The organism is Cobetia sp. 5-25-4-2 (genome assembly GCF_013374075.1).
In the GTDB taxonomy this organism is placed as follows: Bacteria; Pseudomonadota; Gammaproteobacteria; order Pseudomonadales; family Halomonadaceae; genus Cobetia; species Cobetia marina.
Map to the genome: position 1 here is coordinate 344222 of NZ_BLWK01000001.1, position 57671 is coordinate 401892.

Consider the following 57671-nt stretch of genomic DNA (forward strand, 5'->3'; position numbering starts at 1 on the left):
TTGCTGTCGTTGGTCACGATGTCCTGAGCGTTGTCCTGACGCGACTCGCTGGACTTGCGACGATTGCCACGGTCATTGCGCTGACGACGCTTGTTGTTGCTGCGACCCTCGGAGCGGTTGTCGCTCTGGCTGTCGTTGCGACCATCGTTGCGACTGTCGTTGCGACCATCGTTGTCGTTGCCGCGCGTGTCCTGCTGACGAGAGTCCTGCTGGCGTGAGTCCTGCTTGCGTGAATCGCCCTCGGCGTTGCGGCGACGATTGTCGTTGCGTGCGTTGCCGCGGTTGGCATTGCGGCCATCCTTGCGTGCATTGCCGTCGGTTGAGGCTTCGCTGACGCTTTCGCGACGCTCGCGTGCCTTTTCCAGTGCCTTGCGGGCTTCGCTGGACTTGGCCGGCGTCGCGCTGGCGCTGTCGTCGCTGCCCAGCAGGCGGCTGAAGCCCTTGGCCAGACGTGCCAGCAGGCCGCCGCCGGAAGGGGCTGCTGCCGGTGCCTGGGTGGCCGGGGTCGCTGTGGCCTCGGATTTGCTCACCGCATTGCGCCCGTCATTGCGAGAGGTCTGACGATTGTCGTTGCGATTGGCATTGCGGCCGTCGTTACGAGTGTCGCTGCGCGATCCCTGACGACTGTCGTTGCGAGTCTCGCTCTGGCTGTCGTTACGATTGTCGTTGCGGCTGCGGTTATTGCTGCCATTGCCATTGCGACGACGGTTGCCGCTCTTGGCATTGTCGTTGCCGTTGCCGTTGCCGTTGCCGTTGCCGTTGCTGGAAGCGGAGGTGTTCTCGTCAGTCTCGGCGGGCTCGGCAGGCTTGCTGACTTCCGGTGCGGAGGCGGGGGCTGGTGTCGTGTGGGACACGCTCTTGACCGCCGCTTCGGTGCGTGCCGGTGGCTTGTCGAAATTCGGATCCGGCTCCTTGCCGACTTCGGTCTCGACGGACAGCTCGAAGCTGGATTTGTCGGCACCGTCTTCATCGACATGGTCATCACGCAGACGCACGACTTCGTAGTGCGGCGTGTCGAGTTCCGGGTTCGGCAGCAGCACGACATTGACGCCCTGACGACGCTCGATGTCGAACAGTGTGGCGCGCTTCTCGTTGAGCAGGTAGGTCGCGACCGGCACCGGCAGGATGGCGCGGATCTGCGAGCTGCGCTCCTTCATGGCCTCTTCCTCGATCAGGCGCATGATCGAGAGCGCCATGGAGCGCACGTCGCGGATGGTGCCCTGGCCGTCACAGCGCGGGCAGACCACGCCGCTGGTCTCGCCCAGTGACGGACGCAGGCGCTGACGCGACATTTCCATCAGGCCGAAGCGTGAGATGCGACCGATCTGCACGCGAGCGCGGTCGATCTTGAGCGCGTCTCGCACGCGATTCTCGACTTCACGCTGATTGCGCGCCGGGGTCATGTCGATGAAATCGATCACCACCAGGCCGCCGATGTCACGCAGACGCAGCTGGCGCGCGATCTCGTCCGCCGCTTCCAGGTTGGTCTGCAGCGCGGTTTCCTCGATATCGCTGCCACGCGTGGCACGCGCGGAGTTGATGTCGATGGAGACGAGAGCTTCGGTGTGGTCGATGACGATGGCGCCACCGGAAGGCAGCTTCACTTCGCGCTGATAGGCGGTCTCGATCTGGGATTCGATCTGGAAGCGCGAGAACAGCGGGACGTCGTCTTCGTAGAGCTTGATCTTCTGCTGATAGCTCGGCATGACCTGACGGACGAAGGACAGCGCTTCTTCCTGGACGTCGCCGGAATCGATCAGCACCTCACCGATGTCATTGCGCAGATAGTCGCGCATGGCACGGATGATGACGTTGGATTCACGATAGATCAGGAAGGGAGCAGGGCGGCTGGCGGCAGCCTTGGTGACGGCATCCCAGACCTGAGCCAGATAGTCGAGGTCCCATTGGAGCTCTTCTGCGCTCTTGCCGATACCGGCGGTGCGTACGATGACGCCCATCTTGTCCGGCAGGGTGAGGCTGTTCATCGCCTCTTTCAGCTGGGCACGCTCTTCCCCCTCGATGCGGCGGGAGATGCCACCGGCACGCGGGTTGTTGGGCATCAGCACGAGGAAGCGGCCGGCCAGGCTGATGAAGGTGGTCAGGGCGGCGCCCTTGTTGCCACGCTCTTCCTTGTCGACCTGGACGATGACTTCCTGGCCTTCCTTGAGCACTTCCTTGATGTTGGGGCGGCCTTGGCCCGGGTCCTTGCTGAAGTACTCGCGGGAGATTTCCTTGAGCGGCAGGAAGCCGTGGCGATCGGCGCCGAAATCGACGAAGCAGGCTTCCAGACTGGGCTCGATGCGGGTGATCTTGCCGCGGTAGATGTTGGCTTTCTTCTGCTCGCGGGCACCAGACTCGATGTCGAGATCGTAAAGGCGTTGTCCGTCGACCAGTGCGACGCGCAGCTCTTCCGGCTGGGTCGCGTTGATGAGCATCCGTTTCATGTCGTCTCGCTAGACTGGGCGTGCCGAAGGGCAGCCGCATTTGCGTCGGCGACGAGGAACCGTTTTCAGCTTCGTGTTGTGCTCAGCGCATGTCGTGGGATGCGTCTTTCGCATGCAGGCACGTCTCGTGACGTGCCACATGCGGCATGATCATGTTGAGTACTGGAAAGAGGCAGGACGTGTTGCGGGGAACGTTGACTCCTCCGGCCCTGCGGTCTCTTCCCTAACACCTGGCATTCGCCGATTCATCGACGCCGGCCTTCGGCACGGATATCGAATGATTGCCCGGGCATCATGCCCGGGCGGTAGTGTGTCATTGGCCCACCAGAAGGCTGGGCATTGCATCGTGTTGCTGCGCTCGAGGGCAGTGACGTGTCTCGCGGGGAGGTGGCGTCACGGCCGGTCGCGCTGCGGCGCGCGGGGTAACACGTCCCGCGCCCGCTGATAGCGTTACCTCGCCATCTTTGGCGCGGACGTTATCGATGTCTTTCGTCATGATGCTGGCCAGCCAGCGGCATTGGACGACTGTCCGTGAGGCGGCATTCGTGATCTGCAATCGGCAGACCCGTTGCGCAGGACAGCACGCGGCCGACAGTCCAGGTGACAACAGGGTGCGTGAAGACTCTGCACGGTGCTGACGTCGGTGCGCATTGTTTCGTCGTGGGCCGGCTGGCCCTGTTCACGTGGTCTGCATGGGGTTTCACGCCGCATGCAGAACCGTCTACCTCGCCGTCTCGGCGGGGTCGTGACGCGGGTGATCGGGCATATAGAGAAGGCCCATCTCACTGGGCCCGAATATACCAGTAAAGGTATGGGCCAGCAATTCGGCAGGCATATCAAATGCTTCGCCCGAATGCCCGCCATTCGTCCCGGGTTTCGCGGCCTTGAGCGGCGCAGCCAGAGCCCTCCGATGGCGGGATGATTCCCCATTGGTCGCATGACACCGTAGAATGGCCAGTCTGAGTGCGCCCCGGCGTACGGCAACATGATGAACAGGCCGCGCGAAGGCGAGGCCGGAAAGGAGCGAGACATGGCCGAGGGCCAATCAGTCCAGTGGATCGAGGTTGCCCCGGAACTGGCCGGGCAGCGCATCGACAATTTCCTGCGTACACGTCTCAAGGGGGCACCCAAGGCCTTGATCTATCGCATCGTGCGCAAGGGTGAGGTTCGGGTGAACAAGAAGCGCATCAAGGTCGACTATCGCCTGCAGGCGGGAGACCTGGTGCGTGTACCGCCACTGCGCCTGTCGCCGGAAGCCGCGGTGCAGGAAGTCAGTGGCAATCTGCGTGAGGTGCTGGCGGGCTGCATCGTGCGCGAGACCGATGATTTCATGGTCATCAACAAGCCGTCCGGTCTCGCCGTGCACGGCGGGAGCGGCGTCAAGATCGGGCTGATCGAGGCCATGCGTCAGATTCGTGATGAACTGCCGTTTCTGGAGCTGGTCCATCGTCTGGATCGTGATACCTCCGGCTGCATCCTGCTGGCCAAGACGCGTGCGGCGTTGCTGCAGCTCAATGCGGACCTCAAGGCCCACAAGATGACCAAGCTGTATCTGGCGCTGGTGGAAGGGCGCTGGGACTCGCGGCGTGATTATGTCAATGCACCGCTTGAGCGTTACGACGGCGGCAACGGGGAGCGTCGCGTGCGCGTCGACGAGGCCGGCAAGACGGCCAGTACCCGTTATGCGGTGCGCGAAGCCTATCCCAGCATGACGCTGGTCGAGGCCGAGCCGATCACCGGGCGTACCCACCAGATTCGTGTGCACTCCGTGCATGCCGGTCACCCGCTGCTCGGCGATACCAAGTACGGGACCGAGCGCGGCAATGCGCTGGCGAAGAAGGTCGGGCTGGAGCGCCTGTTCCTGCATGCCGCTCAGCTCAGCTTCCCGGACCCCACCGACGGGCGGACCGTGACGGTCCGTGCGCCGCTGGACAAGCGCATGAAGCGCGTCCTTGCCAATGCTCGAGAATTGGGAGCCCGTCATGACTGACGCCTCTGCGGTACTGCCTTCACCTCGCTATCGTCTGGTCATCTTCGATTGGGACGGTACCTTGATGGACTCCGAGGCACGCATCGTCGATTGCCTGCAGGCGGCCTCGCTGGCGGTCGGCATGGGAGAGCTTCCGGCGCATGCCGCGCGCGACATCATCGGTCTCGGATTGCCGGAGGCCATGGCGCGGCTGTTCCCCGGAGCTTCGGCTGCCCAGTGCGAGGCACTGGTCGAGGCCTACAAGCAGCATTTCGTGGCAGTCGATACCACGCCGCTGGATTTCTTTCCGGGCGTGGAAAATGGCATCGAGCGTCTGCGAGCTCACCCGGAGCAGCTGCTGGCCGTCGCGACGGGCAAGAGTCGTCGCGGGCTTGATCGGATGTTCCAGGCCCATGACTGCGGTGACTGGTTCCACGCCTCGCGTACCGCGGACATGACGCTGTCCAAGCCGCATCCACTGATGCTCGAAGAGCTGCTGGCCGAGCTGAACGTTGAGGCGCATGAGGCGCTGATGGTCGGCGATACCGAATATGATCTCGAGATGGCGCGTGCGCTGGGCATGCACAGTGTCGGTGTCACCTATGGCGTGCACAGCGTGCCGCGACTCGAGGCCTGTGCCCCACAGCGCATCGTCTCGCACTTCGATGAATTGATGGAGTGGCTTGGCGCGGTCAGATGATGACGGTGTCCTGCCCATGACAGGAGCAGCAAGCGATGAGTGACAGGCCGCAGGATCCCTGGCGTGAAGGGCCAGGTGGCAAGGACGAGGGGGGAGCGGGCGCGAGCGGACAGGACGCTGACAGCGCTGCCACCTCCAGCAGCGAGGTGGACTGGCAGGCGCGTGAGCGTACCGTGCAGCTCGAGATGATGGACCGCTGGGTGCAGGGCGTGGTCACCGAGCAACGGCGCTCCAGGCGCTGGAAGCTGTTCTTTCGCTTCCTGTTCGCGTTGTTGTTCATTGCCTCGATCGCGACATCCGTGACCCTCTTCACGCTCGGCAGCCAGCCGGCAGCCTTGCCCGGTGAACGGCACCTCGGTGTCGTGCGCGTCAAGGGCGTGATCGAGGCGGATGGCGAAGCCAATGCCGAGCGCATCATCAAGGGTCTGCGAGCGGCCAATGAGTCGCCGGCCTCCGTGGCGGTGGTGCTGGATATCAATTCCCCCGGCGGCAGTCCCGTGCAGTCCCAGCGCGTCTATGACGAGTTGATGCGCATGCGGGAGCAGGGTGGCAAGCCGGTGATCGCCGTGATCGAGGATCTCGGGGCGAGTGGCGCCTATTACATGGCAGCTGGCGCCGGCGAGATTCTCGCGGCACCGTCGAGTCTGGTCGGGTCCATCGGGGTGATCTCCTCGAGCTTCGGGCTGAAGGGGCCGATGGAAGAGCTGGGAATCGAGCGACGTGTGTTCACGGCAGGTGACAACAAGGCGTTTCTCGATCCCTTCTCCGAGATCTCGCCTGAGCAGCGCGACTTCTGGCAGAACGTGCTGGCCACGACTCACCAGCAGTTCATCGCGGCGGTCAAGGCCGGGCGCGGTGAGCGGCTCAAGGACGATCCGGCGCTGTTCTCCGGGCTGATCTGGACCGGCGAGCAGGCTCGCGCGCTCGGGCTTGTGGATCGCACCGCAACGCTTGAGGAGCTGGCCGCCGAGCTGGCGCCGCAGGGTGGCGTGCATGATTACACGCCGCGTCAGGATCCCTTCGAGCGCTTCACGCGGCGCTTTGCCGGTGTGATGGCCAGCGCGTTGGGGCTTGACGCCAATGTCTCGCCGGTCAGCTATCGCCTGCCCTAGTCCTCCAGCAGTGGATCCAGGCCTGCCTCACGCAACAGTTCGCACAGGCGAATCAGCGGCAGGCCGATCAGGGTGTTGGGATCACGCCCCTCGAGACGCTCGAAGAGCGTGATGCCCAACCCCTCCATGCGAAAGCTGCCGGCCGAGTCCAGCGGGCATTCGCGCTCGACGTAACGCGTGATCTCCTGCTCGCTCAGCGTGCGAAACACCACGTCGTAGCTTTCATGGCAGACCCAGTGTCGCGCGCTGTGTGTATCCAACAGCGCCAGGCCGGTGACGAAGCGGACACGGCGTCCCGAGAAGCGTGTCAGCTGAGCGCGGGCGGCGGCCAGGTCCTGTGGCTTGCCGAGGATCTCGCCCTCGAAGACGGCCACCTGGTCGCTGCCGATGATCAAGTGGTGTGAATAGGCCTCCGCCAGGGCGTTGGCCTTGCCCAAGGACAGGCGATGGACCAGTGCCTCGGGAGATTCCGTGGAACGAGGGGTTTCATCGATGTCAGGCGCCCCCCATGTGTAGGGGAGTCCGAGTCGATCAAGCAAGGCTCGGCGCCAGCGGGAGCTGGAAGCCAGTACCAGTCGTGTCATGGCGTTGTTCTCTTTTTGGGCTCTCGATTCGTGCATGCGTTCGGGACGCGAAGGGGGGCGGAGCATGAGAGGGGTAGAAGGTCGAGAGGGGCCGGCGCGCGCGTGATTCTCCGTGTGATGCATCGCCGCCATGCTTTCTCACGACAACTCGTTGATATGCTTGAGATTGGAGGATGCCGCAAATCCTCTCGGCATTGAAGCGACACAGGCGTACAATCGCGCGCTGAAGGATCCGCCTGACCTCATCTGCGCTCATGCTCGGGTCGGGTGGCGCGGAAAGGCCGCCATGCCGTGGGCTGGCAGAATGAACAAGTTGCTCATGCATTTTGACACCGGGAGGGGGAATCCCTATTATGGCGCGCCTATGTTGACCACAAGACTGCCGACCAAGGTCGAGCCCTACCGGCTGGCGTCAGCGGGAAAACGCCTTGAAGGCGTGATTCCTCTGGCGGACATGCCCCGTGTAGTTGAAGCGATCGGTGCACAGGAGGGTGACGTGAGCATCACGTTGGCCTTCGACATCGATACTCAGCGTCGCAGCTTCATCGAGGGCAGCATCGCCTTCGAGGCAAGTCTGCTGTGCCAGCGCTGCCTGGGACCTACCGAGCCGGAACCGCTTTCCAGCGAATTCCTGTTGGGACTGGTCACCAATGACGCACTGGCATCGCAGCTGCCCGGTGAGTACGAGCCGGTAGTGGTGGAAAACGAACAGCTGGATCTCCTGTCAGTGATCGAGGATGAAGTGCTCCTTGTCCTGCCGCAGGTGGTCTACCACGAGGAGGCCGATTGTGCCGTCTCTCGCGACCAGCTGGCCAGCGGTGTGGAACCCGAGGCCTCGGACGCACCCGCTGTGAATCCATTCAGTGTGCTTGGCACCCTGAAGGACAAGCACTGAACTCAATTTGTCGACAAGATTGGAGTAATTCCCATGGCAGTTCAGCAGAACCGCAAAACCCGTTCCAAGCGTGGCATGCGTCGCAGCCACGACGCCCTGACTGCACCGACCCTGTCCCAGGACAAGGAAACCGGTACAGTTCACCTGCGTCACCACGTGTCTGCCGACGGTTTCTACCGTGGCCGTAAAGTCGTCGATGCCTAAAGCATTGATGCAGCGCACGGCGTAACGCCGTGCGTATCGCCATCGATACGATGGGCGGGGACTTCGGTCCCCGCGCTACGTTACGGGGCACTGCCAGTGCACTGTTGCGTGACCCACGACTCAGCGCCACGCTGGTGGGTCCAGGGCATCTTCTGGATGCCGAGCTTGATTCCCTCCCTGCTTCACTCTCCCGTGTTCGTGATCGCCTTCAGACACTCGCTGTCGACGGCATTGTCGCGTCTGATGCTCGCCCCTCGCGTGTCGTGCGCAGTCGCGAGCCCAGCAGCATGTCCAGTGCGCTCGATCTGGTGGCGAGCAGGCAGGCCGACGCCTGCGTCAGTGCGGGCAATACCGGCGCCTTGATGGCGTTGGCCATGCGGGACGTGGGAACGGTCGAGGGAGTGGAGCGGCCAGCCATCTGTGCGGCGGTACCCACGCAGGGCGAGCGGTCCTGCAGTCTGCTGGATCTTGGCGCCAATGTGGCGGTCGCGCCGCAGCATCTGCTGGCATTTGCTCGCATGGGTGCCGTGCGGTGCCAGCTGGTGGAAGGTGTCGCCAACCCGCGCGTGGGGCTGCTCAATGTCGGTGTCGAATCCGGCAAGGGGACGGCGCAGGTGCAGGAAGCGCATGCCTTGCTGGCTGGCAGCGGTGCGAATTTCGATTATCTCGGCTTCGTTGAAGGGGGCGACCTCTTCGCAGGTGAGGTAGACGTCGTGGTCTGCGACGGTTTCGTCGGCAATGTCGTGCTCAAGAGCAGTGAAGGGCTGGCCCAGATGCTGTCGGCACAGCTGGGGGCGACATTGGCGGCGGATTGGCGTACGCGCCTGATGGCTTGGTTGGCACGTCCGGCATTGACGCGCCTGTCTCGTCAGCTGGATCCGGTGCGCTACAACGGTGCCAGTCTGCTGGGCGTGGCCGGCGTGGTCGTCAAGAGTCATGGCGGGGCGGCCGCGGAGGGATTCGCCTATGCTGTCTCGCGCGCGGCGAGTGAGGCGCGTCGAGGCTTGCCGGAGCGTCTTGCGCATGCTCTCAAGGGCAGCCTGCCGGGTTAATTGCGTAAATTGGTCGGATTCTTGGTCGGCGGGGGTCGAGCTTGGTCTCACTCGGTGCGACAATGCCTGCGCCCGACCGATGTGGCATCGGGTCTGACGCGAAGGCGCCGCCTGATGTCCGGGATGTCCGGCAGGTGTGAAGGCCTGTTCTCGCGAGGGATGGCGAGTGAGAGGGTGGCAGCAGGCAGCAAGTGTGTCGCTGGTGAGTACAATGCAGTGAAGGGAGAAGCAGGCTTTCCCCTGGCAGGAGTGTGTGGCGTTGGTGAATGGCTCCGGAGGGGAGCGACACGGCGCAGCGCACTGGCGGGCCAGCGGAAATCGGGTTTCCTTACCCGTGTCAGTCCCACCTGAACAGATGGAAATGGTGACAGCAATGACAGATTCCCTGGCCCTCATCTTCCCGGGACAGGGCTCCCAGCAGGTCGGCATGCTGCGGGAGCTGGCGGAGCGCTACAGCGTCGTCCGCACTACCTTCGAAGAAGCCTCTGACGCGCTGGGGCGCGATCTCTGGCATCTGACGCAGGAAGGCCCGGCAGAGGAGCTCAATCGTACCGAGTTGACCCAGCCTGCGCTTCTGACGGCCAGCGTTGCCATCTGGCGCGTCTGGCAGGAGCTGGAAGGTCCGCGTCCGGCGCGCATGGCCGGTCACTCCCTGGGCGAATACAGCGCGATGGTCTGCGCCGGCGTGATCGGCTTTGCCGAAGGCGTCAAGCTGGTCAATCTGCGCGGCGAAGCCATGCAGACTGCCGTGCCTCAGGGGCAGGGCGCGATGGCGGCCATTCTCGGTCTCGAGAATGCTCAGGTCGAAGCTGCCTGTGCCAGTGCGGCGCAGGGTGAAGTGGTCGCGGCAGTCAACTACAATGCGCCGGGTCAGGTGGTCATCGCGGGCGGCACGGCTGCCGTCGAGCGTGCCATCGCGGCGTGTCAGGAGGCGGGTGCCAAGCGTGCCATGCCGCTGCCGGTCTCCGTGCCTTCGCATTGCGATCTGATGCGTCCGGCGGCTGACAAGCTGGCCGAGGCGATGAACGACATCGACTTCCGTGCGCCGCGCTACACCGTCATCCAGAATGTCGATGCCAAGGCCCATGAGGATGTCGAGACACTGCGTCAGCGTCTGATCGAGCAGCTCTATCAGCCGGTGCGCTGGACGGATTGCGTCAATGCCATGTTCGACAGCGGCGCGCGGACCTTCATCGAATGCGGTCCGGGCAAGGTGTTGACCGGTCTCGGCAAGCGTATCCAGCGTCAGGCCCGTGGCCTGGCCGTGAACGACCCGGACAGCCTGGAAGCGGCGCTGGAACTTGCCCGTGAGACCGCTGCCGAACAGAATCAGTAAGCTCGTGATTGGCCCGCGCGGCCAGTCATGTGACTTGGATCAGCCAACTCAGGACTCAAGATGACGAGCGAACGCAGAATCGCACTGGTAACCGGTGCCAGTCGTGGCATCGGCCAAGCCATCTCCCGTGAACTCGGCCGTCAGGGCCGTATCGTGATCGGCACGGCCACAAGCGAAAAAGGGGCGGCCGCCATCGGCGCTGACCTCGAGGCGCACGGTATCGAAGGCGCGGGCATGCTGCTCAACGTCACCGACCAGGCCAGCGTCGACGCCGTGCTCAAGGAAATCGGCGAGCGCTTCGGCGCACCGACCATCCTGGTCAACAACGCCGGCATCACCCGTGACAACCTGCTGATGCGCCTCAAGGAAGATGATTGGGATGCGGTGCTCGACACCAACCTCAAGTCGGTCTTCCGTGTCAGCAAGAGCTGCCTGCGCGGCATGACCAAGGCGCGCTTCGGTCGCATCGTCAACATCTCGTCCGTGGTCGCGACCATGGGCAACCTCGGTCAGGTCAACTATGCTGCCGCCAAGGCAGGCATGGAAGGCTTTGCCCGCTCGCTGGCGCGTGAAGTCGCGTCGCGCAACATTACCGTCAATTCAGTGGCGCCGGGCTTCATCGCCACTGACATGACCGAAGCATTGCCGGAAGCGCAGCACGAAGCGCTGCTCGGCAACATCCCGCTGGCGCGCCTTGGCCAGCCGGAAGAGATTGCTGCGGCAGTCGGCTTCCTGACCAGTAATGCAGCAGGCTACATTACCGGTGAGACGTTGCAGGTAAACGGCGGCATGAACATGCGCTAAGCCCCGCGCGGGGACGTGGTTGCGTCCTTTTGGGGTGGCCTATAAACTACGCCCAGCTTTTTCGAGCTGCGGATTCCGTACCACTAGGAGTGATTGTTAAATGAGCACCATTGAAGAACGCGTCAAGAAGGTTGTGGCCGAGCGCCTGAACGCCAAAGAAGAAGACATCCAGAACTCTTCCTCTTTCACTGAAGACCTGGGCGCCGACTCCCTGGACACCGTTGAGCTGGTGATGGCTCTGGAAGAGGAATTCGATACTGAAATTCCTGACGAAGAAGCAGAGAAGATCACCACCGTGCAGGAAGCTATCGATTACATCGTCAACCACCAGTAAGGTGGATTGAAGCGACCAGCGGGCCCTTCGTGGCTCAGGGTCGTGATGCAATCGTCTGTACGTTCAAGAGCCGCACTGTCTTCAGTGCGGCTCTTGTCGTTTCTGCCATTCGTCACTCTTGAGCGCTGGTTGGCCGTGCCTTTCTCGGCAGAGCGGCCAGCAAGGACGGCAGACTTCTCTGCCGGCGGGAGATGCGAGAGTTTGGCGGTGCCAGGGGCGGGCGACGTCCGAGGCAGGGGCGAGGTCTGCGAAGGTGCGTGAGCCTGTCCCGGGATGTCTCGCGCGACCTTCCTGTGCCAGAGCCCTGTCTTTGTGGGCGAAAAGAGGCGGGAGCAGGGCGTGTGGTCGGCAGTGTTGATCGCAGGTGACATGGCGGTGTCACCCCCGTTGCCTGTGCGCAGGACAGCGTCTGGAAAACCGCAGGAAAACCGACTGCCCATCACTGGCAAGGTTTCTGTATAATGCGCTCAATTACCGCCCAGGTGCAGCTGGCCCAGGCGTGCCAAGTCGATAGTTTTGGAGGAGACACGATGCCTCGCAGAAGGGTAGTGGTGACAGGTCTAGGCCTGGTGACCCCGGTAGGGAATACCGTCGAGGAAAGCTGGAGCAACATCAAGGCGGGCAAGAGTGGCATCGCACCCATCGAGCACTTCGATGTCAGCGGTTTCAATACCCGTTTTGGCGGTTCCATCAAGAATTTCGATGTGGGTCAGTATCTGAACCCGAAAGAGGCCCGCAAGATGGACCTCTTCATCCAGTACGGTATCGCGGCGGCCCATCAGGCCATCACCGATTCCGGTATCGAGTGCACGGAAGACAATGCCGATCGCATCGGTGTTGCCATCGGTTCCGGTATCGGTGGTCTGCCGATGATCGAGCACAATCACAAGGCGCTGGAGAAAGGCGGTGCGCGTCGCATCTCGCCGTTCTTCGTGCCGGGCTCCATCATCAACATGATCTCCGGCAACCTGGCGATCCAGTTCGGTTATCGCGGCCCCAACATCGCGATCACCACCGCCTGTACCACCGGAACGCACAACATCGGTTACAGCGCTCGTACCATCGCCTACGGCGATGCTGACGTGATGGTGGCCGGTGGTGCCGAGATGGCGACCACACCGCTGGGTCTGGGCGGCTTCTCCGCGGCGCGCGCGCTCTCGACCCGCAACGACGACCCTCAGGCGGCCAGCCGCCCATGGGACCGTGATCGTGATGGCTTCGTGCTGTCCGACGGTGCCGGTGTCGTGGTGCTGGAAGAGTATGAGCACGCCAAGGCACGTGGTGCGACCATCTACGCCGAGGTGCTCGGTTTCGGCATGTCCGATGATGCGCATCACATGACGGCGCCGCCTGAAGACGGCCGTGGCGCGGCCGCCTCGATGCGCAACGCCATTCGGGATGCCAAGCTGGACCCGAGCGAGATCGATTACATCAATGCTCACGGCACGTCCACCAATGCCGGCGACAAGGCCGAGAGCCTGGCCGTCGAATCCGTGCTGGGCGACGCGGCGCGCAACGTGGCCGTCAGTTCCACCAAGTCGATGATCGGTCACCTGCTGGGTGCCGCCGGTGCCGTCGAGGCCGTGTTCTGCGTGCTGGCGATGCGTGATCAGATCGCCCCGCCGACCATCAACCTCGACAATCCGGCCGAGGGCTGCAATCTCGACTACGTTCCCAATGTCGCACGCGACATGAAGATCGAGTACACCCTGTCCAACTCCTTCGGCTTCGGTGGCACCAACGGCTCGTTGGTGTTCGGCAAGCTCAAGGACTGAGGTCGCACGCTGTCGTGATCTCCCCTCTGACGCGCTCCCATCCGGGGGCGCGTCTGTCTGTGGGGCGTTGCCTGGCGGTGATGACCGGATCACGATGTCTTGCTGACACCTTGTGTGCCATGCATGTCGCGAAGGAGTGTTGCATCGATGACGGCTGACCATACCGGTACCACGCAGGAGATGCTTCACGACTCGCTTGCGGCGGACCTGCCCATGGAGGATCGCGGCCTTGCCTATGGTGAGGGCGTGTTCGAGACGATTCTGGTGCGCGATGGCCAGCCGCAGCTATGGTCACGGCACCTGGCGCGACTGATCCGTGGTTGCCGGCGACTTGGCTTGCCCGTGCCCTCGTCGCAGGCGCTCGATGCGTGTTTGGACGTCTGTCGGGGCGAGGGGCTCGAGGTGCTCAAGCTGGTCGTCACCGGCGGGTCCGGTGGTCGTGGCTACAAGGCACCCGAGTCACCCGAACCTCGTCTGCGGGCACGCGCAATGCCCTTTGTGGTCAATCGTGAGGCCCGTCAGGGCATCACGGCGCGCGTGTGCGAATTGCGCGTGGCGGAGCAGCCGGCGCTGGCGGGACTCAAGCATCTCAACCGGCTCGAGAATGTGCTGGCACGCCGTGAGTGGACAGACCCCGCCATCCGGGAGGGGCTGTTGCTGACGGCAAGCGATGAGCTCGTCGAGGCCACCAGCATGAACCTCGCCTGGTATCGCGACGGGCAATGGTTCACGCCATGCCTGGATCGCGCCGGTGTCGAGGGCACCTTGCTGGTGGCGCTAGAGGCCGAGCTCCCCGTCATGCGAGTGCGCGAAGGACTGGCATCACTGAGGGCGGCCGAGGTGGTGGTGGTGATGAATTCCGTGCAGGGCGTCTGGCCGCTGCGCACCTTGCTGGCGGCGTCGGGAGCGCCTCTGGCCCAATGGAGTGATGAGGGGCATCCGGCGCTTGCGTCACTGAACGACATTGTCGCGCGCTTGCTGGGCGAGCCCGCGTATTGATGGAAGGCGTCCAGGCTGCGGGGGCGTTCCCGAGCAGACACCTTCTTCGCCATGAAGACTGGAAATCCGATTATGCGTGTATTCAAGATCCTTCTGATGCTGGTCGTCGTGGCCGTGGCTGCGGGTATGGTGGGCTTTCGTTACTGGCAGGCACAGTTGCTGTCACCGCTGGCGATCGATCAGGAACAGCTGTTCGAGGTCCCGCGCGGTGCCAGTCTCTCCAAGGTGGTGAGCGAGCTGGAATCCCGAGGCATCATCGAGGCCAGCTGGCCGTACAAGATATGGGCACGTCTGGAGCCTGATGCCGTCAATGGTCTGCGCGCCGGTGAATTCCGTCTCACGCCGGGCCTGAACGGGCGTGAGCTGGTGGCACTGCTGTCCAGCGATGACGTCGTCAGCTATACCCTGACCGTGCCGGAAGGCTGGACCTTCGCCCAGATGCGTACCGCCATGGACGCCTCACCCAAGCTTGAGCACACGACTCGCGACATGAGCGATGAGGAACTGATGGCGGCCGTAGGGGCAGAAGGCGAGAAGCCGGAAGGGCGCTTCTTCCCGGACACCTACCGCTATCACAAGGGCGTGAGCGATCTGTCGCTCTACAAGCAGGCCTACGCGCGCATGAGCAAGACGCTTGAGGACGTGTGGGCCGGGCGTGATGACGACCTGCCGATCACCACCGCGTACGAGGCCCTGATTCTGGCCTCGCTGATCGAGCGCGAGACCGGTGCCCCGGAAGAGCGTGACGAGATCGCCGGCGTGTTCAAGCGTCGCATGGAGCGTGGCATGCGCCTGCAGACCGACCCGACCGTGATCTACGGTCTGGGCGAGGATTATGATGGCTCGCTGTCGCGTGCCGATCTGCGCAAGCCGACCCCCTGGAATACCTACGTGATCACCGGCCTGCCGCCGACACCCATCGCGATGCCGGGGCGTGCCGCTCTGGAAGCCGCGGTGCACCCCAAGCCAGGCGACACCTACTACTTCGTCGCCAAGGGCGAGGGCAAGCACCACTTCTCGCGCACTCTGCGAGAGCACAACAACGCCGTGCGCCGCTATATTCTCAACCGGTAATACGCCGTGAATGAGGCGAAATGTCCGCGTGGTCCGGTGATCATCGCCATGCCGCGTGGGCCTTCGTCGCGAGTCATCTGCCGTCTGAATCAGGAAACCTCATGTCTTCACGTCCGAGCGCCGCAAGCACGACGTCTTCTCGCCACACCACCCCCCTCGAGGTGAGCCCATCGACGGGGCGTTTCATCACCCTGGAAGGAGGAGAAGGTGTCGGCAAGAGCACCAATGTCGCCTTCGTGGTCGCCGAACTCGAGGCGCACGGCATCGAGGTGGTGCGCACGCGGGAACCCGGAGGCAGTGAGCGGGCGGAAGCCATACGCCGGTTGTTGCTGGACCCGGCCCCCGCGGAGGCCTTGAGCGATGATGCCGAGCTGCTGCTGATGTTCGCCGCGCGTGCCCAGCACCTGGCCGCGACCATTCGTCCGGCGCTGGAACGTGGTGCCTGGGTGGTGTGTGATCGCTTCACCGATGCCACCTTCGCCTATCAGGGCGGCGGGCGTGGCTTGCCGCTGGCCGACATCACCACACTGGAAGTCCTGGTGCAGAAAGGCCTGCAGCCGGATCTGACGTTGCTGCTGGACATGCCGGTCGAGGCCGCACGAGGGCGTCTGGCCGCACGGCGCGCCGAGACCGGCGAAGGCGCGGATCGCATCGAGCAGGAAGCCGAGCAGTTCTTCGAAGCGGTGCGAATCGGCTATCACCAGCGGCGCGATGCAGACCCCGAGCGCTTTGCCACCATCAATGCCGATCAGTCGCTGGCAGAGGTACAGGCCGAGATCGCCGGCGTGCTGTCGGCCCGCATCGCCGCCTGGCAGGCAGGAGAGACCGCATGAGCGCAACGCGATCCAGCGATGACGGCGTGACACTCTCGAGTTTCTCGCCGCTGCCGTGGCAGCACTCGCTGTGGCAGCACTTCACCGCCGTGCATGACAGCGGTCGCCTGCCGCACGCGGTGATGCTCAGCGGACCTTCGGGGCTTGGCAAGCAGGAACTCGCGGATGCGATGATCGCCCGTGTGCTGTGCCGCACCGCACAGGGCAAACCCGGCGCTGCCGCCTGCGGTGACTGCCATGGTTGCCACATGCTGGCGGCAGGGCACCATCCTGACCTGATGGCGGTGTCACCTCAGGACGTCGGCAAGATGATCCGTATCGACCCGATCCGCGACGTCAACCGGTTCGTCGCCCAGACGGCCCAGCAGGGCGGCTATCGTGTCATTCGCCTGCAGCCGGCGGAATCGATGAACATCGCCTCGGCCAACGCGCTGCTCAAGAGTCTCGAGGAGCCCGGCGCCAACACCCTGTTCATCCTGCTCAGTGACATGCCATCGCGCGTGCTGCCGACCATTCGCTCCCGCTGCCAGCAGTGGCCCCTGGTGATTCCGTCGGCTGAAGACAGTCTGCCGTGGTTGAGCGAGCAGCTGGGCGAAGATGCCCAATCGTTGCTGCGCATGGCAGGAGGCCTGCCGCAGCTGGCGGTGCGTCTGGGCGAGGCGGACCAGCGCCAGCTCAGGCAGGCATTGCGTGAACTGTTCGACGCGCTGGTGCGCGGGGGAGAGCCGGTGGCGGAAGCCTGGCGTCTGGAGCGCCAACCGCTGTCGCAGGTGCTGTGGTACGGTATTGCCTGGCTGGAAGATCTGATTCGCATGGGCTTGTCTGGCAATACCGCGCAGCTGCGTGACCCGAGTCTTGAGCCCTTGCTGCGTCAGGCGGTCAAGAATGGCCGCACCCGTGACTGGTTCAAGCTGCTGGACTTTGCCCGTGAGCAGCGCCGTCTGCTGGCGGCGGGGGGCAACCCCAACCCGCAGCTGGTGCTGGAGTCCTGGCTGGTGCGTTGGGCAGCGCTGCTGCGTTCGTGATGCCCGTGAGCAGGAGGCAGCGCTCAACGTGCCCCGCGGGCTAGACTGACAGCAGGCGCCGCGCGAACCGCAGGACAGGCGCCATGAGATTCACGCTGCTCGGCGTCGCCGTGAGAAGAGCAGACGCCGAGCCACGAGACTGAATTCGCCGGATCACCGGCCGGAGGTGAAGGATGCACACCGCTCCACAGCAAGGCCAGAAGGCACTGTCGCTGACGATTCGCGACCAGAAGACATTGCTGGCCGCCTACATGTCGACTCTCGTGCGAGGCGGTATCTTCGTGCCGACCACCGAGCGCTACACCATGGGGCAGGAGGTCTACCTGCTGCTGACATTGCCGGAAGAATCCGAGCGCATTCCGGTCACCGGTCGCGTGGTCTGGATCTCCCCCTCGGGTGTCGGCGGTCGCCGTACCGCAGGCATCGGCATCCACTTCAGTGAAGAGGACCGCCAGGTGCGTGATCATATCGAGAACCATCTGGCCGGCATGCTGGGCAAGGGCCACGCCACCTATACGCTATGAGCTGACCCCGCTCTGCCTGTCACCCCGACCGGCGCCGCCATGCTGGCGTGTCGGTCGTTCATGTTTTCGCCATGCCTCGCGTGGCCCCCAGTCTGAGAGTTTCCGGATGTTTGTCGATTCGCATTGCCACCTTGATCGCCTCAAGCTTGAAGAACATGGCGGCAGCCTTGACGCCGTGCTGGACGCCGCACGCGCCCGTCACGTGCATCAATTCCTCGCCATCGCGGTCACGCTGGACGATGTGCCCGAGATCTCGGCCATCGCCCGGCAGCATGACGATGTGGTGATTTCCGCCGGTGTGCATCCGCTGCATCAGGTGGATCCGGAGCCCTCGGTCGAGGACATCAAGAAGTGTGCCGAGCGCTTCGGTGCGGTGGCCATCGGCGAGACCGGCCTCGATTATCACTACGAGAGCGTCAGCCGTGAACTGCAATACGAGCGCTTCACGCGTCATCTGATTGCCGCGCGCGAGCTGGAGCTGCCGGTCATCATCCATACCCGTGAAGCCCGCGAGGACACCCTGGCGCTGATCAAGGAGCATACCGACCCCGCCGTGGGTGGCGTGCTGCACTGCTTCACGGAAGATCTGGACATGGCACGTGTCGCGGTGGGCCACGGTTTCATGGTGTCCATCTCCGGGATCGTCACCTTCCGCAATGCCGAGCATGTCCGCGAGCTGGCGCGCGCCATCCCGCTGGATCGCCTGTTGATCGAGACCGACAGCCCCTACCTGGCGCCGGTGCCGTACCGCGGCACCTCCAACGTGCCGGGCAACGTGGTCGAGGTCGCCGAATGTATCGCTGCCGAGCGCGGCATCACCGTCGATGAGCTGGCGATGCAGACCACCGCCAACTTCTATCGTCTGTTCCGCGCCGCCGCGCCGGAAGCCCCGGACAACGTTCGCGAAGCGCTGGCCAGCAGCGGCATGCTCATCGACGGATGAGCGCCCACGGGCAGCGTGACACGCCAGGCAGGGAGGAAATGTCATGAATCCAGCCGCCATTCTCACTCGATTGGGCGACAGGGCCGGCAAGGATGGGCCACTGCCACCGGTGGAGACCTGGCACCCGGAGCACTGCGGCGAGATGGATCTCGTCATCCGCGCCGATGGTCGCTGGGTGCATGAAGGCACGCCGATCGGTCGTGCACGGCTGGTGCACATGCTGTCGCGGGTCATGCGGCGCGAACCCGATGGCAGCTACTGCCTGGTCACGCCGGCGGAGAAGGTCACCATCCAGGTCGAGGATCGTCCCTTCCTGGCGGTGGATTGCTCTCGTGTCGAGTCTAAACCTGGTCAGACACAGCCTGGACAGACAGCACTCGGAGAGGCTGAGCCTCAGCCTCAGCCGGACATCTGGCAGCTGGTCACCGACCAGGGTGATATCGTGCGACTGGGAGGGGATACCCGTCTGACGCTCAGCGAGACACCGGATGGCCTGTGGTTGCCGGAAGCGCCGGTGCGCTTCGGGCTCGGCGCTCGTCTGCATCGCAATCTCTACTATCGTCTGCTGGAAGAGGCCGAGATGCGCGAGCTGGACAATGGCGATCAGGCACTGGGCTTCATGAGCGACGGCCACTGGCAGATGCTCGGCGTACTGAGTGCCCGTGATCTCGACACCTGAGCCACCCGGTATCGCCCGCGGCAGCGCCGCCTGAACCGTATTCATCAACGACGCATGGCATCCTTGCCGTCCCTCGTCAGCCATTGCAGGTCTTCATGTCTTCTACTCTCCCGCCAGTCGCGCCTGATACCCCTGTCGAGGCCATCGGCGTCACGCCAGATGATGTCGCCACCGACAGTGCGGAACCGGTCTCGCCGCTCGCGCACGCCGTCGGCCAGCTGACGCAACGGCTGACGAATCAGCAGCGCGCCGTGGTGGCACATCGCGGACGACACGCACGGGTCGCGGCGGTGGCAGGGTCCGGCAAGACCACCACGCTGGTGGCGCGAGTGCTGAGTCTGCTGGCGGAAGGCATTCCGGCGCAGCGGATTCTGGTGCTGATGTTCAACCGCTCGGCGCGCGAGGACTTCGTCGCCAAGCTGGCGCAGTCGGCGCCACCGGGCACGCGCCTGCCGGATGTCCGCACCTTCCACTCCATCGGTCATCGCCTGACCACTACCCTGGTGCGCTGGGGGAGTCTGGCGCCGCGCGAGCTGATCCAGCAGGACTGGGCGTTGGAGCGGCTGCTCAAGCAGGCCGCCCAGCGTGCCCTGGGCGATGCCGACCGCGCCGATCGTGAGGCGGCACTGGAAGGTGAGCGTCTCGAAGCGCTTGCCCAGTTCTGTGATCTGGTCAAGGCCGAGATGTGCGAACCGACGCTGCTGTACGAGCGCATGAACCTTGGTGAGCACACCGGTCACTTCGTCGAGTCCTTCGCCCAGCTTGAGCAGCTGCTCGAGCAGCATGGCCAGATGACCTATGCCGATCTGCTCTACCGGCCGCTGCGTCAGCTGGAGAAAGAGCCGGAGACCCGTGCGCGCATCCAGGGGCATCTGCAGCACGTCATCATCGATGAGTATCAGGACATCAATGAGGCGCAGCAGCGCATGCTGGCGCTGCTGGCCGGTGCGCCGTCCACTGCGGCTTCCTCGCCGGCAGTCACCGGCGAATCATCCAGCACCGTGGCAGAAGTCATGGCGGTAGGTGACGCCAACCAGTGCATCTATGAGTGGCGTGGCGCCCGCCCTGATTACATGCTGACGCGTTTCGCCGAGAGTTTCCCGTCCCCGCTGGACTTCCCGCTCAGTTACACCTTTCGCCATGGTCATCGTCTGGCATTGGCGGCCAATCACGCGATCGCCGCCAATGCGCGCCGACCGGATCAGCTGTGTCTGGCTGCACCCGGCACACCGCCGACGCGGTTGTTCGAAGGGCAGGGGGCCGCCAGTCTGGTCGCGGCGCTGACCGCCTGGCGTGAGTCGGGGCGCAGCGGTGCCGAGGCCGCCGTGCTGGTGCGCAGCTGGGCGCTGTCGGTGCCGGTGCAGCTGCAGTTGCTCAAGGCCGGGATTCCCTTCCGTCTCGGGCAGGGCGATCGCTTCGTGTTCCGCCTGCCACTGGTGCAGGCGCTGGCAGGCTATCTGGAGCTTGCGCGTGACGCCACGCGGCTGCGTGACCCGGCGCATCTGATGTTGCTGTTCACCCAGCCCACCGCCTTCGTCGCGCGCGAGCGTCTCGAGCGTCTGTGTCAGCAACTGGCCGACAGCCAGCGCTGGCCGCGCAAGGAAGACCCGATTCTCGAAGGGCTCAAGCCGCTGCAGCGCCGCAACCTGCACAAGCGCTGGAAGCTGTTGTGTGATCTCCCTTCGCTGGGCGACTGGGCTCCCGCGCGGCTGCTGCGGCACGTGGTCGATGAGCTGGAAGCCGACAAGGTGCTGAGACGGGCCGCGGCCCGACGGGACAAGGGCGAGGAGGACGTGCGTCTGCTGGACGTGCTGATCGAGCAGGCGGGGGAGCTTGCCAACGACCCCGAGGCCTTCGTCAACCTGCTGCGCAATCCGGTCGAGGATGCCGCCGATGGTGTGCTGATCACCACGGTCCATGGTGCCAAGGGGCTGGAATGGCCGCTGGTAGGCCTCTGGGGCATGAACGAAGAGGACTTTCCGGCCTACTCGCGCGACAACCCGCTGTCACCGGAGCGCCTCGAGGAAGAGCGACGTCTGTGCTATGTCGGCGTGACCCGTGCTCGTGAACAGCTGCATCTGTGGCGGGATGGCGGGACCCATGCGCCGAGTCGCTTCCTGGCGGAACTGTGCGTGGAGGACTGCTCCCGCCTCGGTGACTGGATTCACGGTGCGGGCAAGCGTGCCAAGCTCGCTCGCCAGCAGGCCGGTGAGGGTGACGCATCCAGTCGCGAGGCGCCCTCTGAAAGTACCGAGACCCTGCGCGTGAGCGCGCCAGCCCTTGGCGAGGCCTATCTGGCGCGCCTGCCGTTGGTACGTCATGGCATCACGCCGCCGACGCTTGAGGCCTCGCCCAGGCCCAGGGCCGAGCAACAGAGCAAGCCCGGTGGCGTAGGCAAGACCGCTGACGCCGCATCCAGCCGGCGTCAGCCTCGTTCCGGGGGCCGTCATTCCCGCACGTCATCCTCGCCTCGCAGCGAGGTGTCTGGCGTGCTGCAAAGCGTCGGTGGCTGGAAGGTGGGGCAGCGTGTCGCTCATGACACCTTTGGCGAGGGCGTGATCGAAGAGGTGTCCGGCAATGACACCAATCCGCTGGTCGAAGTGCGCTTTGCCGATGGCAGCAAGCGACGCCTGATCGCCTCGCGTGCGCCACTGTCCGCTCTGTAAGACCAGACGCCCAGGGTGGCAAGGTGCGCGATTGCCAATCATCGACGTGAGGGCCATCATGCCCTCATGGCGTCACCGTCCGCTGGAAAGGAGTTCCCATGGCCCAGTATCCCGATCCTGCCGCACTGGCGGCAGCCTCCGTCTCCACCTCATCGTTGCTGGCCCCGGACCAGCGGCAGGCACCCTTGATCGACGCCAGTCAGCTGGTGACCCAGCTGGCGATGGCAGGGCTCAAGTCCCCCGTGGTACTGGATTGCCGCGCTCGCCTCGAGGATGGCGAGGCGGGTGAGCGGATGTGGCGTGAAGGGCACCTGCCGGGGGCCATCCATGTCGATATGGAACGTGATCTCTCCGCGCCCGTGCGCGAGGATGGCGTGGGCGGTCGTCATCCACTGCCGTCGCACCAGGCGACAGCCGAGCTGTTTCGCCGTCTCGGCATCACGCCCGAGCAACAGGTGGTGGTCTATGACGACATGGGCGGCCAGATGGCGGCGGCGCGCCTGTGGTGGATGTTGACCTGGGCCGGGCATCCGGATGTGCGTGTGCTGGATGGCGGCATCCAGGCCTGGAATCAGGCCATGGGCGAGCTCAAGCGCGCTCCCTCCCAGCCAGTGACCTCCGCGCCCAGTGACTGGCAGCCGAGCTTTGACGACAGCCTGCTGGTCACTGCCGAGGAGGTGGTGGACAGTCAGGCGGTGCTGCTGGATGCCCGTGGTGAAGCGCGCTTTCGCGGTGAGCAGGAGCCGGTCGACCCGGTGGCCGGCCATATCCCCGGCGCCCTGTGTCGCCCGACCCCCGGCAATCTCGAGGCCAATGGTCGCTTCAAGGACCGCATGAGCCTGATGCGCGAGCTGCGCCGGACATTGCCGGATGACAGCGCCGTGATCGCCTATTGCGGTTCGGGCATCAGCGCCTGTCAGAATATCCTGGCCTTCGCGATCGCGGGACTGCCGCTGCCGCGTCTGTACGCCTGCTCCTGGAGCGACTGGATCAGTGATCCCGAGCGCCCGGTCGCCACCGGCGAGGCCAGCGAAGGGTAGCATTCAGGCAAGCCCGACACGAATATTGCCGAAACGACAACGCCCGCCAGACAAACCTCTGGCGGGCGTTGTCGTTTGTGGGGCGCGCTTTCCGTGCGCGCTCAGGCTGGCGTCTTGGGCTCCGTGGCGGGCTTGCGCGACTCGAAGCGCTCCAGCAGGGCAGCGTTGGCGCAGTTGCCCATCACGTTGAGGGCGGTGCGCAGGCCGTCGGTGAAGCGGTCGACGCCGGCGACCACGGCCACGCCCTCCAGCGGCAGACCCGCCGCGCCCAGCACGGTGGTCATCGCGACCAGCCCGGCACCCGGCACGCCCGCCGTGGAAAAGCTGACCAGCAGACCGGTGGTGAAGACGGTGATCACCAGTGACGTCGTGACGTCGATACCGAACAGCTGCGCCACGAACAACGCATTGAAGCCCTGCAGCACGGCGGCGCCATCACGCTTGAGCGCGGTACCGAAGGGCAGCGCGAAACTGGCCAGAGATTCCTGCATGCCGTAGTCGCGCGCATTGCCCAGCGCCAGCGGCAGGGTGGCACCGGAACTGGCGGTACCGAAGGCGAAGCCCAGGCTCTGGCCGAAGTGGCGCATGAAGGCCAGCGGGCGGGCACCGGTCACGGCCAGCAGCACCAGATAGAGCAGTGCCATCAAGGCCAGCGCGATGATCAGACCGATCACGTACATGCCCAGCCGCATCAGCAGATCCAGCCCCTGGGTGGCGATCACCGAGGTGATCAGCGCGAAGACACCAAGCGGGGCCAGCTTGAGCACGAAGGACAGTACCTTGAGGCTGACGGTGTAGCCGCTTTCGATCACGCGATGCAGCGGCGCGCTTTCTTCCGGCAGGGCACGCATCGCCAGCCCGATCAAGGCGGCTGCGAAGATGACCTGCAGCAGGCCGCCGCCACCCAGCGCGGTGAAGGGATTGTTGGGCACCAGGCCCACCAGCCACTGGGCGATGCTGTCGGCATTGCGCCCTTCAGGCGCAGAATCCACCAGGCTCTCGGCACCGCTGCCCGGGCTGAGCCAATGAGCGACCAGCATGCCCAGCGTCAGCGCCACGGCGCTGGTGACCACGTAGCTGCCCAGCAGACGCCCGGCATGGCGGCCCACGTCGGCACCGCCTTCGCGACTGGTCAGGCTGAGGATGAGGGCACCGAAGACCATCGGTACCACCACGAACTGCAGCAGACGCAGGAAGATCTGGCCTACCGGCGTCAGCAGGTTGGCGTCGAGCCAGGCGACACTGCCCTCGGGCAAGGCACCTGCTCCGGCGTTCAGGGCAAGGCCGCTGAGGATACCCAGCCCCAGGGCGAGCAGTATCTGACGAGTGACGGACATGGTGGCTCCGAAGCAAGGGAAGTCAGGAAGAGGCGAGTCGACGCTCGGGTGCTGCGCCGTCTGACCCCGTTGGAGTGAGTGAAATCAAGGATGGCTAATGTGCTATCCATGGAAAGTTATATCAATGAAGTATTTGAGACTATTTTGGAATAACACAAGAAGCGCCCTCGTGAGAGCGCGACATCTCCATGCTGAAGCGGACCGCGCAGCGGTCCACGGAGCAGGTCCGTACGGGAGGCCAGAAGCGACAACGCCGCCGTGGCAGGGCCACGGCGGCGTTGACAGCTGGCGGGCAGCGTTGGGTCACATGTTCGGATAGTTGGGGCCACCGCCACCTTCCGGCGCGACCCAGGTGATGTTCTGCGCCGGGTCCTTGATGTCACAGGTCTTGCAGTGCACGCAGTTCTGGAAGTTGATCTGGAACTGCGGCTCACCGGCTTCCTCGATGATCTCGTAGACCCCGGCGGGGCAGTAGCGCTGGGCCGGCTCAGCGAAGCGCGGCAGGTTGTCACGCACCGGTAGCGCCGGGTCTGCCAGACGCAGGTGACACGGCTGGTCTTCCTCGTGATTGGTGTTGGAGAGAAACACCGAGGACAGCTTGTCGAAGGACAGCTTGCCGTCCGGCTTGGGATACTCGATCTTCGTGCATTCATCCGCCGGGCGCATGCGCGCGTAGTCCGGGGTGGTGTCATGCAGGGTCGGCAGTCGGCCGCCCATCAGCTGGTCGAGGAAGTTGTAGGCGCCACCGAGGAAGGTGCCGTACTTGTGCATCGCCGGGCCGAAGCTGCGCGAGGCATCCAGCTCCTCATGGGCCCAGCTGTCCTGGAAGCGCTTGCCGAAGTCGACGAGGTCCTCGCCACCTTCATCGCCGCTCTTGATGGCGGCGAACACGCTCTCCGCCGCCAGCATGCCGGACTTCATCGCGGTGTGCAGGCCCTTGATCTTGGCGAAGTTGAGCGTACCGGCATCACAGCCGATCAGCAGGCCACCCGGGAAGCTCATCTTCGGCAGGCAGTTGAGGCCACCCTTGGCGATGGCGCGTGCACCGTAGGAGACCCGCTTGCCGCCTTCGAGGTGCCGAGCCAGGGTCGGGTGCTGCTTCATGCGCTGGAATTCATCGAAGGGCGACAGCCACGGATTGTCGTAGGCGAGATCGACGATCAGCCCGACCACCACCTGCTGGTCATCGGTGTGATAGAGGAAGAAGCCACCTTCGGCGTTGCCCTTGAGCGGCCAGCCACTGCCGTGGACTACCAGCCCCGGCTGATGCTGCTCGGCCGGGACATCCCACAGCTCCTTGAGGCCGATGCCGTAATGCTGGGCATCGGCGTCCTTGTCGAGAGAGAAGCGCGAGATCAGCTGCTTGCCCAGATGCCCGCGGCAGCCCTCGGCGAACAGGGTGTACTTGCCGCGCAGTTCCATGCCCGGCATGTGGCCATCCTTTTCACTGCCATCGGCGGCCACGCCCATGTCGCCGACCACGATGCCGCGCACCGTGCCATCTTCTCCGTGCAGCACTTCCTGAGCGGCGAAGCCCGGGAAGATCTCGACGCCCAGTTCCTCTGCCTGCTCGCCCAGCCAGCGGGTCAGGTTGCCGGCGCTGATGATGTAGTTGCCATCGTTGTGCATGGTCTTGGGAACCAGTGCATTGGGGATGACCTGTGCCTTCTGGTCATCCTTGAGCAGCACGACTTCATCACGGGTCACGGCGGTATTGAGCGGCGCGCCGCGCTCGGCCCAGTCGGGGAAGAGTTCGGTGAGTGCGCGTGGCTCCAGCACTGCGCCTGACAGGATATGGGCGCCGACTTCAGAGCCTTTCTCGACCACGCAGACCGTCAGTTCGTGCTCCGCCTCATTGGCCTGCTGCATCAGTCGACAGGCCGCCGACAGGCCGGAAGGCCCGGCACCGACGATGACGACGTCGAAATCCATGAATTCGCGTTCCATGACCCGTCTCCTCAATCTTGATGCCCTGTATCAGGCCCCGCGGATCCGGCGGGGTGGGCGTATCACGATCAGTCGTTGCTGATCGCAGGGCTATTGATCTTCGGCGGCGCGCGTCAGGGCGGTGGCTCGCCAAAGCAAAAAACGATGCTGTGCTCGTCGTGTCGACAGTGAAGGATATGGCTCCCATCCCGTCGTGGCGAGCTGTCATGCGCAAGGCAGCCGCATAGCATGCCGCAACAGTAGCATTTAAAACGACCGTTTGTTTATTATGCTTGGGTCTGACGTAATAGCCACACGGCGTGTTGCAGGATATCGCCTGACGGGTTTCATGTCCGGGCACCCGGATGGTGGCTTTCCGGTTTGACCCCGACCCCCAATTCTGCGCAAGATGCCCCCATGAGAATGATGATCTGTTGCCATCAGGGCCGGTTGTCAACGGCCGGCGAGCAGCGTTCGCCAGCAGCAGGCAGCATGCCTTCGGGTCGTGGGATGGGGTGCCGTGACGCGGTGCTTGTCAGCACGACCTATTTTGGATGATATTCACCTATCAAACGCTTGCATGAATCGAGCGGGGGCGCCTCGAGCAGCCTCTCGCTCCATGAGAGATCAGCGAGGACACCATGAAAGTACTCGTCGCGGTGAAACGCGTCATCGATTACAACGTCAAGATTCGCGTCAAGGCGGATCAGTCTGACGTGGATCTGACCAACGTCAAGATGGCCATGAACCCCTTCTGCGAGATTGCCGTGGAAGAAGCGGTACGCCTGAAGGAAAAAGGCGTGGCGACCGAGGTCGTGGCCGTGACCATCGGGCCGAAGGCCGCCCAGGAACAGCTGCGTACCGCGCTGGCGCTGGGGGCTGATCGCGCCGTGCAGGTGATGACCGATGACGCCGTCGACTCTCTGGCAGTGGCCAAGCTGCTGGCCAAGGTGGTCGAGGAAGAGCAGCCTGGCCTGGTGATTCTCGGCAAGCAGTCCATCGATGCCGACAACAACCAGACCGGCCAGATGCTGGCGGCGCTCACCGGCATGGGGCAGGGCACCTTCGCCTCCGAGGTGGTGGTCGACGGCGAGAGCGTCAACGTCACTCGTGAGATCGACGGGGGGCTGCAGACCGTCAAGCTCAGCCTGCCGGCGGTGGTCACCACGGACCTGCGCCTCAACGAGCCGCGCTACGCCAAGCTTCCGGACATCATGAAGGCCAAGAAGAAGCCGCTGGACGTCAAGACGCCGGAAGAGCTGGGTGTCTCCACGGCCTCGAAGGTCACTCTGGTCAAGGTGACGCCGCCGGCCGAGCGCCAGGGTGGCGTCAAGGTCGGCTCCGTCGATGAGCTGGTGGACAAACTCAAGAATGAAGCAAAGGTGATCTCATGAGCATTCTCGTCATTGCCGATCATCACGATGGCCAGCTGACAGGTACCACTGCCAGTGTGGTAGCGGCTGCCAGCGCCATCGGTGGCGATATCGATGTTCTCGTCGCGGGGGAAGGTGTCGGGAGCGTTGCCGAGCAGGCCGCGAAGCTTGCCGGCGTCAAGCGCGTGCGCGTGGCGGACAACGCGGTCTACGCCCATCAGCTGGCGGAGAATGTCTCGGCGCTGGTCGTGGCGCTGGCGGACGACTACAGCCATGTGCTGTCCGGTGCTTCCACCACGGCCAAGAATTTCATGCCGCGCGTGGCAGCGCTGAAGGACGTCGCACAGATTTCCGAGATCATCGCGGTCGAGAGTGCCGATACCTTCCTGCGTCCGATCTATGCCGGCAACGCCATCGCGACCGTCAAGAGTGACGACGTCCTGAAGGTGATCACCGTGCGTGCCACCGGCTTCGACCCGGTGGCGGCTGACGGCCAGGCGGCCATCGAGGCGGTGGATGTCGTCGAGGATGCCGGTGTCTCCAGCTTCGTCAACGAGACGCTGGCCGAGAGCGAGCGTCCGGAGCTGGGTGCTGCCAAGGTGGTGATCTCCGGTGGCCGCGGCATGGGCAACGGTGAGAACTTCGCTCTGCTCGACGGCATCGCCGACAAGCTGGGCGCCGCCATCGGTGCCTCACGTGCCGCCGTGGATGCCGGTTTCGTGCCCAACGACATGCAGGTCGGTCAGACCGGCAAGATCGTTGCCCCGGACCTGTACATTGCCGTCGGCATCTCCGGTGCGATCCAGCACCTGGCGGGCATGAAGGACTCCAAGGTCATCGTCGCGATCAACAAGGATGATGAGGCGCCGATCTTCCAGGTTGCGGACTACGGTCTGGTCGGTGATCTGTTCGAGGTGCTGCCGGAGCTGGAAGGCAAGCTGTAAGACAGTGCGCTGACCTCTCATCCGGCGCCGGACACCCGGACCGGAGATGAGCAGAAAACGCGACCCGCTTCGGCGGGTCGCGTTTTTTTTGTGCCCGGATCAGACATCGTCACGTCATGGCGTCTGCCTGGATGGCACCCCGTGGGCATGACATCTGACAGGCTCTGCGTGAGCGTCGGCACGCGAGGGGAAAGCCTGCAACGCGGCATTGCAGAGATGGAGGCGAGTGCGGATCGAGATCAATTGATAATTGTTCTTGTTTGTAATACCGTCCCTGCCAGTGATTTGCATTTCCACTCGCGACTTTCTGGCAGCTTGGCCAGTGACCGAGGATGCAACCCAGTCTTGTTCTTCAGGAGATGTCCGTGCGGCGTTCCACTTCTTTCTCTTTCCCGAGGGCGCGCGCGTTTGGCGGCATGCTGCCCGCGCTGGCGCTGATGGTGCCTCTGTGTGCCACGAGTCTGCCGGTTCATGCACAGACGCTGCGTGACAGTGCGGCGAGTCATCAGCAGACTCAGGGGGAGTTGCAGTCGCGCATCGACTCGGCTGACGACGAGACCCGCGAATTGCTGGTGAGGCTGCGCGAGGCGCGTCAGGAAGCGGCGCGTCTGGAAAGCTATACCGCAGAACTGACCCCGCTCAATGCCGACCGTGCCGCGCGAATCGAGCGTCAGCGCACGGCGCTCGAGAATCTCGAGGCCACCCGCGAGTCCTTGCCGGGCCTGCTGCGTAAGCAGGTCAATGAGCTGGAAGCGTTCATCGAGCAGGACCTGCCCTTCCTGAAGGAAGAGCGTCTGGCGCGTGTCGCACGGCTGCGCGAAAACCTGTCCAACGCCAGTCTCACCAATGACGAGCGCCTCGATCAGCTGCTCAATGCCTGGCAGCAGGAGCTGAGCTACGGCCAGGGCCTGGATACCTGGCGTGCGGGGCTGATCGGTGCGGAGGACACCGAGGTGCAATATCTGCGTGTCGGCCGCGTGGGGCTTTATTACCTGACGCTGGATGGCCAGCACGGCGGGGCATGGAAGACGCAGAATGACAGCTGGCAGGTACTGGATGACAGTGCGCTGAGCGAGCTGCGCCAGGGAATCAGCATGGCGCGTGACCAGCAGGCACCGTCACTGCTCACCTTGCCGCTGTCCGTCCCGGTGGAAAACGTGGAGCTCGACGCCTCTCCTCAGGCTGCCTCCAATGCCGCTTCGTCTACCCCGTCCGCGCAGGAGTCCAGCTGATGTCCATGATGCACAAGACATTCCCGCCACTGTCGATGTCTGGCGCGCTCAAGCGCGGGTGGCTCGGCGTGAGCCTGCTGGGCGTGCTCGGCATGAGCGCGCTGCCGGCACATGCCGTGACCGGCTCCGCGACACAGGCACTGAGCGTCGAGCAGTTCGAGCAGGCGGCCAGTCAGGCGGAAGGTCGCGATCAGACACGCCTGGAGACGTTGCTGTCGGACAGTGAAGCGCTCAAGGCGGCCGTGGCCAAGGCCGAGGCGCAACGTGACAGCCTGCGCGAGAAGCGCGAGAGCCTTGAAGCCGAAGCGAAGCAGCAGCAGGCGACCCTCAGTGGCCTGGATGACGAGCGCCAGGCGCAGCAGGGGGATCTCGGCCAGGTCTTCACGGTGGCGCGCAAGCATGCGCGGGAAGTCCGTGAAGGGGTGGCCGGCAACTGGTTGCTGGCCGGTGGGCAGGCCCGCCTGCCGGACCTTGGTCCGCGGGATGAAGTGCCCGGTCGTGAGCGACTCGCGGCCCTGACGGCCGACATCAGTAGCATCGCCCGCGAAAGTGGCCGTGCGCTGCGTTTCAAGGCACCGCTGGCCGGTGCCGATGGCAGCATCAAGCCACGCGAGATCGTGCGTGTCGGCGAGCAGATGGCCTTCAGTGGCGATCTGCTGCTCTCACCGTTGTCCGATGACAAGGCCGTGGATGGTGCAAGCGCACTGGAAAGTCTCGGCCTTGCCGGCAAGACGCCGGCGACCATGCGTGATCAGCTGGCGGCGTTCAATGCCGGCGATACCGATCGACTCGATTTCGATCCCACCGGTGGTGATGTCACCCGCGCCCTGTCACGTGCGCCGGGGCTGACCGAGCGACTCAAGCAGGGCGGGGCGGTCGGTTACGTGATCGTCGGGCTTGGCGTGCTGGGGCTGATCATCGCGCTGATCCAGCTGGTGCGCCTGACGGCCACGCGGCGCGCGGTCAAGCGTCAGGAAGCGGATCTGACCCAGCTCAAGGATGACAACCCGCTGGGCCGCGTGCTGACCCGCTTTGAAGGCATGCGTCATGATCATGAGCCGGAAGCGCTGGAAGCGCGTCTCGATGAGGCGCTGCTCGCCGAGCAACCGAAGCTGGAACGTGGTCAGGCACTGGTCAAGTTGCTGGCGGCCATCGCGCCGCTGCTGGGTCTGCTGGGCACCGTGACCGGCATGATCGGCACCTTCCAGTCGATCACCGTCTTCGGTACCGGCGATCCGAAATTGATGGCCGGCGGCATCTCCCAGGCATTGGTGACCACCGTGCTGGGTCTGATCACCGCCGTGCCGCTGCTGTTCGCGCAGACCGGTCTGTCGAGCCTGTCGAAGGGGCTGATGGGGCGCCTGGAAGGGCGTGCCAGTGCGCGTCTGGCGGATCACCTCGAGCGACGTGCGCCCGCCGCCGCGGCGACGGCCAATGCCCGCACGCGGGAAACCGAGCATGCCTGAGTCGCTGGCCTCTTCTTCCCTGTTGCCCGGTGCGCTGGCACCGGTCATGCGGCTGGTGGATAGCGGCGGGCCTCTGATCGTGGTGATCTGCCTGATCGCCATGCTGCTGTTCGGTCTGGCGCTGGAGCGCGGCCTTTACTGGCGGCTGGTGCATCGGCCGGCGCGCCGCCAGTTGATCCACGACTGGGTGGCGCGCAGCGAGCACCACAGCTGGTCGGCGCTCACTCACCGCGAGGTACTGACCCGCGAGCTGCTGTCACGCCTGCGCGCGCCGTTGCCGTGGCTCAAGCTGCTGGTGATGATCTGCCCGCTGGCGGGCCTTTTGGGCACCGTGACCGGCATGATCCACGTCTTCGATTCCCTGGCGATCGCCGGTACCGGCCAGGCGCGAGCGATGGCCGATGGCGTGGCCCGTGCCACCTTGCCGACCTTGGCTGGCATGGCAGTGGCGGTGGTGGGACTGTTGTTCGTGACCCGTTTCGAGCGTGTCGTGCGTCGTGAAGACCAACGCCTGCACGACCGCCTGGCGCGCGCCGTGGATGATGCCCGCAAGGGCAAGGTACCTGGCGGCATGTCCACCGCGTCTGACTCCGATTCCTCTGATACAAGCGAGACACCGCATGCGTAGACGTCGCATGGAAGCCGCGGAAGACAGCGGCGAGATCAACCTGACGCCAATGCTGGATGTCGTCTTCATCATGCTGATCTTCTTCATCGTCACCACCAGCTTCGTCAAGGAGTCGGGGGTCGAGATCCAGCGCCCCGAGGCCTCGCATGCCACGGCGCGTCCGGATGCGGCCGTGATGGTGGCGATCACCGCCGAGGGCGCGGTGTGGGTCGATGGCAAGCCGGTGGATGCCCACCGTGTCGGGGACGCGGTGGCGGAGCTGGCCGACGGCCAACCGGTGGTGATCCAGGCGGATCGTCAATCGCGGACCGGGCTGCTGGTGGAGACGATGGATGCGCTGCGCAGTGCGGGAGTGCAGGACATCGCGGTCGCGGCATCGAAAGGCGAATGACATGACGCGACGTCTGTATGCCAATCGACTGATCGGATTGCTGGGCGGAGCCCTGCTGGCGCTGGCCCTGTTCTATGCCCTGGCACTGCTGGTGGCGCCGCCGGTGAACGATGCGCCGGCGCCTGAGCCGCTGTCGGTCTCGACCGTTCAGGCGCCTGAGGAGGCTCCCGCCCCTGAAGCGGCGCCGGCAGAGGCCTTGCCGACACCACCGGCCGAGCCACCGCCGCCGCCTAAAGCGGCACCGATGCCGTCACCAGAGGTGACAAGCTCGGTGGCGATCCCTGAGGTCAAGACACCACTGCCGCCAACGCCGGAGCTGACGCTGGATGACAGCCTGCCGCCACTGGAGGTGAAGCGTCCGCCGAGACCGACACCGAAACCGGAGCCGAAACCGGAGCCGAAACCGGATCCGAAACCCAAGCCAACGCCGAAGCCGGCCCCGGCACCCGCCTCCCAGGCGTCAGCCCAGTCCAGTGCCCAGGCCACCGCCAGTGCTTCTCGATCGGAGGCCAGGTCGACGCCGGCACCCGCGGCGCAAGGGGGCTCGCCCCGCCCGACGCTGCGCACGGCGCCTGAGTACCCCAGTCGTGCACGCCGGCGTGGCATCGAGGGCTTCGTCGAGGTGGCCTTCGTGATTCGTCCGGATGGCAATGTCGATGGCAGTTCGCTGAGGGTGGTGCGTGCAGAGCCTTCCGGTGTCTTTGATCGCGCCGCGATGAAGGCCATCGCGCGCTGGGAGTTCCCGGCGGCCCAGACAGCGCGTCAGGCGCGTCAACGGCTTGAGTTCCAGTTGCGTTGAGGCAACCCGGGCGCATGCAAAGCGGTACCTGTCATTCATGTCTTCGCCGCGAATCTGGTGTAGAAGAGAGCTGGTATTGCAAGCAGATGGCAGGCATGACGCCTGAGGCGTATCTGAGACGTACTTGAGTCGTGGAGCAAAGGATATCCGTACGATGTCGAACCAAGACAAGCATTCCGCCAAGCGCTCACCGCGCGGGCAGTCCACGCGACTGGCGCCTGCCGAGTCAGCGACGCCTGAAGGTCTCGGCGCTCGTCTGATGACGGCGATTCGTCGCGGCGGGCGTCGCCTGACGCGCGTGACCTTGGTCTCCACCTGTCTGATGCTGATGATGGAGGTCGGGGGCGTCGCCACCGCGAATGGGGCAATGCGCGTGTCGGCGGAGGTCGCGGGGCAGCTGCGCACGCTCCAGTCACGGTTGGAGGAGGGGGATTACGACGAGGTCGGCGAGCGTGCCGAGCGGGAAGCCCGTCAGCAACGTGGCGAGGTACGTGCGCTGTATCTGTCGTTGGCCGCCAGCGCGCGGGCAAGACAAGGGGATCAGGCCCAGGCGGCACGTCTCTATGGCGAAGCGCGCCGGTTGCCGGGCGTCGATGCCAGTCAGGCGCGCAAGTGGCTGCGGCGCGAAGCCATGCTGAGATTGCGGGCGGGAGAGCAGGAAGCCGGTACCGCACGTCTGGCGGAGTACCTGCATGGCGGCTCGGCGAGTGCCGATGATCTGTGGCTGGCCGTCAGCCTGGAAGCCAACCGTGGCCAGTGGTCGCGGGCCGAGGACTGGCTGGAGCGCGCCAGCAGAGCGAGTGCGCCAGAAGGCGATCGCCTGAAACTTGCCGTCAGCGTCTATCAGCAGACGGGACGCCATGGTGCGGCGGTGGCACTGGTCGAGCAGGGACTTGGCGAATCGCGGGATGCGCAGGACTGGCAGCGCGCCGTGGCGCTCTATCAGCGTCTCAATCAGCAGCGGCGTGCGGCGAGTACCTGGGAAGCCGCCTGGGCGGCGGGAATCGTCAGTGGGCGTGAAGCCTATCAGCAGCGCATCGATCTGCAACTGGCCGCCGGCGCGCCGGCGCGGGCCGCGGAGTTGATCGAGGCGGGACTTTCGACGTCGGCAACTCCCGAGGGGCAGCCGTTGCTGGTAGACACGCCGGTACTGCGTCGTCAGCTGGCAGAGGCCTGGACCTCGGCGCGGGACATCGAGCACTCGCTGACGGCGTGGGCGACGGTTTCCGAGCAGAGTGGCCGTGTCGAGGATGCTCGGCAGCTGGCGGAACTGGCCTATGACTGGGGGCGCTGGGATATCGCGAGCGGTGCCCTGGCCAGTGCCGGTGAGCGCGGGGATGATTCCGCGCGTCACTGGTTGCTCAGCGGTGTGGTCGCCCGTCAGCTTGATCAGCTGGACCCCGCGCGTGAGGCCTTCAAGAAGGCGCAGGCACGCGGCGCCGAAGGGGCCGATGACTGGCTGAAGTCACTCGCGCAGCGCTGAGGCGCCCATCCCCGCGACTCCTGGCAGTCTGACCGTCAGTGCAACGAAAACGCCGCCTTTCCTGATCGTCCTGAGACGGGGGAAGGCGGCGTTTGCGTATCTGGTGATCGTGTTCGCGCTGGCGTTGCTCAGCGTATCAGCCGATATCGGTCCAGACGGGCGCGTGGTCCGATGGCTTTTCCATGCCACGCAGCACGTAATCGACACCGGAATCCTTGATCAGCGGGGTCAGACCCGGGCTGGTCATGATCAGGTCGATGCGCAGGCCGCGTCTGGGCTCGCGCTCGAAGCCACGCGAGCGGTAGTCGAACCAGCTGAACTGGTCATCGACTTCCGGGTGCACATGGCGGAAGCTGTCGGTCAGGCCCCAGGCGTAGAGACGCTCCATCCACTCGCGCTCGATGGGCTGGAAGCTGGTCTTGCCTTCGCGCAGCCAGCGCTTGCGGTTGGGCTCGCCGATGCCGATGTCGCGGTCGGTGGCCGAGATGTTGTAATCGCCCATCACCACCACGTGCTGATCGGGGGTGTGGTCCTCTTCCAGCAGGCGGAACAGCTGCTGATAGAAGCGCGTCTTGTAGGGAAACTTCACCGGGTGCTCGACATTCTCGCCCTGGGGGAAGTAGCCGTTGTAGACGATCAGCGGCTCGCCGTTCGGGCCGTCGATCTCGACACCGATCATGCGTTTCTGGGCGTCCTCGGTGTCATCGGGCATGCCGTAATGCACCTTCTTCGGCACCTGGCGGGTCAGCATGGCGACGCCGTAGTGGCCCTTCTGGCCGTGCCAGACCACGTGATATCCCAGTGCCTCGATGTGCGCGTGGGGAAACTCGCTGTCCTGCACCTTGGTTTCCTGCAGGCCGATGACGTCCGGCTGATGCGCCTCGATCAGCGCTTCCAGCTGATGCGGACGCGCACGGATGCCATTGATGTTGAAGGACACCAGTCGCATCACGCCTTGCCTCCCTCATCATTCCCGCCCTTGTCGTCCTGCTCGGCAGGGGCGTCCGGATGCAGCGGCAGCAGCGGGGCGGCGTTCATGCGTTCCAGCTTGGCGGCTGCCTGGCTCTTGCGCTGATCCTTCTTCTTGGCCACGTAGCGAGGTCCGGAATGTACCTGATCCGGATTCTCGGCGCGCCACTTCTTGAAGTCCTTGCGGCGGCCGGTGCGAATCTGCACCTTGTCGGCGATGGAGCGGCTCTTCTTTCTGCGTGTCATCTTCGGGCTTTCCTGTTCGGTGTCAGCAGTCGCCAGCCTCGGGCACACGCGCAAGTCAGGGCGTGGCGTGCGGGCAATCGCATCAGTTGGTGGGCATTCTACCAGCCTGCACGGGGCAGGTGCCATGCGCCATGTCACACGCCGCTCCCCTGATGTCTGCAGGACGCAGATGGTGATGGGAGGTTTCCCCATGCCCGGGCGGGGTCATCACGATGCCACGCAGGGGCGCGAAGATGGTCACGTGCTGGTACAATGATCCGGCATCATCGTTGTTACCCGCAGGCGCGACTCGCGACTGGCCGCAGGATCCGAAGCCTCACCCTCCACACGCATGTCTCAAGTACCCTGCCTTCGCGGCACGTTGCTTGAATGCCGTGCCGGGGGAACGGCTCTCAGGACCCGCCAGCCTCGTTGACCTGGCCTGCAACGTACCGCCCGGTTGCTCCGGCAGGAAGCGTTCAGCGTGTCCTCGCCGGGCCCAAAGAAGATGACAGAAGACAACCATTCCACCGACACGCAGTACTGGCCGCCCTTGTGGCGACCCATGAGCCTGTCGGTTCCCTGTGCGCGGCGATGACATGACCGATGCCAGGTGAGCTGACCCTCATGGCCGACGTCCGCTCCAGCCCCTGCCGAACATTCGGGCAGGGGAGATCCGGGTGCGTGAATCCGTTCAGAACAGGTGAGAGCATTCGTGCATGTCTGCACCCGGGGCCTGCGTGGCCCTGGAGACGCATACCCCCGAAGGGGAGCAGACAGGTACGGGATGACTCCCAATCCGGCAAAGGCGCATGCAGCCCGAGACGACCGCTTGTCACAAGCGGGTCAGGCGAACCAGGTGAGACCACTGGGCATGACGAACCATCCGGGTGTGGCCTGTCGTGGCGAGATTCCGAGAGCGGCCCGCGCCTGTCGCATATGAACCCTTGAAAAGAACGGATTACATGAGCGAGACGGATCAGACCCAGCCAGCCGCTGAGCAGACTCAGCAAGAGCCGCAGGACCCGAACCAGAAGCCCAGAAAGCCCAAGCGTCGCCGCCGCAAGCCGCGTCGCTCCCAGTCCAAGTGGAACCTTGATCAGTTCCAGGTCGCGCCGGTCGCCGGTCAGTGGCGCTTCCACGATTTCGATCTGCCGCTGCCGTTGATGCGTGCCATCCAGAAGGCCGGTTTCGAATACTGCACCCCGATCCAGACCCAGACCTTCGAGAAGGCGCTGCTGGGCGGTGACGTGGTCGGGCGCGCCCAGACAGGCAGCGGCAAGACGGCTGCCTTCCTGATCGCCACGCTGGCCTACTTCCTGGAAGAGAAGGCGCCGGAAGGTCAAAAGCCGGGAGCCCCGCGTGCCGTGATCATCGCGCCGACCCGCGAGCTGGCGCTGCAGATCGAGAAGGATGCCAAGGCATTCTCCGAATTCGCGCGCATCTCCGTGGCCTGCGTGGTCGGCGGGATGGACTACCAGAAGCAGCGTGAGCGTCTCGAGCGCAAGGTCGACCTGCTGGTCGCCACGCCGGGCCGCCTGCTGGACTTCCATACCAAGCGCGATGTCGATCTCTCCGAGACCGAAGTGCTGGTGGTCGACGAGGCCGACCGCATGCTGTCGATGGGCTTCATCCCGGACGTCAAGCGCATCATCCGCGCCACACCGCGTGCCGAGGAGCGCCAGACACTGCTGTTCTCCGCCGAGCTGTCCTCCGACGTGCTGGGCCTGGCAGAGCAGTGGACGCATGAGGCCGCTCAGGTGGCGGTGGAGCATGAAGCCGCGGCCGCCATTCCGGCGGACAACGCGGGCGTGCAGGCCTACACCGTCAGCGACGACGACAAGCTGCGTCTGCTGGTCAAGCTTGTCGAGCAGGACGCGCTGGAGCGCGTGGTGGTATTCGGCAATACCCGTGCGCTGGTGCGTCGCATCGATGCCGCTCTGCGTGAGGCAGGCATCGAGGTGGCGCTGATGTCGGGTGCCGAGACCCAGACGGCACGTCTCGAGGCGCAGGAAGCCTTCCGCAACGGCAAGCTCAAGGTGCTGGTGGTCAGTGACGTGGCCGGGCGGGGACTGCCGCTGGAAGATGCCACCCATGCCATCAACTTCACGCTGCCGGAGGTGCCGGAAGATTACGTGCATCGTGCCAGCTTCAGTGACGTGAGCCTGATCAGCTTCATCGGCGAGGAGGATGTGTTCTCCCTGCCGGAGATCGAGGAGTACATCCAGGAAACGCTGCCCCGCGAGCAACCGCCACAGGGCATGCTGTGACGCGGGGGTGATACCCCGCTCATGCTGGCTGTCTGGCCTGGATGACCGATGCCACTCATCAGGGCATGGCTCGGCAGCGCAGTCAGAAGAAAGTAAGCGCAAGACGGCGAACAGCTCAGGCTGTTCGCCGTCTTGCGCTAGGGCGCCGCACGGCGGTCAGCTCGGCACAAGGAGAGACACGCAATGCTGGAAGACAGTCTCAAGGGCGAGATCCAGACCGCCTATCGCAAGCTGCTTGAGGGGCTTGAGCTGACGCCGCGCTATGGGCAGCGGCTGATGATCGCCGAGATTGCACGCACCCTGGGCAATATCGAGCAGAATCCGGAGGGGTATCGCCTCGGCAACGAGCACGTCTGCGTGCTGGAGGCCGGTACCGGTACCGGCAAGACGCTCGCCTACCTGCTCTCCGCGCTGCCGGTGGCCAAGGCACGCGGCAAGCGGCTGGTGGTCTCCACCGCGACCATCGCGTTGCAGGAGCAGGTCATGCATCAGGACCTGCCGGCGCTCAAGAAGCATTCGGGGCTGACCTTCGACTATGCGCTGGCCAAGGGGCGGCGGCGCTATCTGTGCGTGCAGAAGCTGGATCAGGCGTTGGAAGGCGTCGAGGACAACCCGACCATGGCGCTGTTCGAGCGCGACATGATCGCCAGCGATGGTGGCAGCTTCGTGGAGCTGGCCGGCAAGATGGCCGAGGACTATGCCAGCGGCGAGTGGGCAGGGGACCGCGACAGCTGGCCGCTGCAGGTCGAGGATCGCGACTGGGCGCGGCTGACCACGGACCACCGCCAGTGCACCAATCGCCGCTGCAGCCACTTCTCGGCGTGCGCCTTCTTCCGTGCCCGCCGTCAGCTGGAGCAGGCCGACATCATCGTCGCCAACCATGATCTGGTGCTGGCGGATCTCTCGCTGGGCGGCGGGCTGGTGCTGCCCTCGCCCAGTGACTGCATCTACGTCTTCGATGAGGCGCATCACCTGCCGGACAAGGCGCTGGACCACTTCCACCACCGCACGCCGATCAATCAGACGCTGCGCTGGCTGGGCAATCTCAAGAAGTCGCTCACCGAGCTGAACGCGGCGCTGGGCAGTCAGCCGACCATCGGGCGCCTGCTGGCGCGCATGCCGGAGTTGCTGGCCGACATCGAGCCGCGGCTGGGCGAGGTGTTCGGGTTGGGCCACCAGCTGGCTGACCTGCCGGAGGGGGCGGGCGATGATGCCACCAATCATCGTTTCGAGCGCGGCCAGGCACCGGAGGCGCTCAAGGAGCTGGGGCACAATCTGCTCAAGGGCTTCGCGGAGCTGTCACGGGCGCTGGAGCAGATCGCCGATATCCTGCGCGAGAGTCTGGACCCGGAGAAGGCAACAGGCCTGCCCAAGGAGAATGCCGAAGACTGGTTGCCGCTGGTGGCCCTGTTGCATGGACGTGCGCTGGAAGCCCATGCGCTGTGGGAGGCCATCGGGCTGAGCGACCCCGCGGATGGCCCGCCGCATGCGCGCTGGCTGACCTTCGAGCGCTTCAATGGCGAACCGGAGATGACCGTCTCGGCCAGCCCCGTCTCGGCGGCGGAGACCCTGGCGCGCCACCTGTGGGGGACCTGTTTCGGTGCGGTACTGACGTCCGCGACCCTGACGGCGCTCAACCGCTTCGAGCGCCTGCAGGAGCGCGCTGGTCTGGCCAATCGCTATCGCTATCAGCGACTGCCCAGCCCGTTCGATTATGGCAAGGCGGTGCTGGCCATCCCGCGCGAGGCGGTGGAGCCGTCGCCGCCCGGCCCGCATGAGCAGGCGATCGTCGATTTCGTCAATGCGCTGGATGTGCGCGAGGCGGTGCTGGTGCTGTTCAGTTCGCGCAAGCAGCTGGCGGCGGTCAACAAGGCGCTGGACAACGAGACCCGAAAGCGGGTGCTGGCCCAGAGTCGCCTGCCCAAGCACGAGCTGCTCAGTCAGCACCGCAAGGCGGTGGATGGTGGTCGCGGCAGCATCATCTTCGGTCTGGCGAGCTTCGCCGAGGGGATCGATCTGCCCGGCAAGTACCTGACCCATGTGGTGATCACGCGGCTGCCGTTCGCGGTGCCGGATGACCCGGTCGGTGCGACGCTTGCAGAGTGGATCGAGTCGCGAGGCGGCAATCCGTTCATGCGCATCGCGGTGCCCGATGTGTCCATCAAGCTGGTGCAGGCCTGCGGGCGCCTGATCCGCAAGGAGGCCGATGAGGGGCGCATCACGATTCTGGACCGGCGCATCCTGACCAAGCGTTACGGTCAGCAGCTGATCGAGGCATTGCCGCCCTTCGTGCGCGAGATTGACGGCGTACGTCAGAACTGAGCCGCAAGCCTGATCTGCAAGTACTGATCTGCAAGTGCTGATTCGCAAGTGCTGATTCGCAAGTACTGATTCGCAAGTACTGATTCGCAAGTACTGATTCGCAAGTACTGAGTGGCCACAAAAAAGCCCCGCCGATCGGCGGGGCTTTTTCTGTCTGCCTGTCCGGTGCGTATCAGGCTTCGGCGGACTGCTCGAGGCGGGCGCGCAGGGCGTCCTTGAGCTTGGTGTCCATGGTCTTGAAGGTCTCTTCGGTGGTCGCCCAGTCAATGCAGGCATCGGTGATGGAAACGCCATATTCCATCTTGCTGCGGTCGGCATTGATCTTCTGGGCGCCCCAGTTGATGTGCGACTCGACCATAAGGCCCATGATGGAGCGGTTGCCCTCGAGAATCTGCTGAGTGACGTTTTCCAGCACCAGCGGCTGCAGGCCCGGGTCCTTGTTGGAGTTGGCGTGGGAGCAGTCGACCATCAGGTTGGCGGTGACGCCGGCCTTGGCCAGTTCCTGCTCGGCCAGGGCGACACTGACGCTGTCATAGTTCGGCTTGCCGTTGCCACCCCGCAGCACGACGTGGCCGTAGGCGTTGCCGCGGGTGCGGATGATCGCGACCTGACCGGCCTGATTGATGCCCAGGAAGTTGTGGCCGTGGGAGACGGACTGCAGGGCGTTGACGGCGACATCCAGCGAGCCGTCGGTGCCGTTCTTGAAGCCGACCGGGCATGAGAGGCCAGACGCCATCTCACGGTGAGTCTGGGATTCGGTGGTGCGCGCGCCGATGGCGGACCAGCTGATGCAGTCCTGCAGGTACTGCGGGGAGATCGGGTCCAGCGCTTCAGTGGCCAGCGGCAGGCCCATCTCGGCCAGTTCGACCAGCAGGCCGCGGGCGATGTGCAGGCCTTCCTCGATCTCGAAGGAATCGTTGAGGTGCGGGTCGTTGATCAATCCCTTCCAGCCGACCGTGGTGCGCGGCTTCTCGAAGTAGACGCGCATCACGATGTAGAGGCTGTCCTTGACCTCTTCCGCGAGCACCTTCAGGCGGCGAGCATAGTCGCGGGCGGCGTCCAGGTCATGGATGGAGCAGGGGCCGACCACCACCAGCAGGCGCGGATCCTCGCCGTCCAGAATGCGCTGGATGGTGCGACGGCCTTCGATGACGGTCTGCTCGGCCTTGTCGGTCAGCGGGATGTCCTGCTTGAGCGCCTGCGGAGTGATCAGTACATCCTGGGACAGGACGTTGAGGTTGTTGACGTGCTGTTCTGACATGACGGTGTCCTGAGCGTTGTTCGGTCCGCAATCGTGAGCGCAGATCCTGGCAGAGGCTGTCCCCCTGCCGTGAGTGGAGTCGTGAATGGCTCCATGGTATCTGCTGCTTTGACGCTTGTCAGCGGCTTTGGCGCAATATAAATCACCTGTCAAGGTAAATGGAGGGATCAGGAGCGAGTGTCATGCCTGGCAATGAGTCAGTCGTAAAGTAATCGTTACACTTGAGCGAGTCAGCGTCGCCAAACACGGTCATCTCAGGCGTAGGCATGGAAAACCTGTGGCTTTGGCCACCACGTGTCTTGCCGTGCAAATGATAAACAGGAACACTGTGCGTTGATTTTGGTCGCCCGAACGGGTGCAAGGTAGCCAGTGTGCTGTTCGAATTGCGCGACTCATCCATGAGCATGAATGTCAAAGGGGCCGGATTCCATATGCGCGAGTCGCAATTTCCATCAGGTACTGATGCCCCGGGGACGTCTTTGCGAGTCGTCTCTAGCGGTGCCTCCACTCCCGCGGAGGGAGCGAGTGAATGAGTGTCAATGAGACAGATCAGCAGCTGGTCGAGCGCGCCCAGAAAGGGGATAACCGCGCCTTCGATCTGCTGGTCAACAAGTATCAACACAAGATTCTCGGCCTGATCAGCCGTTATGTGCATGATCACGCCGAAGTCCAGGATGTCGCCCAGGAAGCTTTCATCAAGGCCTATCGCGCCTTGCCCAATTTCCGGGCGGAGAGCGCCTTCTATACCTGGATGTATCGCATCGCCATCAATACCGCCAAGAATCATCTGGTCTCGCGGGGGCGGCGTCCCCCGGGGACGGATCTGGACATCGGGGATGCCGAGGTGCTGGATCAGTCCGGACGTCTGGCGGATGTCGAGACACCGGAAGCGGCCATGGCGCGTGACGAGCTGGAGAAGGTGGTGTTCGATGCCATCGAGAAATTGCCGGAAGACCTGCGCACCGCCATCACGCTGCGCGAGTTCGACGGTCTGTCCTATGAGGATATCGCCGAGGTGATGCAGTGCCCGGTGGGGACCGTTCGCTCACGCATCTTCCGTGCTCGCGAATCGGTGGACAAGGCCATCCAGGGGCTGCTCAGTCCTGCTGCAGCTGGGGCGGTAGCTGACTGAGAGGGGCACTGTTGAGGACGGCGTCTGGCGGTCGAGCAGGACCCGACAGGCAGGTATCTGTCTCCGATGGTCTACATCCTTGTCTGTCGAGAAAACTCATCAAAAACAATGGCTTGTTCAGATAGTGCATGAAAAGTGAATGTTTTCTGAATGAATCGCGGAACGAACTGGCGCGCGCGTGATCATAGTGTGCAGATTGCCGGTTCGTTCAGTCGGGCCGCCAAGAGTCATGCAGCGAGCCAGTCGTGTCATGACGCCATTCGTTGTCTGAAATGCAGGTTGTGCCCCGTGATGGCCTGTCGAGTGTGAGGGTATTTACGCATGAATCTTAAGACCACCGAATCCGTGAAGGAGTCGCTGTCCGCGCTGATGGATGCGGAGGGTGACGAGCTGGATCTGCGACGTGTCCTCAAGGGGCTCGACGAATCGCCTGAGGCGGCAGACACCTGGCGTCGCTATCATCTTGCGCGCAGCGTCATGCACCGCGAGCGCGAGAGCAGCTTCACCATGGATATCTCGGCGGCCGTGAGTGCCGAGGTCGAGATGATCTCTCGTGAAGCGCCGGTTGCCGAACCCGTGGCCGAGCGCCGCAGCCTCTTCTCCTTCGCAGGCTCTGCCGCGATCGCGGCGGGTGTCGCGGTGATGGTGATCACCGGTGTGCAGGTCTTCAATGGCACTGACACTGGCGTGCCGAGTCTCAACGGCTCAGGCGCGGAGCTGGCCAGCGGGGCTTCAGGCCTGCAGGGTGGCGCGGTGCATCAGGTCAGCCAGCCGTCCGTGAATGCCGAGGCTTCCCAGTGGGCACAACCGAGTGCTGCAGGCGGCCTGATGCAGGTCGGTGTGACGGCTTCTCCGTCGCGTCCCATGTTCATGGCCCCGCAGAATGGCGGTTATGAATCCGGCATGTCGTCCAGCAACGTCGCGGCGGCGGATCTTGCCCAGCGTCGACTGCTTGAAGCGTACCTGAGCAAGTCGTCCGAGCGCGGCCCCGTGCCGGAGCGCAGCGAATGGATCAGTCTGCAGGATGTCGCCCAGTAACCTTCGCTGGATGACTGGCCTGCGATGGCGTCGTTGCCAGGGTAGGTGAAAGCAGCAAGGGTCGACAGGAAAAGAGGGGCAGCCATTGGCTGCCCCTCTTTTTGCGTCTGCATATTCTGGTTGCGCCCGCATATCCTGGTCGCGCCCGCATATTCTGGTTGCGCCCGCATATCCTGGTCGCGTTCGGCCAGCGCCGTCACCTGGCGGTGTGGCCACTCTCCGCCTCAGTCATGTAGATAGCGATCTGCCGTCTGGATGTAGAGCGCCTCGACCTTGGCGCGTGCCCAGGGCGTGCGTCGCAGGAACTTGAGGCTGGAGTTGATGCTGGGGTCACTCAGGAAGCAATTGATGGGGATCAGTTCGCCCAGCGTCTCGAATCCGTAATGGTCGACCAGCCAGGTCAGCAACGCCTTGAGGGTGACCCCGTGCAGGGGGTCGAGACGCGAGGTGGAGGGTGGCGGTGCTTCGCTCATGAGAGTTCCTGTGCGGACATGGGTGTCATCTCGGTCGACCGGGATGAGGGGCAATGGCGGCGGGGTGAGGTGAAGCGTCCCCCTGAAAGGCGTTATTCTACCCATATGTGCTGCCGGCAGGTGGCGAGATTTCAGGAGTCGGCAAGATGATGCAGGAAGAAGGGCAGGTCACCGGTCATGGCAGGGAAGGGGTGTGGGTCGAGACCCAGCGCCGCTCCACCTGTGGAGCCTGCAAGGCTCGCAGCAGTTGCGGGAGCGGGCTGTTGAGCCAGTTCTCGCGCCGCAAGGCACACCGTGTGCTGATTCATGTGCCGCTTGGCGAGGCGTGGCCGATGGTCGGCGAACGGGTCGTGATCGGTATCGACGAATCCGCCTTCCTGCGCAGTGCGGGACTGCTGTATGGCCTGCCGCTGATGAGTGGCATGCTCGGCGGTATCGTGGCCGAGCAGCTGGCAGGCGCAGGGGCTCTGGTGGTGCCGCTGGGCTTTGCGCTCTCGCTGGCGGCGGGGCTGGGCGTGGTGCGCTGGCATGCCGCGCGTCCTGAGCAGCAGGCGCTGTATCGTCCCCGCCTGCTGCGTCGCCTGGGAGTGGACTCGCTGGCCATCAAGGCCGTCTGACGGCTCTTGTGCTCGGCTGACAGCTGCTCGTGCGCGTGAGCGGCAGTGGTCGACCCTCGCCCGTCCCCGAGAATGCCTGCTGCATGTCGTCTGTCGCTTTCATGCGACCTGATGTTGCGTCGAGCGCGGTATCATTCGCTGAACTTCAACGCCGTCTTGGCGTCAATGAATGGGACGTCGCCATGGTCGTGATGTGCGACGTCAGCATGCTGGATGGCAAGTGACAGCGTGCCTCATAACAAGTGACAGGACGTACCAGGAGTCGCATCGATGAAATCGCTTTCTCGCCTGATGGCGCCCGCGTTGGCCATGGCTGCCCTGATGGGTGCCCAGATGGCCCAGGCGCGTGAACTTCCCGATTTTACCCAGCTGGTCAAGGATTCGGCGCCTGCCGTGGTCAACATCGCGACCACCACCGAGATCAAACGTACCTCGGGCCCGGTGTTCCGTGGCCCGGATGGCCAGGAGATGCCGGAGTTCTTCAAGCACTTCTTCGGTGATCAGTTCCCCGGTCAGGGGCGTGGGGGGATCGAGAAGCGCTCCAGCCTCGGTTCCGGCTTCATCATCTCTGACGATGGCTACATCATGACCAACGCCCACGTCGTGGATGGTGCCGACGAGGTGATGGTGCGCCTGAATGACCGTCGAGAGCTGAAGGCTCAGGTGGTCGGCGAGGACAAGAAGACCGATATCGCGCTGCTAAAGGTCAAGGCGGATGATCTGCCCACTCTGCCGATGGGCGACAGTGACGCCCTGGAAGTCGGTCAGTGGGTGGCGGCCATCGGCTCGCCGTTCGGCTTCGATCACTCCGTCACGGCGGGGATCGTCAGTGCCATCGATCGCACGCTGCCCTCGGATGCCTATGTGCCCTTCATCCAGACGGATGTCGCGATCAACCCGGGCAACTCCGGGGGGCCGCTGTTTGATCTCGAGGGAGACGTGGTCGGAATCAACTCCCAGATCTACACCCGCTCCGGTGGCTTCATGGGAGTGAGCTTCGCGATTCCCATCAATGTGGCGATGGATGTGGCCGACAAGCTCAAGACCGATGGTCGCGTCGATCGTGGCTGGCTGGGGGTCGTCATCCAGCCGGTGTCCAAGGATCTGGCCGAATCCTTCGGGCTGGACCGGGCACGTGGCGCGCTGATCGCCGATCTTGACCCGGATGGCCCGGCCGCAGCGTCCGGCCTCAAGGCGGGCGACATCATCATGGCGGTCGATGGCGATGAGGTGGAAACCTCCGCCAACCTGCCGCGCATGGTCGGTGCCAGCTCGCCGGGGGATTCGCTCAAGCTTTCCATCCTGCGAGATGGCAAGCGTCAGACCCTGCAGGCCAAGGTAGGGCACTGGCCGGGCAGCGATCAGGACAAGATTGCCGCTGCCAGCAATGACAAGCAGGGTCTGGGCATTGCCGTGACCGAGCTTGGCAAGGCGGCGCTGGCGGAAATGAATCTCGACAATGGCGTCAAGGTGTTGGAGGTCGACCCACAGGGCGTGGCGGCAGAGGCGGGCATCACTGCCGGCGATGTGCTGGTCGAGCTCAATCAGCAGCCGTTGACCAGCGTGCAGTCGCTGCGTGACGTGGTGGCCAAGCTGCCGGCGGATCGCCCGGTCTCGCTGCGCCTGGTGCGCAACGGTCGCCCGCTGTACATCGCTCTGCGCATGCGCGATGAATGACGCGGACGCCAGCAAGGGAGGCGAGTGACGACGGGGCGCACGGGCGACTGTGCGCCCCGTCTGCATTCAGGGGCGAGCCCCTTCTCGCGGGGCTCGCAAGCATGAGGATTGCCCTGTGACTGCCGTTCGAACGGCTGGGTGAGAGAGGTGCAAAAGGTAACGCCTTCTATCATCGCCTCAAGTCGGACTGTACAATGCGTGCAATTCGATTTCCGTCGTCTCCCGTGTTGGCCGTGTGATTTCACGGAGACGGGCACAAATACAGAGCAGTGATCCATGACCGAACGCGTAACGCCGCCGTCCTTGAAGCATATCCGCAACTTCTCAATCATCGCCCACATCGACCACGGCAAGTCCACGCTGGCTGACCGCATCATTCAGCTGTGCGAAGGCTTGAGTGACCGTGAGCTCAAGGAGCAGGTGCTTGACTCGATGGACATCGAGCGTGAGCGCGGCATCACCATCAAGGCTCAGTCGGTGACCCTCGACTACCACGCCGATGATGGCAATACCTATCAGCTGAACTTCATCGATACCCCGGGCCACGTCGACTTCTCCTATGAAGTCTCGCGCTCGCTGTATGCCTGTGAAGGGGCGCTGCTGGTGGTGGATGCCGGTCAGGGCGTCGAAGCCCAGTCGGTGGCCAACTGCTACACCGCCATCGAGCAGGGCCTCGAGGTGCTGCCGGTCCTCAACAAGATGGATCTGCCGCAGGCGGACCCGGAGAAGGTCTCCCAGGAGATCGAGGAGATCATCGGTCTGGACGCGACGGATGCCTGTCAGGTGTCGGCCAAGTCCGGCATGGGCATGGAAGCGCTGCTCGAGCGTCTGGTGCGTGACATTCCGCCGCCCAAGGGCGATCCGGAAGCGCCGCTGCAGGCGTTGATCATCGACTCCTGGTTCGACAACTACCTCGGCGTCGTCTCGCTGGTACGTATCTTCGACGGCACCCTGAAGAAGGGTGAGAAGATCCGCCTGAAGTCCACCGGCCGCGACTGGGAAACCGGCGCGATCGGTATCTTCACGCCCAAGCGCAAGGAAACCGGTGTGCTGCGTGCCGGCGAGGTGGGCTTCATCGTCGCCGGCATCAAGGACATCATGGGCGCGCCGGTGGGTGACACCATCGTGCACACCAAGACGGCCGACAAGGTCGAGCGTCTGCCGGGCTTCCAGAAGGTCAAGCCGCAGGTTTACGCCGGCATGTTCCCGATCAGCTCCGATGACTACGAGGACTTCCGTGACGCGCTGCAGAAACTGGCGCTCAACGATGCCTCGCTGGATTACGAGCCGGAGAACTCCGACGCACTGGGCTTCGGCTTCCGCGTCGGCTTCCTGGGCACCTTGCACATGGAGATCATCCAGGAGCGTCTGGAGCGCGAGTACAATCTCGACCTGCTGACGACTGCGCCGACGGTGATCTACGAGGTGCTGATGGACAACGGCGAAGTGCTGCCGGTGTCCAACCCCTCGAAGCTTCCGGACATGGCCAACGTCGATGAACTGCGTGAGCCGATCTGCCGCGCCACCATCCTCGTGCCACAGGAATACGTCGGCAACGTCATCACCGAGTGCGTCAATCGTCGCGGCGTCCAGCTCGACATGCAGTTCCTGGGCAGCCAGATCCAGCTGGTCTACGAGCTGCCGATGGCCGAGGTCGTGATGGACTTCTTCGATCGCCTCAAGTCCATCTCCAAGGGCTATGCCTCTCTGGATTACAGCTTCGAGCGTTTCGAGGCGGCCAAGCTGGTACGTCTGGACGTGCTGATCAATGGCGATCGCGTCGATGCGCTGGCGGCCATCATCCACCGCGACCATGCTCACGGCCGTGGCCGACTGCTGGTCGAGAAGATGAAGGAACTGATCCCGCGTCAGATGTTCGACGTGGCGATCCAGGCGGCCGTCGGAGGTCAGGTCGTGGCACGCTCCACCGTGAAGGCGCTGCGCAAGAACGTGACCGCCAAGTGCTACGGCGGCGACGTCAGCCGCAAGAAGAAGCTGCTCGAGAAGCAGAAAGCGGGCAAGAAGCGCATGAAGCAGGTCGGCCGGGTGGAAATTCCCCAGGACGCCTTCCTTGCCGTGCTCAAGATGAACGACTGATGCAGGCCGCCGGCTGGCGGCCTGCCCCAAGACCCAGGGCAGACAGGGATGACGATGGATTTCTCGCTAGTATTGGTGATTGCCGTAGCGGTAGCCGGCGTGGTGTGGCTGATAGATCTGATTGCCCTGCGCGGTGCGCGCAAGGCGCGTCTGGCCAAGGCCGAGGCATCCGTCGAAGGGGAGCTGGACAGTGGTACGCGTGAGAAGCTGACGCGGGACCCGTGGCTGGTGGACTATGCCAAGTCGTTCTTTCCGGTACTGTTGCTGGTGCTGGTGGTGCGCTCATTCGCCTATGAGCCGTTCCAGATTCCCTCCGGCTCGATGCTGCCGACGCTCAAGATCGGCGACTTCATCCTGGTCAACAAGTATGACTATGGCCTGCGCCTGCCGGTGGTCGACACCAAGGTGCTGGAGGTCGGCGAGCCCGAGCGTGGTGACGTGATGGTGTTCCGTTTCCCGGAGGACCCGTCCACCAACTTCATCAAGCGCGTCGTCGGTCTGCCCGGTGACACCATTCGCTATGAGGGCAAGCAGCTCTACGTGAATGGCCAAGCGGTCAGCAAGACGCTCAATGCGCGCAACGTCAGTGAGCAGCCCGGCGAGAGTCTGCTGGATGAGACACTGGGGAAACACGCCCATCAAATCTACAATAACCCTCAGGACCCCGGCCCGCAGATGCGCGAGATCCGAGTGCCTGAAGGCCAGTACTTCGTGATGGGTGACAACCGCGACCATTCCAACGACAGCCGCTACTGGGGCTTCGTGCCGGAAGAGAACATCGTCGGCAAGGCGGTCGCGGTGTGGATGCACTGGAAGGACGGATTCCCGGACTTTTCCTCGGTACGCCTGATTCATTGATCAGTGCATTGACCGGGCCGCCGAGAGGCGGCCCGGTCGTGTCTGGCAGCGCCGCCCGCGGCGTGCCAGTACCGCAAGGACGGATCTTTCGACATGGGACGATGCGTCGTGCCTGCCATGTCAACCTGCTGTTCATCATGTCGGACCCGAGGCCACGAGCCTGCGGGCAGCGCGGCTGACGAATATCGGATTGGGATGGTGGCGATCGGCAACTCCTCAAGCCGTGTAGGCTTCGGGCATCGCGAAGCATGTCGATGACGACAGGCATCAGCCGTCAAGACTGATGCACCATTCGACAGGACGCCTGCGGGCGTCAGCGACAAAAAGAGAGTAGGGAGACCTGTGAGTAGCCCGCTGAATGCCTTTGTAAAGCGTATCGGCCACACCTTCGAGGATGCCAGTCTGTTGGAACTGGCATTGACCCATCGAAGCTATGGTGGCCAGAACAATGAGCGGCTCGAGTTTCTTGGCGATTCCATCGTCAACTTCGTGATCGCCGAAGCGCTGTTCCTGCGCTTCCCCCAGGCCCGTGAGGGCCAGCTGTCACGCCTGCGTGCGCGTCTGGTCAAGGGCCAGACCCTGGCGGAGCTTGCCCGTGAGTTCAAGCTGGGCGAGAACCTGCGCCTGGGCTCCGGCGAGATGAAGAGCGGCGGTCATCGTCGCGAATCCATCCTGGCCGATGCCGTGGAAGCCGTGATCGGTGCCATCTATCTGGATGCTGGCATGCAGGTCGTGCGTGAACACGTGCTGCGCTGGTACGACAGCCGTCTTGAGGCGTTGAACCTTCAGGACACCCAGAAAGATCCCAAGACACGTCTGCAGGAATTCCTGCAATCGCGTCAGGCGGCCCTGCCGCGCTATGAGGTGACCAGCGTCGAAGGCGAAGCGCATTCGCAGACCTTCAGCGTCGATTGCCACGTCGAGATGATCGACACCAAGACCACAGGCGTCGGCTCCAGCCGTCGCCATGCTGAACAGCAGGCGGCCGAGTTCGCGCTGCAACTGCTCGAACCTGCCCGCGGAGGCCGCTCATGAGCCATACCCCAGAAGACAACGTCACCCCGAGCGGCGACGCCCCTGATGCCTCTATCGAGACGCACACCGGCAACGCCGATGCCCTCGAGGGCATGCTGGCGGCCGCCGGTGTCAGCGATCAGCCGCTGCCGGATACCCGCTGTGGCTTCGTCGCCATCGTCGGGCGCCCCAATGTCGGCAAGTCGACGCTGATGAACCACATCCTGGGACAGAAGGTCTCGATCACCTCGCGTCGTCCGCAGACCACACGTCACCAGGTGATGGGCATCCACACCGAGGACGGCACCCAGTGCGTCTTCGTCGATACCCCGGGGATCCACATCATGCAGCGCGATCGCAACAAGGCGATCAACCGCTTCATGAACCAGACCGCCACCCAGGCGCTGCGCGATGTGGACGCCGTGGTGTTCATCGTCGACCGCACCCGCTGGATGGAAGAAGACCAGATCGTGCTCGAGAAGCTGGCCCACGTGAAGGCGCCGGTGATTCTCGTCGTCAACAAGATCGACTGGCTGAAGGACAAGACCACTCTGGCCCCTTGGCTCCAGAGTCTGCAGGAGCGTCGTGACTTCGCGGCCATCATCCCGATGTCGGCCAAGAATGGCACCAACATCGACCTGCTGCTCGAGAACGTGATGGGGCGTCTGCCGCACGGCGAGCACATGTTCGCGGATGATCAGATCACCAACAAGAGCTCACGCTTCCTGGCCTCCGAGCTGGTGCGCGAGAAGGTGATGCGTCAGCTGGGTGACGAACTGCCGTACCAGATGACCGTCGAGATCGAGGAATTCAAGACCGATCAGCGCGGTACGCTGCACATCAGCGCGCTGATGATGGTCGAGCGTCAGGGCCAGAAGAAGATCCTGATCGGCGAGAATGGCGAGCGCATCAAGAACATCGGTCGCGAAGCGCGTCTCGAGATGGAGCGTGCCTTCGATGCCAAGGTGATGCTCAACCTGTGGGTCAAGGTCAAGCGTGGCTGGTCGGATGACGAGCGCGCCCTGAAAAGCCTGGGTTACACCCACGACAAGGACTGATGCTCCCCGCCCCCGTGGCGCGGCAGGCAAGACGACTGCCGCGCCACGGGTGGCCTCATCAGCCGAGCATCGCCTGATGCTCGGCGTTCGCCTCTGCCGGATGCCATCTTCCCTGTCCGCAAGCCCTCTCTGTCGTGAGCCTGTCCGATGACGCCGCAACCGGCCTTCCTGCTGCATCGCAAGCCTTATCGTGAAACCAGTGCCATCATCGAGTTGCTGACCCTCGAGCATGGTCGGGTGCGCGCGGTGGCACGCGGTGTCCAGCGTCCGGGCAGCAAGTCGCGGGCGCGACTGCAGCCGTTCACTCCCCTGCACGTCACCTGGCGCGGGGAAAGCGATCTCAAGACGCTCAACCTGATGGAGACCGGCGGCAGCGCCAGTCTGCTGGCGGGGGAAGGGCTTCTGTGTGGCTTCTATGCCAATGAGCTATTGACGCGCACCTTGCCGGTGGAAATGCCGGTACCGGAGCTGTTCGCCCTCTATTCGCTGACCCTGGATGACGTGGCGCTGCCTGCTCGTCGCGCCCCGGCACTCAGGCGACTGGAATACACCCTGCTGGAAGCCCTTGAGCAATTGCCGCAGTTTCGTACGCTGGAGGATGCCCCTCTGATGCCCGACGTGCGCTACGACTATGTCGCCAGCGAGCGGCGTTTTCGCGCCCAACCCGAGGGGGCAGCAGGTATCGAGGGGCGTGCCTTGAAGCTGCTGGCCAGTGAGGACTGGGGGCACGCCGGCCTGTCGCGCGAGAGTCTATGGCTGGCGCGGCGCGCCCTGGCGCCATTGCTGGGAGAGCGTCCGCTGCGCTCGCGTGAACTGATGCGTCAGCTGACCGCCCGGCGACGTGAAAGTCGTCAGACAGGATGATGCGGGCCTTGCCTGCAGGTCGTATCCTGTCGTCATGCAAGCTGTCTTCGTCATGGCACCTGTTGCCATGCCTATTTTCCATCTCCATCGCTAGGAGCTGATCATGCACCCGCTGCGTATCCTGCTCGGGGTCAATATTGACCACATCGCCACTCTGCGCCAGGCGCGTGGCACCCGTTATCCGGACCCGGTCCAGGCCGCGCTGGTCGCGGAGGAAGCCGGCGCCGATGGCATCACCGTGCACCTGCGTGAAGACCGTCGCCATATCCAGGAGCGCGACGTGCGTCTTCTGGCCGAGGTGCTCAATACGCGCATGAATCTCGAGATGGCCGTCAGTGACGAGATGCTGGCGCTGGCCGAGGAAGTGCGTCCGGCCAATGTCTGCCTGGTGCCGGAGAAGCGCGAGGAACTGACCACCGAGGGTGGTCTGGATGTCGCCGGGGATCTGGAACGCATTCGCGCGGCCTGTGAGCGTCTCGCGACGGCGGGCTGTGAAGTCTCGCTGTTCATCGACCCGGAGCCTGAGCAGATTCGGGCCGCCTTCGAGGCCGGGGCGCCAGTCGTCGAGCTTCACACCGGTGCCTACGCGGATGCCAGCGGTGAAGCGGCGCGTGTCGAATTCGAGCGCATCGCGGCCGCAGCCGAGCTCGCCAACGAGCTGGGTCTGATCGTCAATGCCGGGCATGGTCTCAACTATCACAACGTCGAGGCCATCGCGGGCATCTCGGGGCTGAACGAGCTGAATATCGGTCACGCGATCATCGCGCGCGCCATGTTCGTCGGCCTCAAGGAGGCCGTCATCGAGATGAAGCGCCTGTGCATCGCAGGCCAGGAAGCGGGGCTGATGGCAGCGCTGGATGCGCACGACCATGACCATGAGCACGATGAGGATCATGAGCACGTGCAAGGGTCAGGCTGCTGCGGATGATCGTCGGGATAGGCACGGACATCGCGCGAATCGAGCGTTTCGAGGCCGGCATGGCACGTCACGGAGAGCGCTTCGCTCGGCGTCTGCTCGGAGCGCAGGAGCTGGCACGCTTCGCGGATCACCCCCAGCCGGCGGCTTTTCTGGCCAAGCGTTTCGCGGCCAAGGAAGCCTTCGTCAAGGCGCTGGGCACCGGATTGCGCCAGGGCATGCGTTTCACCCAGATCCAGGTGGTGAACGATGCGTTGGGCAAGCCGTCCTTCGTGCTATCAGATGAGGCGGAAGCGCTGACTGCACGTGCCGGGATTCGTCATCTGCATCTGTCGATCAGTGATGAGCGTGATCAGGCCATCGCCTTCGTGGTGCTGGAGCGCTGAGCATCCGCTGACCGCTGACCGCTGACCGCTGACCGCTGACAAGTGCTGGACATGACAACGCCACCCTCGCCTCGCGGCCAGGGTGGCGTTGTCGTTGTCGGCAGTGGGATGGTGAGGAGGGGGCGGAAAAGGCAAGAGAAAAAGGGGTGGCGAAGAGCGGATGCCGTCATCAGTGCTCTCGACCAGCGCTCTCGCTCAGCGCTCGCGGTCCGAGGCGTCGGGGCGAGACTCTGCCAGGAGCGAGGTGGCTTCCTCGCTCTGTGCCCACTGGGCAAGGCTTGCGATGGCATCGAACAGCGCGGCGACATCGTCCTCCAGCTGATCCAGACCACTGACGCGCAGGCGTGTCTCCAGCGCCTCGACCAGCAGTGCCAGGCGCGGCACGCCACAGTAGCGGCAGGCGCCATTCAGATAGTGCACCCCATCGAGCATGGCCTCGCCATCCTGTACCGCCCAGGCCCTGCGGATGGTGACCTCACTCTCCGGCAGGCTCTTGATCAGCAGTCCCAGCATCTCCAGGGCCAGCGCCTTGCGCCCGCCGGCCATCTCGATGCCCAGTGCCATGTCGACGATGGGCAGTTCGCCATCCTGCTCGCTCAGTCCCTCGAACGCGGCGGGCATGGGAGGTGTACCCTCGGGGCGCTTGCCACGCTCGATACTGCTCGCGTCAGTGGCACTGGAGAGGGGGGAGAAGGCGGGGGCCGTGTCGTGTGGCGGGGTCTTCGGCACGCTGAGCGTGATGCCAAGGTGACGGCTCAGCATGTTGGCCAGCAGGTGCTCGTCGACCGGCTTGATGAGGTAGTCATCCATGCCCTCGGCCAGCAGTTCCCGGCGCTCGTGTGCCAGGGCGTGCGCGGTCAACGCGATGACGGGAAGGTGCTCATGGCGCATGCGCTGTTGATGGCGCAGAGCCTTGGTGGCTTCCAGGCCGTTCATGCCCGGCATCTGGATATCCATCAGTACCGCATCCACCGGCTGCTGCTGGGCCAGGGCCAACGCTTCCTCGCCACTCTGGGCGGCCAGGGTATCCAAGCCCATGTCAGTGAGCAGTTCCTCGGCCAGCAGGCGATTGGAGGGGTTGTCATCGACGACCATCACGCACTTGCGCGTCATGTTCGGCGTCTCCGCAGGTGTGGCCGCCTGAGGCAGCCCGTCAGGCATGGGGGAGGCAGGCGACGCCTCGGGGGCCCGCGGCGATGCCGGCGAGCGCTCCGGGAGCGGAGCGGAAAGATCAGGCGTCAGCCGCCCGGCCGTGGTGCCATCCTCCAGCGGCGTGAACGCCGGCAGCTCCTGAAGGCGTGGTGTGTCGCGCCGCGGTGAATGCAGCAGGTTGGCCAGTTTGTGGCGCATCTGCAGGCGTGTGACCGGCTTGCTGAGCAGTTCGTCGATCCCGTATTGCTGGAGGTCCTCGATATTGGCCGGCAGTGGTGCATTCAGCAGACACAGCACGCGACATGGCAGGTGCTTGAGGCGCTGACTCCATTCCTCCAGCCGCTTCAGGTCACGGCTTTCCAGGGCGACTACCACGAGATCAGGCTGCTCCTCGATGCCGACGAGGTCCAGCGACCAGCGCGAGAGCAGGTAGCTCAGGGCGCGGCGCGTGGCCGGGTGTGGCTCGATGAGACAGATGCGCTGATGATCGAAGACGATCTCGCGCGGGCGCTCCTCGATGCTGCTGACGGCCACCGGCACGCTGAACAGGAAGGTGGAGCCATGTCCGGGCAGGCTTTCGACCTGGATCTCGCCACCCATCTGTTCCACCAGGCGTTTCGAGATCATCAGGCCCAGGCCGGTGCCGCCGAACTGGCGGGCGCGGGACGGGTCACCCTGGGAGAAGGCCTGGAACAGGCGGTTGCGTTGCGCACTGTCCATGCCGATGCCGGTATCGGCCACCGCAATCTTCAGGCGGGTACTGCTGCCGGAAAGGTCATCCACCATCACGCGGACGATGACTTCGCCCTGCTCGGTGAACTTGACCGCATTGGCCACCAGATTGGTGACTACCTGCTTGATGCGCAGCGGGTCACCCTCGAAGCGTTGTGGCACGTCATCGTAGACCAGCCCCAGCAGGTGCAGATGCTTGCGATGCGCCTCCGGGGCGTGCATCGCCAGCACTTCCTCGATGAGCGGCTCGATGTCCATCTGGACCTTCTCGAGCTCGAGCTTGCCGGCCTCGATCTTGGAGAAGTCCAGGATGTCATTGATCAATGACATCAGCGAGGAGGAGGCGTTCTGCATGTGGCCCAGCCAGTCGCGCTGGCGGTTGTCCAGGTCACTGCGCCCCAGCAGGTTGCTGAAGCCGATGATGCCATTGAGCGGCGTGCGGATCTCATGGCTCATGTTGGCGAGGAATTCCGACTTGATGCGGTTGGCTTCCAGCGCCTTGCGGCGGGCCATGTCCAGTTCGATGTTCTTGATCTCGACGGTTTCCATCGATTCGTGCAGGTCACGCGTCGTCTGGTCGATCTGGTCCTGCATGTCTTCCCGCGCGCGCTTGAGCTGCTCGACGCTGAGATTGTAGTGCTCGGCCAGCTCGCTCATGTCGTCATTCCCCTGCACCGGCAGACGCTGGTGAGTCTCGCCGCGCGCGAGGCGGGTCATGGCTTCGCCGAGGTCATGGAAGGGCTGCAGCATGCGACGTGAGGCATGGTAGGCGAACAGCAGCAGTGCCAGTCCGAAGACCAGATTGGCCAGCCCATAGCCGACCAGCAGCTGATAGCGGTGCAGCACGATACGGGTATCGGAGGCCTCGAGAATCAGCCAGGAGATGCGGTCTCCGCGTCGTGCCTCCCGCCATGGGTCGATCACCGGTGTCACCAGCACCAGCGCGTCGGGGGCTTGCGGGTAGGCGTCGCTTTCCAGCAGCGAGCTTGTCTGTGGACGTTGGCTCGGCCCCATGTGAAGCAGGGTGCCACCCTCGGGGGTGCGCAGCGTCAACCCTCGCACGTCGCGTTGATCGATGAGCATCTGTGCCAGTTCATGCAGACGCTGGTCGTCGGCTTCCAGGGCGGCATTGGCAAGCCCGGGCATGATCGCCTGCACACTGGCCTGCAGACGCTGCATCATGGCGGTGCGTTCACGACTGATCTCACGATCCACCACATAGAGGCTGAACAGCAGGCTCGTGGCAAGCGGCAGCAGAAGCAACGCGAGCTGAAAGCGGGTTCTAAGCAGCATGGCAGTCCATCGCGACGGGGCAGCGAGCCAGAGACTCGGATGCCGCAGGAAGAGGAAAACAGGGTTGCAGCGCCGCACCATTCGGAGGTGACGTGTCCGAGGGCCTGCGTGCAAGGCCCGCACAGCCGCCAGCGACGAGCGGCGTGCGAAAGCCAGGCTCAAGCATACCTTCCAGACTGCAGTGATGCGATGGTTCGCGCCCTGACAGGGAGGTGGCGGGAGCGATATACTGCGCACATCTTCTACACCCCCGACGTGGCCCCGATTGTCTCAGGTCTCGATGCTGCCTCCTGACGGTCAGCATCGGAGTATCCGGGCGCGTCCTTGGAGTCTGCCCCTCATGTCTCATGTCAGTGACCCCGCGGATCTTGCCGCGACTGAATTCCCCAGTCTTGCCGATGTCGTCGGCAATACGCCGTTGGTACGCCTGACGCGTATCACCGCCGGTCGCAACAACGTCTTGCTGGCCAAGCTGGAAGGCCACAATCCCGCGGGTTCCGTGAAGGATCGTCCGGCGCTTTCGATGTTCAATGAAGCCGAGGCTCGCGGCGAGATCCAGCCCGGTGACACCCTGGTGGAAGCCACCTCCGGCAACACCGGCATCGCGCTGGCGATGGTCGCGGCCATCAAGGGCTACCGCATGGTGCTGGTGATGCCCTCCACTGCCTCCAGCGAGCGCAAGCAGGCCATGGGCGCGTATGGCGCGACGCTGATCGAGGCAGACAACATGGAGCACGCGCGGGACA

At 64.2% G+C, this 57671-nt stretch carries 49 protein-coding genes and 1 pseudogene (1 of these 50 cut by a window edge); 41 read left to right on the forward strand and 9 right to left on the reverse strand.

Going from position 1 to position 57671, the window contains the following annotated elements; translation table 11 throughout:
* Positions 1-473: 473 nt before the first annotated feature.
* A pseudogene (rne, locus tag HXS65_RS17665) lies at positions 474-2444 on the reverse strand (ribonuclease E); the annotation flags it as partial.
* Between the two features lie 1030 nt (positions 2445-3474).
* On the opposite strand from rne, the gene rluC reads away from it, so the two are divergent.
* Genes rluC through sppA form a run of 3 tightly spaced genes read left to right on the forward strand, consistent with a single transcriptional unit; the run spans position 3475 to position 6225 of the window.
* Positions 3475-4434 carry a 23S rRNA pseudouridine(955/2504/2580) synthase RluC gene (rluC, locus tag HXS65_RS01535; protein WP_077372067.1) on the forward strand — a complete coding sequence of 320 codons (960 nt, stop codon included), beginning with the start codon at positions 3475-3477 and terminating at the stop codon, positions 4432-4434.
* A complete protein-coding gene (locus HXS65_RS01540) occupies positions 4427-5113 on the forward strand; it encodes an HAD-IA family hydrolase (RefSeq protein ID WP_136938267.1) in 687 nt (228 codons plus the stop codon). The genes rluC and HXS65_RS01540 overlap by 8 nt, the downstream gene beginning before the upstream one ends.
* 35 nt (positions 5114-5148) lie before the next feature.
* A complete protein-coding gene (gene sppA, locus HXS65_RS01545) occupies positions 5149-6225 on the forward strand; it encodes a signal peptide peptidase SppA (RefSeq protein ID WP_176492943.1) in 1077 nt (358 codons plus the stop codon).
* Here the strand turns inward: sppA and HXS65_RS01550 are convergent.
* Positions 6222-6809, reverse strand: a complete 588-nt coding sequence (locus HXS65_RS01550) for a nucleoside triphosphate pyrophosphatase (RefSeq protein WP_176492944.1) — start codon at positions 6807-6809, stop codon at positions 6222-6224. The two genes, sppA and HXS65_RS01550, sit on opposite strands and share 4 nt — an antisense overlap.
* A gap of 496 nt (positions 6810-7305) precedes the next feature.
* Here HXS65_RS01550 and HXS65_RS01555 point away from each other — a divergent pair, with 496 nt between their 5' ends.
* The 16 genes from HXS65_RS01555 to HXS65_RS01630 all read left to right on the forward strand — a co-directional run bounded on the left by HXS65_RS01555 (position 7306) and on the right by HXS65_RS01630 (position 22992).
* Positions 7306-7704: a YceD family protein gene (locus tag HXS65_RS01555; protein WP_308457318.1), complete on the forward strand. Its 399-nt coding sequence runs from the start codon at positions 7306-7308 to the stop codon at positions 7702-7704.
* Positions 7705-7737: 33 nt separating this feature from the next.
* On the forward strand, positions 7738-7908 hold the full coding sequence (gene rpmF / locus HXS65_RS01560; protein WP_065392644.1) for a 50S ribosomal protein L32: 171 nt from the start codon (positions 7738-7740) through the stop codon (positions 7906-7908).
* Between the two features lie 29 nt (positions 7909-7937).
* Positions 7938-8960 carry a phosphate acyltransferase PlsX gene (gene plsX / locus HXS65_RS01565; RefSeq protein ID WP_176492945.1) on the forward strand — a complete coding sequence of 341 codons (1023 nt, stop codon included), beginning with the start codon at positions 7938-7940 and terminating at the stop codon, positions 8958-8960.
* A 373-nt stretch (positions 8961-9333) separates the two neighbouring features.
* The gene (gene fabD / locus HXS65_RS01570) at positions 9334-10296 is read left to right on the forward strand and encodes an ACP S-malonyltransferase (RefSeq protein WP_077372081.1); all 963 of its coding nucleotides are present in this window, start codon (positions 9334-9336) and stop codon (positions 10294-10296) included.
* A gap of 60 nt (positions 10297-10356) precedes the next feature.
* Positions 10357-11100 (forward strand): 3-oxoacyl-ACP reductase FabG, encoded by a 744-nt coding sequence (gene fabG / locus HXS65_RS01575; RefSeq protein WP_176492946.1) that lies wholly within the window; start codon positions 10357-10359, stop codon positions 11098-11100.
* A 100-nt stretch (positions 11101-11200) separates the two neighbouring features.
* The gene (gene acpP / locus HXS65_RS01580) at positions 11201-11434 is read left to right on the forward strand and encodes an acyl carrier protein (RefSeq protein ID WP_065392587.1); all 234 of its coding nucleotides are present in this window, start codon (positions 11201-11203) and stop codon (positions 11432-11434) included.
* Between the two features lie 530 nt (positions 11435-11964).
* On the forward strand, positions 11965-13209 hold the full coding sequence (gene fabF / locus HXS65_RS01585; protein ID WP_176492947.1) for a beta-ketoacyl-ACP synthase II: 1245 nt from the start codon (positions 11965-11967) through the stop codon (positions 13207-13209).
* Between the two features lie 147 nt (positions 13210-13356).
* Positions 13357-14208, forward strand: coding sequence for an aminodeoxychorismate lyase (gene pabC / locus HXS65_RS01590; RefSeq protein ID WP_255304387.1), 852 nt, complete (start codon positions 13357-13359; stop codon positions 14206-14208).
* Between the two features lie 72 nt (positions 14209-14280).
* The gene (gene mltG, locus HXS65_RS01595; RefSeq protein WP_176492948.1) at positions 14281-15282 is read left to right on the forward strand and encodes an endolytic transglycosylase MltG; all 1002 of its coding nucleotides are present in this window, start codon (positions 14281-14283) and stop codon (positions 15280-15282) included.
* A 101-nt stretch (positions 15283-15383) separates the two neighbouring features.
* Positions 15384-16115, forward strand: a complete 732-nt coding sequence (gene tmk, locus HXS65_RS01600) for a dTMP kinase (RefSeq protein WP_176492949.1) — start codon at positions 15384-15386, stop codon at positions 16113-16115.
* Positions 16112-17140 (forward strand): DNA polymerase III subunit delta', encoded by a 1029-nt coding sequence (locus HXS65_RS01605; RefSeq protein WP_077372094.1) that lies wholly within the window; start codon positions 16112-16114, stop codon positions 17138-17140. Before tmk ends, HXS65_RS01605 begins: the two co-directional genes overlap by 4 nt.
* A gap of 173 nt (positions 17141-17313) precedes the next feature.
* Complete coding sequence (locus HXS65_RS01610; protein WP_077372097.1) at positions 17314-17664, forward strand: PilZ domain-containing protein; 351 nt, start codon at positions 17314-17316, stop codon at positions 17662-17664.
* Positions 17665-17770: 106 nt separating this feature from the next.
* Positions 17771-18607 (forward strand): TatD family hydrolase, encoded by an 837-nt coding sequence (locus HXS65_RS01615; protein ID WP_084209132.1) that lies wholly within the window; start codon positions 17771-17773, stop codon positions 18605-18607.
* Positions 18608-18650: 43 nt separating this feature from the next.
* On the forward strand, positions 18651-19286 hold the full coding sequence (locus HXS65_RS01620; RefSeq protein ID WP_176492950.1) for a DUF1285 domain-containing protein: 636 nt from the start codon (positions 18651-18653) through the stop codon (positions 19284-19286).
* A gap of 95 nt (positions 19287-19381) precedes the next feature.
* The gene (locus HXS65_RS01625) at positions 19382-21952 is read left to right on the forward strand and encodes an ATP-dependent helicase (RefSeq protein WP_176492951.1); all 2571 of its coding nucleotides are present in this window, start codon (positions 19382-19384) and stop codon (positions 21950-21952) included.
* A gap of 98 nt (positions 21953-22050) precedes the next feature.
* Positions 22051-22992, forward strand: coding sequence for a sulfurtransferase (locus HXS65_RS01630; RefSeq protein ID WP_255304388.1), 942 nt, complete (start codon positions 22051-22053; stop codon positions 22990-22992).
* A gap of 101 nt (positions 22993-23093) precedes the next feature.
* On the opposite strand, the gene HXS65_RS01635 is transcribed toward HXS65_RS01630, so the two are convergent.
* On the reverse strand, positions 23094-24329 hold the full coding sequence (locus HXS65_RS01635) for a dicarboxylate/amino acid:cation symporter (RefSeq protein WP_176492952.1): 1236 nt from the start codon (positions 24327-24329) through the stop codon (positions 23094-23096).
* A 303-nt stretch (positions 24330-24632) separates the two neighbouring features.
* Entirely contained in the window at positions 24633-26276 is a 1644-nt protein-coding gene (locus tag HXS65_RS01640; protein ID WP_176492953.1) for an electron transfer flavoprotein-ubiquinone oxidoreductase, read from the reverse strand.
* 620 nt (positions 26277-26896) lie between these two features.
* On the opposite strand from HXS65_RS01640, the gene HXS65_RS01645 reads away from it, so the two are divergent.
* The 8 genes from HXS65_RS01645 to HXS65_RS01680 all read left to right on the forward strand — a co-directional run bounded on the left by HXS65_RS01645 (position 26897) and on the right by HXS65_RS01680 (position 34571).
* Positions 26897-27649 (forward strand): electron transfer flavoprotein subunit beta/FixA family protein, encoded by a 753-nt coding sequence (locus tag HXS65_RS01645; RefSeq protein ID WP_077372115.1) that lies wholly within the window; start codon positions 26897-26899, stop codon positions 27647-27649.
* Positions 27646-28572 (forward strand): electron transfer flavoprotein subunit alpha/FixB family protein, encoded by a 927-nt coding sequence (locus tag HXS65_RS01650; protein WP_084209126.1) that lies wholly within the window; start codon positions 27646-27648, stop codon positions 28570-28572. The genes HXS65_RS01645 and HXS65_RS01650 overlap by 4 nt, the downstream gene beginning before the upstream one ends.
* 365 nt (positions 28573-28937) lie before the next feature.
* Positions 28938-29804, forward strand: coding sequence for a DUF3450 domain-containing protein (locus HXS65_RS01655; protein WP_176492954.1), 867 nt, complete (start codon positions 28938-28940; stop codon positions 29802-29804).
* A complete protein-coding gene (locus HXS65_RS01660) occupies positions 29804-31270 on the forward strand; it encodes a MotA/TolQ/ExbB proton channel family protein (RefSeq protein WP_255304389.1) in 1467 nt (488 codons plus the stop codon). Before HXS65_RS01655 ends, HXS65_RS01660 begins: the two co-directional genes overlap by 1 nt.
* Positions 31263-31898: a MotA/TolQ/ExbB proton channel family protein gene (locus tag HXS65_RS01665; protein WP_176492955.1), complete on the forward strand. Its 636-nt coding sequence runs from the start codon at positions 31263-31265 to the stop codon at positions 31896-31898. Before HXS65_RS01660 ends, HXS65_RS01665 begins: the two co-directional genes overlap by 8 nt.
* The gene (locus HXS65_RS01670) at positions 31891-32289 is read left to right on the forward strand and encodes a biopolymer transporter ExbD (RefSeq protein ID WP_077372126.1); all 399 of its coding nucleotides are present in this window, start codon (positions 31891-31893) and stop codon (positions 32287-32289) included. The genes HXS65_RS01665 and HXS65_RS01670 overlap by 8 nt, the downstream gene beginning before the upstream one ends.
* 1 nt (position 32290) lies before the next feature.
* The gene (locus tag HXS65_RS01675) at positions 32291-33088 is read left to right on the forward strand and encodes an energy transducer TonB (protein WP_176492956.1); all 798 of its coding nucleotides are present in this window, start codon (positions 32291-32293) and stop codon (positions 33086-33088) included.
* A 154-nt stretch (positions 33089-33242) separates the two neighbouring features.
* The gene (locus HXS65_RS01680; RefSeq protein WP_176492957.1) at positions 33243-34571 is read left to right on the forward strand and encodes a hypothetical protein; all 1329 of its coding nucleotides are present in this window, start codon (positions 33243-33245) and stop codon (positions 34569-34571) included.
* Between the two features lie 136 nt (positions 34572-34707).
* On the opposite strand, the gene xthA is transcribed toward HXS65_RS01680, so the two are convergent.
* Positions 34708-35520, reverse strand: a complete 813-nt coding sequence (gene xthA, locus HXS65_RS01685; protein WP_176493284.1) for an exodeoxyribonuclease III — start codon at positions 35518-35520, stop codon at positions 34708-34710.
* Positions 35520-35786, reverse strand: a complete 267-nt coding sequence (locus HXS65_RS01690; protein ID WP_077372139.1) for a hypothetical protein — start codon at positions 35784-35786, stop codon at positions 35520-35522. The genes xthA and HXS65_RS01690 overlap by 1 nt, the downstream gene beginning before the upstream one ends.
* A gap of 944 nt (positions 35787-36730) precedes the next feature.
* On the opposite strand from HXS65_RS01690, the gene HXS65_RS01695 reads away from it, so the two are divergent.
* Entirely contained in the window at positions 36731-38035 is a 1305-nt protein-coding gene (locus tag HXS65_RS01695; RefSeq protein ID WP_084209121.1) for a DEAD/DEAH box helicase, read from the forward strand.
* Positions 38036-38218: 183 nt separating this feature from the next.
* Positions 38219-40357, forward strand: coding sequence for an ATP-dependent DNA helicase DinG (gene dinG / locus HXS65_RS01700; protein WP_176492958.1), 2139 nt, complete (start codon positions 38219-38221; stop codon positions 40355-40357).
* Positions 40358-40529: 172 nt separating this feature from the next.
* Here dinG and HXS65_RS01705 read toward each other — a convergent pair whose 3' ends face one another.
* Positions 40530-41618 carry a 3-deoxy-7-phosphoheptulonate synthase gene (locus tag HXS65_RS01705; protein WP_077372149.1) on the reverse strand — a complete coding sequence of 363 codons (1089 nt, stop codon included), beginning with the start codon at positions 41616-41618 and terminating at the stop codon, positions 40530-40532.
* 529 nt (positions 41619-42147) lie between these two features.
* Here HXS65_RS01705 and rpoE point away from each other — a divergent pair.
* A complete protein-coding gene (gene rpoE / locus HXS65_RS01710) occupies positions 42148-42750 on the forward strand; it encodes an RNA polymerase sigma factor RpoE (RefSeq protein WP_077372152.1) in 603 nt (200 codons plus the stop codon).
* 321 nt (positions 42751-43071) lie between these two features.
* Entirely contained in the window at positions 43072-43788 is a 717-nt protein-coding gene (locus HXS65_RS01715) for a sigma-E factor negative regulatory protein (RefSeq protein ID WP_084209119.1), read from the forward strand.
* Positions 43789-44012: 224 nt separating this feature from the next.
* On the opposite strand, the gene HXS65_RS01720 is transcribed toward HXS65_RS01715, so the two are convergent.
* On the reverse strand, positions 44013-44261 hold the full coding sequence (locus HXS65_RS01720; RefSeq protein ID WP_084209118.1) for a VF530 family DNA-binding protein: 249 nt from the start codon (positions 44259-44261) through the stop codon (positions 44013-44015).
* A 146-nt stretch (positions 44262-44407) separates the two neighbouring features.
* Between HXS65_RS01720 and HXS65_RS01725 the strand changes: the two genes are divergently transcribed.
* The 9 genes from HXS65_RS01725 to acpS all read left to right on the forward strand — a co-directional run bounded on the left by HXS65_RS01725 (position 44408) and on the right by acpS (position 53748).
* Positions 44408-44878 carry a SoxR reducing system RseC family protein gene (locus HXS65_RS01725; protein ID WP_077372161.1) on the forward strand — a complete coding sequence of 157 codons (471 nt, stop codon included), beginning with the start codon at positions 44408-44410 and terminating at the stop codon, positions 44876-44878.
* 270 nt (positions 44879-45148) lie between these two features.
* On the forward strand, positions 45149-46555 hold the full coding sequence (locus HXS65_RS01730; protein WP_136938248.1) for a DegQ family serine endoprotease: 1407 nt from the start codon (positions 45149-45151) through the stop codon (positions 46553-46555).
* 276 nt (positions 46556-46831) lie between these two features.
* A complete protein-coding gene (gene lepA, locus HXS65_RS01735) occupies positions 46832-48652 on the forward strand; it encodes a translation elongation factor 4 (RefSeq protein WP_084209117.1) in 1821 nt (606 codons plus the stop codon).
* A 54-nt stretch (positions 48653-48706) separates the two neighbouring features.
* Entirely contained in the window at positions 48707-49510 is an 804-nt protein-coding gene (gene lepB, locus HXS65_RS01740; RefSeq protein WP_077372167.1) for a signal peptidase I, read from the forward strand.
* A 342-nt stretch (positions 49511-49852) separates the two neighbouring features.
* A complete protein-coding gene (rnc, locus tag HXS65_RS01745; protein WP_077372170.1) occupies positions 49853-50545 on the forward strand; it encodes a ribonuclease III in 693 nt (230 codons plus the stop codon).
* 92 nt (positions 50546-50637) lie between these two features.
* Positions 50638-51582: a GTPase Era gene (gene era, locus HXS65_RS01750; protein WP_077373161.1), complete on the forward strand. Its 945-nt coding sequence runs from the start codon at positions 50638-50640 to the stop codon at positions 51580-51582.
* Between the two features lie 147 nt (positions 51583-51729).
* Entirely contained in the window at positions 51730-52446 is a 717-nt protein-coding gene (gene recO, locus HXS65_RS01755; protein WP_077372173.1) for a DNA repair protein RecO, read from the forward strand.
* Between the two features lie 103 nt (positions 52447-52549).
* A complete protein-coding gene (gene pdxJ, locus HXS65_RS01760) occupies positions 52550-53374 on the forward strand; it encodes a pyridoxine 5'-phosphate synthase (protein ID WP_176492960.1) in 825 nt (274 codons plus the stop codon).
* Positions 53371-53748 (forward strand): holo-ACP synthase, encoded by a 378-nt coding sequence (acpS, locus tag HXS65_RS01765; RefSeq protein WP_077372179.1) that lies wholly within the window; start codon positions 53371-53373, stop codon positions 53746-53748. Before pdxJ ends, acpS begins: the two co-directional genes overlap by 4 nt.
* Before the next feature lie 195 nt (positions 53749-53943).
* On the opposite strand, the gene HXS65_RS01770 is transcribed toward acpS, so the two are convergent.
* Positions 53944-56925 (reverse strand): response regulator, encoded by a 2982-nt coding sequence (locus tag HXS65_RS01770; RefSeq protein WP_176492961.1) that lies wholly within the window; start codon positions 56923-56925, stop codon positions 53944-53946.
* Positions 56926-57265: 340 nt separating this feature from the next.
* Between HXS65_RS01770 and cysM the strand changes: the two genes are divergently transcribed.
* A protein-coding gene (cysM, locus tag HXS65_RS01775; RefSeq protein WP_077372185.1) for a cysteine synthase CysM crosses the window boundary here: on the forward strand, positions 57266-57671 show its 5' end (the start). The gene runs 524 nt beyond the window's last position; 406 of the gene's 930 nt are visible here — the first part of the coding sequence; its start codon is at positions 57266-57268; the stop codon falls past the right edge of the window.

Excerpts from the sequence above, each read along its gene's own strand:
- rluC (WP_077372067.1), top strand. The coding sequence starts at position 3,475 with ATGGCCGAGGGCCAATCAGTCCAGTGGATCGAGGTTGCCCCGGAACTG.
- HXS65_RS01540 (WP_136938267.1), top strand. The coding sequence starts at position 4,427 with ATGACTGACGCCTCTGCGGTACTGCCTTCACCTCGCTATCGTCTGGTC.
- sppA (WP_176492943.1), top strand. The coding sequence starts at position 5,149 with ATGAGTGACAGGCCGCAGGATCCCTGGCGTGAAGGGCCAGGTGGCAAG.
- HXS65_RS01550 (WP_176492944.1), bottom strand. The coding sequence starts at position 6,809 with ATGACACGACTGGTACTGGCTTCCAGCTCCCGCTGGCGCCGAGCCTTG.
- rpmF (WP_065392644.1), top strand. The coding sequence starts at position 7,738 with ATGGCAGTTCAGCAGAACCGCAAAACCCGTTCCAAGCGTGGCATGCGT.
- fabD (WP_077372081.1), top strand. The coding sequence starts at position 9,334 with ATGACAGATTCCCTGGCCCTCATCTTCCCGGGACAGGGCTCCCAGCAG.
- fabG (WP_176492946.1), top strand. The coding sequence starts at position 10,357 with ATGACGAGCGAACGCAGAATCGCACTGGTAACCGGTGCCAGTCGTGGC.
- acpP (WP_065392587.1), top strand. The coding sequence starts at position 11,201 with ATGAGCACCATTGAAGAACGCGTCAAGAAGGTTGTGGCCGAGCGCCTG.
- fabF (WP_176492947.1), top strand. The coding sequence starts at position 11,965 with ATGCCTCGCAGAAGGGTAGTGGTGACAGGTCTAGGCCTGGTGACCCCG.
- pabC (WP_255304387.1), top strand. The coding sequence starts at position 13,357 with ATGACGGCTGACCATACCGGTACCACGCAGGAGATGCTTCACGACTCG.
- mltG (WP_176492948.1), top strand. The coding sequence starts at position 14,281 with ATGCGTGTATTCAAGATCCTTCTGATGCTGGTCGTCGTGGCCGTGGCT.
- tmk (WP_176492949.1), top strand. The coding sequence starts at position 15,384 with ATGTCTTCACGTCCGAGCGCCGCAAGCACGACGTCTTCTCGCCACACC.
- HXS65_RS01605 (WP_077372094.1), top strand. The coding sequence starts at position 16,112 with ATGAGCGCAACGCGATCCAGCGATGACGGCGTGACACTCTCGAGTTTC.
- HXS65_RS01610 (WP_077372097.1), top strand. The coding sequence starts at position 17,314 with ATGCACACCGCTCCACAGCAAGGCCAGAAGGCACTGTCGCTGACGATT.
- HXS65_RS01615 (WP_084209132.1), top strand. The coding sequence starts at position 17,771 with ATGTTTGTCGATTCGCATTGCCACCTTGATCGCCTCAAGCTTGAAGAA.
- HXS65_RS01620 (WP_176492950.1), top strand. The coding sequence starts at position 18,651 with ATGAATCCAGCCGCCATTCTCACTCGATTGGGCGACAGGGCCGGCAAG.
- HXS65_RS01625 (WP_176492951.1), top strand. The coding sequence starts at position 19,382 with ATGTCTTCTACTCTCCCGCCAGTCGCGCCTGATACCCCTGTCGAGGCC.
- HXS65_RS01630 (WP_255304388.1), top strand. The coding sequence starts at position 22,051 with ATGGCCCAGTATCCCGATCCTGCCGCACTGGCGGCAGCCTCCGTCTCC.
- HXS65_RS01635 (WP_176492952.1), bottom strand. The coding sequence starts at position 24,329 with ATGTCCGTCACTCGTCAGATACTGCTCGCCCTGGGGCTGGGTATCCTC.
- HXS65_RS01640 (WP_176492953.1), bottom strand. The coding sequence starts at position 26,276 with ATGGAACGCGAATTCATGGATTTCGACGTCGTCATCGTCGGTGCCGGG.
- HXS65_RS01645 (WP_077372115.1), top strand. The coding sequence starts at position 26,897 with ATGAAAGTACTCGTCGCGGTGAAACGCGTCATCGATTACAACGTCAAG.
- HXS65_RS01650 (WP_084209126.1), top strand. The coding sequence starts at position 27,646 with ATGAGCATTCTCGTCATTGCCGATCATCACGATGGCCAGCTGACAGGT.
- HXS65_RS01660 (WP_255304389.1), top strand. The coding sequence starts at position 29,804 with ATGTCCATGATGCACAAGACATTCCCGCCACTGTCGATGTCTGGCGCG.
- HXS65_RS01665 (WP_176492955.1), top strand. The coding sequence starts at position 31,263 with ATGCCTGAGTCGCTGGCCTCTTCTTCCCTGTTGCCCGGTGCGCTGGCA.
- HXS65_RS01670 (WP_077372126.1), top strand. The coding sequence starts at position 31,891 with ATGCGTAGACGTCGCATGGAAGCCGCGGAAGACAGCGGCGAGATCAAC.
- HXS65_RS01675 (WP_176492956.1), top strand. The coding sequence starts at position 32,291 with ATGACGCGACGTCTGTATGCCAATCGACTGATCGGATTGCTGGGCGGA.
- HXS65_RS01680 (WP_176492957.1), top strand. The coding sequence starts at position 33,243 with ATGTCGAACCAAGACAAGCATTCCGCCAAGCGCTCACCGCGCGGGCAG.
- xthA (WP_176493284.1), bottom strand. The coding sequence starts at position 35,520 with ATGCGACTGGTGTCCTTCAACATCAATGGCATCCGTGCGCGTCCGCAT.
- HXS65_RS01690 (WP_077372139.1), bottom strand. The coding sequence starts at position 35,786 with ATGACACGCAGAAAGAAGAGCCGCTCCATCGCCGACAAGGTGCAGATT.
- HXS65_RS01695 (WP_084209121.1), top strand. The coding sequence starts at position 36,731 with ATGAGCGAGACGGATCAGACCCAGCCAGCCGCTGAGCAGACTCAGCAA.
- dinG (WP_176492958.1), top strand. The coding sequence starts at position 38,219 with ATGCTGGAAGACAGTCTCAAGGGCGAGATCCAGACCGCCTATCGCAAG.
- HXS65_RS01705 (WP_077372149.1), bottom strand. The coding sequence starts at position 41,618 with ATGTCAGAACAGCACGTCAACAACCTCAACGTCCTGTCCCAGGATGTA.
- rpoE (WP_077372152.1), top strand. The coding sequence starts at position 42,148 with ATGAGTGTCAATGAGACAGATCAGCAGCTGGTCGAGCGCGCCCAGAAA.
- HXS65_RS01715 (WP_084209119.1), top strand. The coding sequence starts at position 43,072 with ATGAATCTTAAGACCACCGAATCCGTGAAGGAGTCGCTGTCCGCGCTG.
- HXS65_RS01720 (WP_084209118.1), bottom strand. The coding sequence starts at position 44,261 with ATGAGCGAAGCACCGCCACCCTCCACCTCGCGTCTCGACCCCCTGCAC.
- HXS65_RS01725 (WP_077372161.1), top strand. The coding sequence starts at position 44,408 with ATGATGCAGGAAGAAGGGCAGGTCACCGGTCATGGCAGGGAAGGGGTG.
- HXS65_RS01730 (WP_136938248.1), top strand. The coding sequence starts at position 45,149 with ATGAAATCGCTTTCTCGCCTGATGGCGCCCGCGTTGGCCATGGCTGCC.
- lepA (WP_084209117.1), top strand. The coding sequence starts at position 46,832 with ATGACCGAACGCGTAACGCCGCCGTCCTTGAAGCATATCCGCAACTTC.
- lepB (WP_077372167.1), top strand. The coding sequence starts at position 48,707 with ATGGATTTCTCGCTAGTATTGGTGATTGCCGTAGCGGTAGCCGGCGTG.
- era (WP_077373161.1), top strand. The coding sequence starts at position 50,638 with ATGCTGGCGGCCGCCGGTGTCAGCGATCAGCCGCTGCCGGATACCCGC.
- recO (WP_077372173.1), top strand. The coding sequence starts at position 51,730 with ATGACGCCGCAACCGGCCTTCCTGCTGCATCGCAAGCCTTATCGTGAA.
- pdxJ (WP_176492960.1), top strand. The coding sequence starts at position 52,550 with ATGCACCCGCTGCGTATCCTGCTCGGGGTCAATATTGACCACATCGCC.
- acpS (WP_077372179.1), top strand. The coding sequence starts at position 53,371 with ATGATCGTCGGGATAGGCACGGACATCGCGCGAATCGAGCGTTTCGAG.
- HXS65_RS01770 (WP_176492961.1), bottom strand. The coding sequence starts at position 56,925 with ATGCTGCTTAGAACCCGCTTTCAGCTCGCGTTGCTTCTGCTGCCGCTT.